Raw genomic sequence first — 53854 nt, 5'->3', positions numbered from 1 at the left:
ACATTACAAAGCCGAGAGTGATCGCTATGAGCCGATCGCCTGGGACGATGCATTCCGCCTGATCGCGCAGGAGCTCAACAAGCTTGGTGACCCAGACATGGCGGAGTTTTACACGTCAGGCCGGGCGTCCAACGAGGCTGCTTTTCTCTATCAGCTTTTCGTGCGCGCCTTCGGGACGAATAATTTTCCCGATTGTTCCAACATGTGCCATGAGGCAACCAGCGTCGGCCTTCCGAAATCCATCGGCGTCGGCAAAGGCACAGTGACGCTGGAGGACTTCGATCATGCGGATGCGATCTTCAGCTTCGGCCATAATCCGGGCACCAATCATCCCCGCATGATGACGACGCTGCACAATGCCGCAAAACGCGGTGTGCCGATCGTCGTTTTTAATCCGTTGAAGGAACGGGCTCTGGAGCGTTTCGCCGCGCCGCAGGACCCGATCGAAATGGCGACGCTCTCTTCCACTCCGATCGCCTCCGCCTATTATCAGCTGCGCACCGGCGGCGATCTCGCCGCCCTGAAGGGCATCATGAAGGCAGTGTTTCAAATGGATGCGGAAAGCCTCGATGCAGGCGGAGCCGGCGCACTGGACCGGGCCTTCATCGAGCAACATACCTCAGGCCTCGACGTGCTGCGCAGCGATATCGACGCCACCTCATGGGATACGATCTGCTCGGTCAGCGGGCTGACGAGGGAGGCGCTAGAGAGCGCTGCCCGGGTTTACGTGAACGCCTCCAATGTCATTATCTGTTACGGCATGGGTATAACACAGCACGCCAAGGGTACGAGCAATGTCCAGCAGATTGCCAATCTATTGCTTCTGCGCGGCAATATGGGCCGCCAGGGTGCGGGGATAGCGCCCATTCGCGGTCATTCCAATGTTCAGGGCGATCGCACTGTCGGCATCACCGAAATCCCGAACAAGGCGCTGCTGGATGGCATGGAACGCGCCTTCGGTTTTCGCCCCTCCGCCGAAAAAGGCCACAATGCCATAGAAGCCGTCGAGGCAATCATCGCCGGAATATCCCGGGCGCTCATCTGCCTTGGCGGAAACCTCGCCGTCGCTATGTCGGATACCGCCGCGACCTTCGAAGGTATGCGCAAACTCGATCTCGCTGTCCACATTGCAACGAAGCTCAATCGCTCGCATCTTCTGACGGCACGGACATCGCTGATTTTGCCCTGTTTCGGGCGAACCGATCTGGATACACAAGCCTCCGGCCCGCAGGCGGTGACCGTCGAGGATTCCATGTCGATGGTGCATGCCTCACGCGGTTTCCTCAAACCGCCAGGCGAACTTGTGCGGTCGGAGCCCGCAATCATCGCCGGCATCGCCAAGGCAACCATCGGAAACCGTCACGGCATTGACTGGGACTGGCTGATTGCCGATTACGATCGCATCCGCGACAAGATCGAAGAGGTCTTCCCTGACTTCAGGGATTTCAATAGCCGGGTCCGCGTGAAGGGCGGCTTCCGCCTTGATGTCGCAGCCTCCTTCCGCCGCTGGAACACGGAGAGCGGCAAGGCCAATTTCCTTGTCGCCACCGGGATCGAGGAAGATCCGCTGATCTCCAATCCGGACGCCCTCGTGCTGACGACCATCCGCAGCCACGACCAGTACAATACAACGATCTACGGCATGGATGACCGTTATCGCGGCGTCTTCGGTCGCAGGGACGTCATCTTCATGAATCGGCAGGACCTCGCCGAACGGGGCCTGAAGGATGGCGACCGCATCGATATTCACGGTATCGCCAAAGACAGCGAGGGGCGCCACCTCGTTCAGGGTTTCACGGCTGTTGAGTACGATATCCCGAAAGGCTCGGCAGCGGGTTATTATCCCGAGATGAATGCGGTGGTGGCGCTAGACCGTTATGATCGCCTTTCGGGAACGCCCTCCTATAAAGGCGTACCGATTACGGTGAGTGCAGCAGCTGTCTGACGAGCCAAGGGCCGGTGCGCATTGCAGAGGCCATGGGTGCCTGTGGACGACAGGTCCTGGATGCATATTTTTGCATATGGCCCCGCACCCATTTCCCGCTATCCTGATGTTAAGAGGGCGGTGGCAACCAAGACCTATGTATAGGTCAGGTTGTGCTGAAAAAACCGTATTGTCGGCAAAAATCGCATCGGGGGAACAATGTCGATTGCGTCAATGATGTTTCGCGCGAGAGAGCCGGAGGATGGAGCCCACCATCTGTTTTTTGGAGTTGGCGCGCTGGTGCTGGCAGCAGGTGTATTTTACGTCGACACCTATACCGACATAGAAGGCGCGATCGCCGTTCTTTATGTGATCACGGTTCTTCTGGCCGCGCAGGCCGTGAGCTGGTCAGGACTCATCGCGACCTCCTGCACCTGCGCCATTCTATCGCTGCTGTCCTATGCGGCGACCCATGCGCAGGACGCCGACTTCCAGTCTGCCCTTCGATTGGTGGTCGCCCTTGCAGCGCTGGCCGTTACCACCATGCTGCTGCTGAAAACCGAAACCGCGCGGCTGGCGATGCTGTCCGTCAACGCGGCGCTCAAAGAAAGCGAGGAGCGCTATCGCTCCATTTTCGACCGCACGCGCGTAGCGCTCTGGGAGCGGGACTATTCGAAGCTTCACGCCCTGTTGATGGGCCTCAAGCAACAGGGCGTCACCGATATGCGCGCCCACGCACGCGCCAATCCGGGTTTTACGCAGCAATGCATCGACCTCATCACGGTCGTTGCGTCGAATGAGGCCGGAAAGGAAATGCTCGGTTACGACTCCTCTCTGCGCGGAACCCTTCAGCGGTCGATCGTTTCGTCTTCCGGAAAATTCGTCGATGTCCTGCAGGCGATCATCGACAACCGGCGTGTTTTTGAAGACAAGGTGGTGGTGCGCACGGAAAGCGGTGAAGACAAGCTGGTGCTTCTTTCCATCAGCTTTCCGGCCGAGGCCGCCGCCTTCAATCGCGTGGTGGTGAGCATGGTGGATATCACTCAGCGCGAAATGGCGCTGAAGGCGCTGGCCGAAGCACAGGCGGAGCTGACGAAGGCTTCAAAGGCCGCGGCGGTGGGCGCCATGTCGGCATCACTCTCCCACGAATTGAACCAGCCGCTTGGGGCCATCATCGTCAATGCACAGACATTGCTGCGGTGGCTCGATCGCGATCCGCCGGATCTCGCCGCGGCCCGCCGTTCGGCCGAACGCATGATCCGTGACGGCCAGCGCGCCAGCGACATCATCCAGAACACACGCAGTCAGCTCGCCCATACCAGCGGCAAGACGGAAACCTTCGATCTTGATGAGTTCATTGACGAAACGCTCAGCCTTCTCGAACACGAGCTCGAGCGCAGCGGCACCGCCGTCCACGTGGATAAACAGGCCACTCCGCCAATAACGGCCGTCAGGATCGAATTGCAGCAGGTCCTCATCAACCTTCTGACAAATGCCATTCAGGCGATGGAAGAGGCAGGCAGCACCAATCGCACCATCACGGTGCGGAAAGAACGTGAAGACGGTCACAATATCCATATTGCCGTTCACGACAATGGACCGGGTTTCCCCGCGCAGATGAAGGAAAAGCTGTTTTCACCATTCTACACGACAAAGGAGACAGGGATGGGCATGGGGCTATCGATCTGCCGCACCACTCTGGAAGCGCGCGGCGGCAGGCTGACCGGTGATAATCACCCCCTCGGCGGGGCGGTCTTCACCATTTCCATGCCGATCAGCCAGGAGATGGACCATGCCTGACCCACGCAAGCAGGCGAAGGAGCCACCCCAACCCGTCGTTTTCATCGTCGACGACGACGTGTCGATGCGTGAGGCGCTGACCGATCTGTTTCGCTCCATGAAGTTTGATGCCGAAGCTTTCGACAGCGCCACCGCCTTCCTCGAAAAAGCCAATCTGAACCGGCCGGGTTGCCTGCTGCTCGATGTGCGGCTTCCGGGCATCAGCGGCCTCGACTTCCAGATGCAGCTGGAACGCGTCGGCAACAGGATGCCGATCATTTTCATGACCGGCTTCGGCGATATCCCGATGAGCGTGCGGGCGATGAAAGCCGGCGCCGTGGATTTCCTGACAAAGCCCTTCAAGGAACAGGACATCCTGGACGCCGTCGCGGCCGCGATGGAACGGGATGCATCACGACGCCGCGAAAGCGCCCAGAACGAGGCCGTCGCCTCCCTTGCCGAACAACTGACGCCGAGGGAACGCGAGGTCATGAACGCCGTCGTTCGCGGTCTGATGAACAAGCAGATCGCCTATGAGCTAGGCATCAGCGAAGTCACGGTAAAACTGCACCGCGGCAATGTGATGCGCAAGATGGAAGCGAGATCGGTCGCCGATCTCGTTCGCAAGGCGGAACTGATCGGCGAGAAGATGCGCCCACCTGTATCTTAGTATGGTATCTTTGAGGGCGGCATGGGCGCATAGAGGAAGAAAGAAAAACAGAAAAGGTCGCTTTCATTGCCCCCCGTTCCCGTCATTGCCGTCGTTGACGACGACCCTGCCATCCGTGAAGCCATGGACGATCTCATCATGTCCTTCGGTTACCAATGCCGCCTGTTTGCTTCTGCCGAACAGTTTCTGGACGCGCAGCAGCAGGCGGACATTGACTGCATCGTTGTGGATGTGAAGATGCCCGGCCTCTCAGGCATCGAATTGCAGAGTGAATTGAACCGGCGCGGCGAGCATGCGCCGATGATTTTCGTGACCTCCTACGAGGATGACCGCACCCGCAACGCCGCCCTGAGCGGCGGCGCCCTCGCCTTTCTGCGCAAGCCGGTCAATATCGGCAAACTGATGGGATGCCTGGAATCGGTTCTCGGACCGCAGCCCTGACCTTCGGTTGACGCCTGGCGAAGACAGCCTTTCATCACGCGAGGCCTCTTCCTTCGAACCCTGTTTTTTATGCCCCGGCCCCGTGCCGCCAGGGCACGCATTGCCGTTGACGGAATTCCTCCCGGCGTTTGCCATACCGCCACGACCTTCCGCCATACCAACTAGACCTCTGTATAGGTGCCCGCAGCGCTGACCCGCCGTAGCCTTGTCCCAGTCAAACGCCTCCCTCCCGGACGGTCCTGACGACACGATCATCCATTTTGAGGAGCAGGGCATGACCTCCATCAGTCAGAAGACAGACGAGCGCAAACCTCGACATCTCAAGCTCGCAACGGTGCTGGCATTGGGCGCGACCGCAGTGCTCGCCGGCAACGCTCTCCTGATCAGGAATACCGAGCCGGCGCTTGCCGCCTCTGAAAACGTTGCATCGGCCAGCGCCTTCCGCATCCTCACGCCGCAGGCGATCGACAGGCTGGCCGGACTTTCGGGTCCTGTTGCTCCAGGGGAGGATGCGGCAACAGGCGTGTCAGCTCCGGCAGATGACGAAACGTCCTGCATCGCCATCCGCGCCGCCCGAAAAACGGACCGGTACGAGGCGCTCGAGCCAAAAGCCTTCTGTCAACTGCAGCACCGTCTCTTCAATGCCGAGCTGATTGATCGCATTGCCGCGCTCCAGCTCGCATCACAACCCGACGATACCGGTACCTCGTCGCAACTCGCCATGAACAAGGAGTTCTGAAATGGAAGCTTTGACCAGACGCGCAGTCCTCGCAATCGGCGCCGTCGGCGGCACCGCGCTTGCCGCCAGCACCGCCGGTGCTGCATCTTTCGGCAATCCCGATCAGCCTGCGGAGGGAGCAATCAACGCCGATGCCGCGGGGCTCAGCGATCCCGGCCCGAAGAACCCTGTTATCAACGACCAGTTCCCCTCCTTCCAGAGCCCGCCCGCGACGGATGTCGGCGACATGCAGCTCTTCTGGGGTTCGTTCAACAATGCCGCCAAGCGTATCCAGAACGGAGGCTGGGCACGTCAGGTGACCAAATCCGATTTCGCGATTTCGGATGCCGTGTCCGGGGTCAACATGCGACTGGGACCGGGCGGCATTCGCGAGATGCACTGGCACCGCGCCGCAGAATGGGCGATCATGACCAATGGACGCTGCCGTATCACCGTGCTCGATACCGAAGGCCGTGCTTATGTCCAGGACGTCGAGGCCGGCGATCTCTGGTATTTTCCGGCCGGTTATCCCCATTCGCTGCAGGGACTTGGTCCCGACGGGTGCGAATTCGTCATTGTGTTCGACGAAGGCGACCAGTCCGAATACGGCACCCTGCTACTGACGGACTGGCTGGCACATACCTCACCTGAACTGCTGGCGAAGAATTTCGGCGTCGAGCAGGATGTGTTCCGCAATATTCCACTGCAGAACCTCTGGATTTTTCAGGGCAAGGAGCCTGGACCTCTCTCCAGGGATCAGGAAGCCGTTGCCGGTGCAGGACTTCCCCCTCACCCCTTTACTTACAAGCTCACGGCCTCCAAACCGCTGAAGGAAAACGCTGCTGGCGTCATTCGCCTTGCCGACAGCAGCGCCTTTACCGTGTCCAAAACCATCGCCGCCGCCATCGAAACGATCAAGCCCGGCGGGGTGCGCGAAATGCACTGGCACCCCAACGCGGACGAATGGCAATACTGGATCAAGGGTGAAGGCCGGATGACCGTGTTCGACGCCGGTCCGCGCAGCCAGACCGCCGATTTCCGCGCCGGCGACATTGGCTACGTGAAACGGAGCCAAGGCCACATCATCGAGAATACCGGCAAGACCGACCTGCAGTTCGTCGCGGTCTTCAAGACGGCAGAGTATCAGGAAGTCAGCCTCTCTTCCTGGCTCACGCATACCCCGCCGGCGCTCGTTGCCCAGCACCTGAATGTCAGCATCGAGGATGTCGCCAGGTTTCCCGCAAACCAGCCGGCAATCATGCCAGGCTGAACATCCTCTCCTTCAGTAGGGCCGGCGTATCCGATCCGCCGGCCTTCTCCCGTCGAGACAGAACGAACAATTGCCAGGTCGATATCGAAAGGCAGGTACGGCCATGAAACCACTGAAAATCCGCATCGCTGGCGGTTCGCTTGCCGGTCTTTTCACCGCGATACTGCTTCAGCAGGACGGACACGATGTAAAGGTCTACGAACGCTCGTCATCCGGGCTTGCCGGGCGCGGTGCGGGACTGGTGCCTCAACAGGACCTGTTCGACGTTCTGAGGGAAATCGGCTGCGAAGACGTTGCCCAGATCGGTGTGGTTGCGAAGGAGCGCATCTACCTCGATGCCGGCGGGCACATTGCCCAGCGCCAGCAAACGCCGCAGATGCAGGTCTCATGGGACTACCTCTTTGAGAGAGTATCCTCACGCCTCCTCTCCGATACCTATCGTCTCGGCCATCACGTCAACGCTGTTCGCGAAGACCCGCAGGGAGTGACGCTCTCCTTTGCCGATGGCATGGAGGAACGTGCTGACCTCGTTATCGGCGCGGATGGTGTGGGTTCGGCCATCCGCAGCGCCGTCAACCAGCATTCGGAAAACGCCTATGCGGGCTACGTCGCCTGGCGCGGGCTGATCCCCGAAACAAGACTGCCTGCCGACGCCGCCCTGCTGCTGGACCGTTTCGCCTTCTACATCACGTCCGGAATTCATGTTCTTGGTTATCTCGTGCCGGGATCGCGCGGCGAGACCCGGCAGGGACAGCGTCGCTATAACTGGGTCTGGTATCGTCCAACGCCTGCCGAAGATCTCGCCCGAACCTTCACGGGCCGGGACGGCAGGCATTTTGAGCATTCCCTCCCCCGCGGCGAGCTCTCCGGCAGCCGGAGGACGCAACTGCGCGAAGAGGCTTTTTCCCTTCTGCCGCCGCAAATGGCGCTTGCCGTGGACGTAGAGGAGACGCCATCGATCCAGGGGATTTTTGACTACGAGGCGGAACACATGGTCTCCCAGCGTATCGCCCTGGTCGGAGATGCCGCCTTTGTCGTTCGTCCTCACACGGCAATGGGTGTCTCAAAGGCGGCAGGCGATGCAATGGCGCTACGCGACGCCCTGCGGCAAACGGACGACCTTCCTGCCGCCCTTGCGCGGTATCAGAACACCCGCCTGCCAGTGGGCAAGGCAATCGCCGCCTATGGACGCCGACTTGGCGAAACCGCGATGTGAATACGGGTGAAAAATCGGCCACGCTCCCGCCTTGCGCCCCTGCGTGTTTGCGTTACGCTTGCAACCGGGGAATTTCTCATTGGAGGGAATAAGGCATGTGCAATAGCTGCGTGATCGAGAACGTCAAACAGAACATGCTGTCACGGCGTCTGCTGTTCAAGGGTGCAGTGGCGGGTGTAACGGCGATGGCGGCGGGAAGCCTCGCGGCCCCGGTTCTGGCGCAATCGCCCAGACAGGTCGTCGATCTCACCCATACCTACGATTCCACGTTTCCGACGTTCGATGGAAAACCCGGCATTGAGATGGAGTGGGCAGCAGATATCGCCAAAAGCGGCTATCAACTCCATAAGCTGACCATCTTCGAACACACCGGAACGCATATCGATGCGCCTTTCCACTTTAGCGCAGACGGCGCCAGCGTCGATCAACTCGAGCCGCAAAAGCTCGTCGCCCCTCTGGTCATCATCGACATTACGGATCGCGCGAGGGAGGACGCCAATTCCACGGTCGAGGCAGGCGACATCGAACGCTGGATATCGGAAAATGGCGACATTCCGGCAGGCGCAATCGTGGCTTTGCGCTCCGGCTGGGCAACGAAAGTGAAAAGCCCGGCCTTCCGTAATGACGATGCCGGAAAATTTGCCTTCCCCGGCTTCGGCAAGTCGGCCACCGACCTCCTGCTCACGCTGGATACAGTCGCCATCGGCGTCGACACACTCTCGCTGGATCCGGGCAATTCTGCAGACTTCGCTGTCCATAATTCCTGGCTACCTGCTGGGCGCTACGGGATCGAGGGACTGAACAATCTGGAAGCACTGCCGGCCAAGGGGGCGACCATCATCGTCGGCGCGCCTGCCCACCGAGGCGGAACAGGCGGACCAGCCCGTATTTTGGCTCTGGTCTGACGCCGGTAGAGTTTGCCGCAAACCCGAAATCCGAGACGGATACCATCCGCTTGCCATCGCAGGTACAAAAGGGATTCTAAAATGAAAGGCCTTCGGAAGACCCTCGTTTTGCTCCTTTCGCCATGCCTGTTGAGCGGGGTTCAAGCTCTTGCCGCCGACAGCGTGGTCGTTCCCGCCTACGCCCCGGAAACGGGGGTGGAATATCTCTACCGTTCCCATAGAACCACCTCCACCGACATGTCGTTGTGGTTCGACAGGCCAGCAGCGATCATGCGCGGAGATTTTCGGCAGCGCATGACGGTCCTGTCGCGGGATGCGGAGGGTATGCGCGTGCGCTGGTCCCTCAGCGCAGATTTGCCTCAGGACGCCGAAGGCGCTGCAGACACTTACGCAATGAACGCTCTCTATCGGAACACTCTGTCGGCCTATGGCGTCCGGCAGGTGGAATATGAAGCGGGACTTAACGGCTTTCCTGGCAAACTCGTCGGATTGGATGCGATCCTCGGCAACCTGCACAGCACCTCGGTTGTCGGACCGGATGGCAGCGTTGCGAACCAGCCAGCGGGTTTGCGCGATATTGTCGAGGGCATCAAAAGCAATCCAATCCTGGTTATTCATAATCTCGCACCGGAGGCAGAGCTTCTTTCCATAGTACAGGAGCAGGATAGTTCCACATACGAGATCGGCCAGTCAGGTACGGCGTCGGTGGTGGAATATGCACGGGGAACGCCCATTCCCGTCGCCATCGAATGGACGCTCGAGACCGCAGATATCTCCGGACAAACCGCCACCTTCAGCCTCCAAAAAACCTACGATCGCGTTGCGCTCCAGCAATCACAGGCTTCTGCGGTGGAAGGAGTGATCTCAAGCTTCGGTGAAAAGGCCAAACAACTTGGCGACGAGCAACTGGCGGCCGCCAGAAACGCAAGCAAAAACGTGCAGATGACTGTCGTCATGTCACTGCGCGATGGATCGACCCTCGAAGCGACGGAAACCGTTTTGGCGGAAAGCGGCGGCATTAAAATCATGACCCAAACCCATGTATGGCGTGAGGACCTGCCACGAAATCTGCCAGACCTGCCCGACTGGAACAGTCACACCGTATCTGCAGCCTCCATTGATCCGTTGCCGGAACGTGGCGCCAATGCTGCGGCCCTCACGTCAGGCCTTACCGCGCCAACGGCACTTGAAGAAGGCCAGGCGGCCTATGACAGCGGCAATTATGGCGCCGCCCTGCGCTCGTGGAAACCGCTCGCCGATGGGGGAAGCGCGGCCGCGCAATATAAGGTTGCCGTTCTTTACCAGGCGGGTCTGGGCGTCGACCGTGATACGGCACTCGCCGCCGCATACATCCGCAAAGCGGCGGATCAGGGCTGGGCGGAAGCGCAAAGCAGCCTTAGCGATCTCTATGCGGTCGGCCAGGATGTTCCGCAGGACCTGGAACTCGCCGTGTCCTGGGGCCGCAACGCAGCAGAACAAGGGCTGGCTGTCGCCCAGTACAATCTGGGGTACAGCTACGAAAGCGGCCAGGGTGTCGCTCAGGATTATGCAGAGGCGTTGATCTGGTATCGCCGTGCCGCCGATCAGGGTTTCGCAACCGCTCAGTACGCTGTTGGCCTGCTCTACGATCAGGGTCTCGGCGTTACCCGCGACTATGGTGAAGCAGTCAGCTGGTATAAAAAAGCCGCCGATCAGGGGCTTGCCGTCGCCCAGGGCAATCTAGGGAACATGTATGCAATGGGACATGGCATTGCGCAGGATCGGGCCGAGGCCATCACATGGTTCCGCAAGGCCGCCGATCAGGGACACGCGACTGCGCAGGAATCGCTAAAAAGGCTGGAGCAACCCTAGCTGCGGCCGGGTCGCCTTCTGACCGGGGGACGATGATGCCCCGGTCCTCAGCCAGCTACTTTCCGTAGCGATTTTTCAATCTGCCCACCGCAATAAGCGTCGCCATAGTCGTCAAAGGCGCGGCGGCTCAGGGGGGCCAGCGGGGCCGTCTCTTTCATTCGGCTGGAATAGGCCCAGATGACGGGTGAAGTATCCTCGATTATGCGCCTGATGACTGGAAAGCGGTCTGCAACTGTCGTCCAGAGAATGGCCGTGACGACATCTGCGACGCCGGGTGTCTCCGTTCCCAGCATGAACCCCGAATCGCCGGTAAGACCGTGTCTCGCTCCCGTATCCTCGAAAATGCGGATCCACTCCTGCAACCGGGGAACGAACGCCTCCCATTTTTCAGGGGTCCACATCTCGCGCCCACCGTCGAGCGTCAGTTCATCGATCACATCGTTGGCGTCGTTTACGATCTTGGCAGTGAGCGCGCGTCCCTCGGCGCCCGGCGGCAGAAGCTGCAACCGCTCGCCGAGATAGAGGGCGATTGCGGGCATCTGCGAGAGAGCGAAATTGCGCTCTCGATCGATCAGCACCGGCGGTCCCACGAAAGCTATGGGCTGCTTGCCGGCATCACGGCCCATGATCTCCTCGATTGCACCGGCATCGTGTTCGTCCCAGGTACACCCGCCATGCGCTAGAATTCCACGAATGAACTGGCCTCGGAACGGGACCGGCCAGTAATAGAGTTCGAAGTTGCTCATTGCGGGCTCCTCATTGCGGTGCGCGGCGCGGGCGGCAGGTACGGAATAGGGGCATCACCGGTGTGAAACGCGGATCGCACCGGCGTCACCAAGGCTGCGCTGGACAGCCGCAATCCGGCTGGATGCAATATCGGCGGACACCTCGATCTCTCCCTCATGCGGCGCGTCGCTGCGAGGCAGGTCACCACGTGAAGATTGGGTGCCGGTCGTGTTCTGCTCTGATGTGGACTGGATGAAGATATCTGGACGGGAGATCCCGTGCTGCTGGACCAGATGCTCGACGGCGATATCGGCTGCCTCGCGTGTCTCGAAAATGGCGCGAATGGTGACGGTGGCATCTTCGGCCATGGCTGTTCTCCCTTCAGGCTTAACTCACCCCCCCAAACGCCCGGAGAGGCTGGTGGTTTCCAGCCTCCATCAGTTTTTGCTCGGAGATACGGGTCCGTAGCGGAAAAGTCGTGCACGGATCGACGATGCGGCACGGCAACGCCGGAGCATCACTTGCTCCGGCATTGCTTTGTCACGCGACCAAACCCTTGGTAAGTTCCAGGGCCTGCCGCTCGAACAACCGGCGATAAATGCCGTTATTGAGCCGGATCAGCGCCTGATGGTCGCCCTCTTCAACGATCCTGCCCTTGTCGAATACGAGCAGACGGTCCAGCGCCCTGACGGTCGAAAGCCGGTGGGCGATGACCAGCGTGGTGCGCCCTTCCATCAGGCGTTCCATGGCCCGCTGGATCTGCACCTCGCTTTCGCTGTCGAGGCTTGAGGTTGCCTCGTCAAGGATCAGCACCGGCGCATCCGCCAGGAAGGCGCGGGCGATCGCGACCCGCTGGCGCTCCCCGCCCGACAGCTTGACGCCACGTTCGCCCACCATGGTCTCATAGCCCTTGGGCAGGGACATGATGAAGTCATGGGCGCTGGCCTGTTTCGCCGCCTGCTCGATTTCGCGCCGCGACGCGTCCGGCCGGCCATAGGCGATGTTTTCCGCCAGTGTGCGATGAAACAGGATCGGCTCCTGCTGCACGATGGCAATCTGCCCTCGCAGGCTCGCCTGGGTGACATCGGCAATGTTCTGCCCATCGATGCGGATTGCACCGGACCTGATATCGTAGAGGCGCTGGATGAGCTTGACGAAGGTCGTCTTGCCAGAGCCGGAGTGGCCGACCAGTCCCACACGCTCACCGGGTTTTATGGTGACTGAGAAGTCATCATAAAGCGGCGTGGCGTGCGCGCCATACTGGAAGGTGACGTGATCGAAAACGATCTCGCCTTTTCCAATATAAATCGGTTTCGCATCCGGCCGGTCCTCGACGCCAAGCGGCATCTTGGAAAGCAGCACCAGCTCTTCCATATCGTTGACGGCGCGCTGCAGGTTGCGGATATCCTGCCCCACGTCCCGCAGATATCCCTGCAGCACGAAGAACATGGCCAGCACGAAGGTGATGTCGCCCGGCGTCGCGAGCCCCTGTCGCCACATGATGAGGCCGGTGCCGAGAATGCCGGCCTGCATGGAAACCATCATGAAGCTCTGGATCGTGCCGTTTATCGTGCCGCGTTTCCATGTCCTGCGCGTGCGGTTATCCCACTTCACCAGCACCTGGCCGAGCCGTGTTTCTTCACGCGTTTCCGCGCCAAAGGCCTTCACGACCGAATTGCAGCTGATGGCATCCGCCAGCGCGCCGCCAAGCCTCGTATCCCAGGCATTGGCAAGCCGTGCGGCCGGCGAAACATATCCCATGGAAAGCCCCACCGTCACACCGACATAGATCAGCGAGCCGAGACCGACGATCAGGCCCATGACGGGCCAGTAACTGCCGAGAACGATGGTGGCGCCCACCAGCATGACGAGCGATGGCAGAAGCGCAATGAGCAGGAGGTCATTGAGCGAATCGAGCGCCCACATGCCACGCGTGATCTTGCGCACCGTGGAGCCGGCAAAGCTGTTCGCGTGCCAGTCCGTGGAGAAACGCTGCACCTTGTGAAAACCGTTATTGGTAACATCCGCCATGGTTTTCAACGTCAGCCGGATGATGCCGTTGAAGATGAACCAGCGCAGCGCGACGCTGGTCAGCCCCAGCGACACCACGATGACGAAGGCGCGCAGCGCCTGATCCGCCCCATCACCCCCGGCGATGGCATCGACGATCCGCCCGGAGAAGACCGGCACCATGACTTCGGCCAATGTGCTGGCGATGACCAGAACGATGATGAACCCCACCAGCGCCGGCCGGTGGCTCCAGTGGTGAAAGACAAAGCCGAGCACATGGCGATAGGCATCGGCGCGGAAATCGAGCTTCTTGCGAGACATTTTTACCAGCACGGCGCCATTCTGCTCGGCGACCGGTCCTTGAAATGGAAGTTGGAAGGCACAGCCCGGGCGGGAGACAAAATGATCCCGTCAGATCAATCGGACTGTGAAGGAAAACAAAACCGCATGTCGGGCGCGCAAAAGGCGGGCCGCGAATGGATATGACCTAGTGTCTGGTCATTCCCTGCGGGAGGATTTCGATGAATGCTGGTGTCATGCAACGCCTCCCTTGGTTCGATCTGACGCGGTAAAGAAATTTCTAGCTGAACCTGGCAGACTTGCCAAGCCGGTTTTTGCAACCTTGTGGCAAGTGATGCGAAAACGCCACATTGGCGCTTGGCGACTATATAAGTGGCCGATGCGGCCCGGTCACGGCCTTATGATGCCAGAAGCCCCGCCGCGCCCCTCTAGGGACGCAGCGGAAATCGGAAGATCGGTCTATCAAGCCCGATCAATCCATCTGGACATTTGCCGCCTTGACGACGGGTTCCCACTTGGCGATTTCAGCCGAGACATGGGTTTTCAGCTCCTCTGGCGTGGAGGCGACGATTTTGGCGCTGAAATCCGCCATGCGGGCGGCGACGGCCGGATCGGCAAGCGCTTTCTTGGCGGCGGCATTCAGCTTGTCGACCACCTCGGCCGGCGTTCCGGCCGGTGCGAAAAGCGCGTTCCAGGTATAGGTCTCATAACCCGGTACGGTTTCGGCGATCGTCGGCAAATCCGGGAAGGATGAAGCGCGCTCGCTGGTGGTCACGCCAAGTGCCCGCAGGGTGCCGGATTTCATATGGCCCGACGAAGACGGCAGATTATCGAACATGATGGAAATCTGGTTGCCGAGAAGATCGTTGAGCGCCGGGCCGGAACCCTTGTAGGGCACGTGCTGCATGCTGACGCCAGCCATGCTCTTGAACAGCTCGCCGGAAAGATGAAGCGGTGTTCCGTTACCGGAAGACGCATAGGCGTGTTTGTCCGGCTCGGCTTTCAACAGTGCGATCAGTTCCTCGACGCTGTTGACGTTGAGCTTCGGGTTAACGACCAGCACGTTCGGCACCACCACCAGCAATGAAACCGGAGCAAAGTCCTTTTCGGGATCATAGGGCTTGGTCTTGAGGATGAGCGGGTTGAGAGCATGGGTCGCCACCGTGCCCATCAGGATCGTATAGCCGTCCGGTTCCGCGCGGGCAACGCGGTCGGCGCCGAGATTACCGCCTGCGCCGGCGACATTTTCAACAACGATCTGCTGGCCGAGTTCGTCGCCCATCTTCTGAGCGATGACGCGGGCGACCACATCGGTGGAGCCTCCGGCCGCAAAGGGAACCACCAGCGTTATCGTTCGATCCGGAAAGCCCTGCGCGCTCGCCGTCATTCCCAACATGCCGAAAGAAACTGCCGCCGCGGCAAGTTTCAACACCATGCGCCGTTTCGAAAACCGGTAATTCATGAACCCTCCTGTAACATGGCCTCCCCGCCATGGCGGCATAGTAGCTCAAATGCACCTGAGGGCAAGCCGCCGGGAAACATGGCCCGGCGGCGAAACGCGGCTAGGCTTTCATGCGCTCCTCCACGACCCGCCAGTTGACCAGCTTGTCGAGCACGGCGCGGATGTGTTCGGCCTTGCGGTTTTCATAATCGACGTAATAGGCATGTTCCCAGATATCGATGCCGAGATAAGCCGGCCGTCCGACGGCGACAGGGTTGTTGCCATCCTCATAGCCGATCAGCGCAAGCCCGCTGTCGTCACGCGTCAGCCACACCCAGCCGGTGCCGAACACGGTGTCCGAGACATCGACGGCGCGTTTGACGAAGCCGTCATAACCGCCAAAGGCCTTGTCGATTGAAGCGGCGAGATCGCCCTGCGGCCGGTTCGGGCCGCCCGGAACGAACTGATCCCAGTAGGCAACGTGGTTCCAGGCCTGGGCCGCATTGTTGAAGATCTTGACGTCCGCAGCCTCCTTCGACCGGGCGGATTCGACGACGATGCGATCGAGCTCCATATCGGCATAACGGGTGCCGGCGGCCAGCGTATTGAGCTTGTCGTAATAGGCCTTGTGATGCTTGCCATAATGCAGCCCCACCGTCTTTGCCGAAATCACCGGCGCCAGATCCGCCTCGGCGAACGGAAGTGCCGGCTGGCTGAGGGGAAGCGCCGCCCGCGCCACGTGCGGACGGGGAAAGATGGCTGCGGAAGCGGTTGCCGCGCCGGCGGCGAGAATCGTGCGTCTGGTAATCTCCATGATGGTCCTCCTTGTCAGTGACGATTAAGGCAAACCCTGAAGGACGCCGGAAGTTGCCTGGATTTTCCCGAATTGTCCGGGCGGATATCCCCCGTCAGAAACCCCGGGGCCATTTCGCAAAGAAGGAAAGCAAAAAGGCCCTCCGGATGGAGGGCCTCGTCTGGTCAATAGCGGTAATAATCGCGACGGTCTCGCCAGTCACGATACTCCCGCCGGTCACGCCACTCGCGCCATTCGCGCCGTGCCTGACGTTCGCGCCATTCGCGGCGACCCTCCCAGCGATCGCGCCGGTCCCAGCCACGCTCGTAGCGCGGTCCGTTCGGGCGGCAATAGCCGCGGGGTGTCAGATGAAAGCCGCGGCCGCAGGCATAGTCCACATTCTGAATGTGGGATGCCGAAGGTGCGGATGGTTGACCGACGGGCATGGCGTTCGCGCCAGTGCCCAACAGGGCGCCGAGAATTACTCCAGCGGTTAAAATCATCTTACGCATCGCATCTCCCTCCTTATGGGATAGAGCGATTTAGCGCCTCGCCGGGTGAACTGTGGCTGAATGAATCTGGGTGTTTTCGTGGCAATTCGGCGGCAGCGCCGACTAATGAATTTCCGGAAAAACCGCCCTATCCCGACTTGCCGAATTCCTTTCTCAGCTTGTCCTTTGCCTCCTCCAGAACCTCTTTACGCTCCTTCGGAAGTTTGCCACCTGCCCGATTGATATAGAAAACAAGCATCGACATTGCCGAGCGGAACGGGTTGGCCTTGCGCCGTGTCGAGTGGTCCGCCGAGGCTTTCAGCGACCGGGCAATGCCGGTGGGATCCTTTTTCGTGAAAACATCCTTCTCGAGATCAAGCGCATCGCTTTCGCTGGTTACCTTCTGCGACCACTTCTTTTTCTTCTTGCCCTTTTTCATCGGTCTTCTCCCGACCCGGCGTCATTTTCGCTTCGGATCATGCGTGTGGTGGCTGTCGCGCTCGCCGCCACCGCCGGAGACCTTGCTTTGGGAGCGCCTGTCGCTGTCTGCCGGCGGCTTCTTGATGTCCAGCGGCGCCTTGGCGTTCTCATGGGACGCGCCGGGGCCGCCCTGGCGGATACTTGCCGGTGTCTTTGTCGAGGTCGACATCGTTTCCTCCTGTCCTATTGGTCGTCCTTGGTCTTCATCGCGTCGGAGACGCGTTTTTTCCTTGGATCGCGCAGATTTTCGCCCACGGCGTCCCTGTCACGTTCTGGATCGTCCTTGGGCTTCAGGTAGCCGCGCGGCCTGTTTTCTTCCGGCCCCTCCCAGCGCGGCGATTGGTCGGTGGTGCCAGGCGCACCGTCGCTTGGCGAATTATTACCCATTTTTGCCTCCTCAGTCGTTTCGCTGATCCCGAACCACTCAGCCCGGGCAATGTTCCCGGCCCGGCGACCGGGGCGAATTTTTCGAAACCATTCCGCCGGGTCGAAGTTAGGCGGTTTTGACACAAACTGGTGGAGCACGATGATGACGGACAAACCCCATGAGCCCGATCGCATCTCCCGGATCGTGTATGAGCAGCAGCAGGACTTCCTGAGGCGGTCGTCGCTGCAGTTCCTTGAATGCGCAATCCATCTCTGTGCGACGAACATGAGCATTTCCGAGCTTGCCGGGCGGCTGGAAAAGCAGGCGCAGATTTTGCGGGAATTCGGTTAGCGGCGGGCGGAAACCCGCCGGAAGCCGTCAGGTTCTGGGGACACTTCAATGCCAAGGTTTTTCTTCAGCATCGTCAGTGGCCAGCATATGCTCGATGATGACGAGGGAAGTGATCTCGCCTCGCTCGATCAGGCCATAGAGGAAGCCCACAAGGACGCCCGCGAACTGATGAGCGAGGCGATCCTTCAGGGACGCGACATCTCGGAAGGATGCGTCGTGATCCGCAATTCGGCCCGCGAGCTCTTAAAAGTGGTTCCCTTCGCCGACGCTCTCGACAGGAAGCCCTGAGGGCATGGGAATCTCTGCCCGCCATTGCGCCATCAGGCTTTCATATTCCCTTTCGGGGACACCATAGGTCACCCCCGCTGTCTCCTCGAGCACCTTGCGATCGATGATTCGCACATTGCCGCGTGTTGCCCGAATGGCCCGCATGCCCTCGAGGATATGCAGCTCATTGGTGATTCCCGGCCGTCGCACCCCCAATACACTCGACATGAACTCATGCGTAATGGGCAAATCATCGGTGTCGAGCCGGTCGTGGCACATGAGCAGCCAGCGGGACAGCCTTTCACGCAGGGCATATTGTCCGTTTGCGAGGACAAGCTGACCCACCTGAAGCAGACAGATATTGATATATCCCAGCAACAGGTCGCGAAGGCGTGCGTCCCGTTCAATCTCGCGCCTGAGATCGGCTGCAGCGATGACGAACCCCTCGCCCGCGACGCCCATCGTCGTCTCGTCGGGCGTTGTCCGCGCGCCCAGCAGAACAGGCCATCCGGTCATGCCCTCGCGGCCGACAAGCATGTTCTCCATGCTTTTGCCGCCTTCCGTCCGGGCCACGGACGAAGCAATACCGCTCTCAATGAAACAGACGCGCGAGATGGGCGTGTTGGCGCCGACCAGTTGATAGCCCACGGGCAGATTGATCATCTCCATCCGGGCGACCAGCCGCGAAAACCCCTCTTCACCCAACGCCCTCAGCAATCGGTTGCGCGCAAAAATACTCGATCCAGGCATAACCGTTACCCGCTTCCCCCTCGCTCGACGACACCAAACGCGCGGCAACTTAGCAGCTTGAAATTGCAAGGAAATGCCATGTACGTTTCCGTACCCTTGGGCACCATCGCGGCCTTGCGATCGAACCGGGCAAAACCAGAATCCCATCAATGCAGGCGACCTTACGGTTCGCTTATGGGTAAGTTATCAGCGCTTTGAGAAAACTCTCGGGACGATCTTAAGCGGTCTGCTGGCAGCATTCATTTCCAGCCGCGGGAACAAGCTTCTTCAAGCGTGGTTAGGCACTGCCGAAAGGGAGGATTGATGGCAATGAAGAAGAAGATCGAATGTGAGATCATGGCACATGAAAATGGCTGGGCCGTTCTGGTCGGCAGTGTCATGGAGGCTGTTTATCCAAGCTGTCATCTCGCGGTAACATCGGCGAAGGCGCGGCACATGGACTTCATCCTTGTGGACGAAGCCATGCCACTGCGTCACTCGACGACGGACGTCATGGCGACCGACCGGGCGTTATCGCGCCGAAACGGTGAAGCGTTCCGGCTGACAGTCGCCGCGCCTTACCAGGTAGACATTCCCCTGGAACGCAGGCGCGGGGAGATAAACACGCCGGTCTCGATTGAAGGCCGGGACCTGGTCAGTGGAAAATTTTAAGGGACACGGTATGGATGCCGTCCGAAAAAGATGACGGACGGCATCGCTCCATCTATCCGCCAGGCGCCGGTTCAGCCGGCCAACAGCCAGACGAGAAAGCCGCCGATAAGGGTGAAGATCAGGATGGCGCCTAGCAATCGCGCCAGCCCCTCATTGGTATTGGTGTCGGCGCCGACAATCGTCCAATAGATCGATTTTTCATCCGTCCGTTCGCTCATCTGCCTCTCCTCGCGGGATACTTGTCAGGATACGCGGCCAGGATGCGTTCCGACAAGGAAAGATAGTGCAATCACGATAGCCAATGCGAAGACAACCAAAGCATATATCATCATCCTCTTCCATGTTCGCTTCCGCCCGCGAAAGTCACCGTCATCGACGCCGACGGGCGAATATTTGGAATCCAACTCGTCGCTGACAGGGCGATTGAGGTCCTCTTCCGGTTTTATGCGGTCACGTGGCTCGGCCATCTTGTCCTCGTGCTTTCTGTTCCGGGTCTCAGCGTTGGGGCGCGGCCGCCAAACTCCCTTTGCTGCCGGCTTTCGTCCCCGGAAAGAGCGGCAGCTGAGTATTTTCGATACGTGACGATGGGCCAAGCGGAATACCGGCCTCCAGGCATGCTGCAATCAAATGCTCTCTCGCAACCGCCGAAGAGCCGTTTCTCAACATGGCCAGGCGGCAACTCCTCAAAGCCCGAGCGTAATGGACGCCTGCCTTTTCAGGCCATTCCTCCTCCAGCAAACGAACCGCCTCATCCACGCCAGAAACATTGAAGCAGCGGCCGCCCAGAAAAATTTCAAGCGGATATGCGCCGAGCAGCGGAATTGTCGTCATCTATTTCTCCATCGCCGTGGCATTTGCCACGCGGTCGTGGACCATGCAGGGTTCGGACGCGGAAATAGCCCGCGCCGTCACTTACGGGTCGACTTCCGCATCCTAAAATGCGGAAGACGGACCCAGCGCTATTTCCGTCAGGCCGCTTTCTGGCTTTTCGGGTTGGCTACCGTCGCGGCGAGTTTCGTCAGTTTTTTGTCGGTTGCGCCTTCTTCGTCGAGGTTTGCCTGAAGCAGCGGAACGCCTTCGTCGATGCCCAGCTGACCCGCCCACGCCACCAGAGTGCCATAACGGGCAATCTCGTAATGTTCGACGGCCTGCGCGGAGGCAATCAGGCCCGCATCGAGCGCCGGCGAATCCTTGAAGGATTCGATGATTTCCTCGGCTTCCGCAATAATGCCCTGAATGGCCTCGCACGTCTTGCCGCGCGCATTCTTGCCGATGATTTCGAACACGCGCTCCAGACGCTCGATCTGGCCTTGCGTCTCATCCCGGTGCTGCAGGAAACCCTGTTTCGCCTCTTCGAGCTGCGCGGCGCGCGCCATTTTCGGCAAGGCCTTGAGTATCTGTTTTTCCGCATAATAGATGTCCTTCAGGCCATCCAGAAACAGATCATCGAGCGTTTTTTGACTAGCCATTTACGTCTCCTTGAGTGAACGACGCCCCGAACCCCGCGTGCCCACAATTGTTCCGCTCTGGCTGAAAAGACCTGAAAAAAGCGCATCCGGACGTGCCGCGTTCATCGTCGGTGCATGTTCAGAACTACACAGTAGTGCCGTCTCGCATATATTTGATGAAATCGAATGAACCGACTACGGTTAGTTAGACATTATAGTATTGAATAGAGATACGCATTGCCGGTGGCGTGCGAGGAGCAAGGCATGCAGACTATCAAGCGTCTCCCTATAATGGTCATCGGCGCGGCCGACACAGTCACACCGGAAATAGCAAAAGCCTGGTCCCGAGCGCAGGTCGGTCTGATAGGTCCCTACCCGGCCGACGTTATGGAAAATGACGATACGCTGCTGTTTTCCGCCGCTATCATCGATGTCCGCTACGAGGCGGAGATCATGCTTCGTCTGACCGATCAGCTTGAAGAGAAGGCCGTTCCGTACCTGTTTTTCGTGCCCCGACCGGTCTTCGAGAGCGAACCGGGACCTTTTGTGCTCTCCGCACGTTCAGAGGACATAGACAACATTGTCTCCGCCTTGATGGCGCAGGGAGGGGGCATAAGACACTAGCGAGGCAAAGTGTTATGCTGGAGCGGAGCAACGGGCGAGAAGAAACGGGTTTCCTCCTTTCCCTTCTTGATGCGGAAATCCGGAGCGAGGTGCTGAAGGCGTCGACATCGTTGACACTTTCGCTTGGCGACAAACTTTTCTCAGCCGGTCAGCGCATCGATCGCGTGCTTTTTCTCGCCTCGGGCATAGCATCCATCGTTGTAGTTTCCAGATCAGGACGGAAAACCGAGAGCGGCATCGTCGGACATGAAGGTTTCATACCCACCGGCGCACTCGCCGGCGCGGAGGAGAACTTAACCGAGATCGTCGTTCAGGCGCCGGGCAAGGCGGTGGCTATGGACGTGGAGGTTTTCCGCAGCCTGATGGCGAAACATCAAATATTCTCGGACATCGTGATCTGCGCCTCGCACGTCGCGAGGACGCAGGTGGAATGCACGGCCGCTGCCAACGCCACAGGCACGGTCAGCCAGCGCCTGGCGCGTTGGCTCCTGATGTGTCACGACCGCGTGCGTGGCGACCAGCTACAGTTGACCCACGATTTCCTGTCGATGATGCTGGCGGTGAGGCGCCCGAGCGTGACGGACGCGCTGCACGTCCTCGAAAGCGAACGCCTGATCCGCGCCGAGAGAGCGAAAATCACCATAAGGGACCGGCAAGCGCTGGAAACGTATGCGCAGGAATATTACGGGCTGGCAGAGGAGGAAAGTGCGCGGGTATTCGCGCGCTTTCATGCGCAGATACCCGAAGTGGCCGGAAGACATAATCTCGCATTATAGGCAGATCGGCGCCTTCGGTACGGTCACGACCATTTACCTCCACTCTTTTCCGTATAAGATAGACACGTGATCCCTTTTTCGGCCTCGCAAACGCAGCCGCCAAGGAGGTGAAATTGTCCGCCTATCGCGCCTATCAGAGTTCGGGTATCTTCCTGAATGACGATATCAATACGGTCAAGTCGGCTTATGACAGCGTCCTGGCCGGAGAGCACGATCCCAGCCTTTGCTTGGAGGACCTCGCCCGTTACGTCCTCAAAATGTATAATCGCGGCATTGTCGATCCCGGCAAGCTCCATGAAATGTCGGCGCTTTATTTCAGAATGAGGCGCACCGGCCAACGCCGGGCGTAGGCCCTTGGGTCGTCGATGCGGCCGGGCTAAGGCGGCCGTGCGGGCGGAACTTTCGGCGGACCGGATTGTTAGCTGACGGTAGCTGACCCACAAATCATTCGGACATTCCCATGAATTCTGAAGAGGGCCTCTTTCCCCGGTGGTGTCATCTTTGCATCGACATGCAGCGCATGTTTGCGGAAGAGACGCCATGGCACGTGGACTGGATGCCGCGCATCATCGACAATGTCGGGCGGGTGGTTGAGAACTCGCCGCACACGACCATTTTCACCCGCTTCATCCCACCGCCGGATGCCGACGCCGCCTCTGGGCGGTGGGGGCGTTATTATGAGAAATGGTGGATGATGACCGGCGAGTATCTTTGCCCCGAAATGACCGATATCGTCCGCGATTTCGCGGGCTACGTTCCACCTGCGGAAGAATTCCTGAAAACCACCTATTCCCCCTGGACGGACGGTCGCCTGCACCGAAAACTCGTAGGCCAAGGGGTCGGCACGCTTGTCATATCCGGTGGGGAAACGGATGTCTGCGTACTCGCAACCGTGCTGGGGGCGGTGGATCTGGGGTATCGCATCTTCCTGCTTGAGGACGCCGTCTGCAGCGCACGCGATGCAACGCATGATGCCTCGCTGACGGTTTTGAGGGGCCGTTTCGCGGCACAATTGACCCTCGTCAGCACGCAGGACTGGCTTCAGGCCAAAGAGGAATTCCTGCGCAGCGACTAGCCCCGAAAACGCCGCGCGGAAAATTAGCGACCGCGACGAAACGGACGGGAACAATCGCTCGGAAGCAGGGTTCGAGTCGTTCGATCGAAACGATCAGCACCAGATGCGAACGAGGTTCAAAATGACCAGAAAAACGCTCCCCATTCCGAAAGACAACCAAACGGACAAGGGCCCGGGCGACAATGAGCGCCTCAATGCGGAGGAAGCCTCTTCTGCGACGGAGAAGAACGCCTCCACCCGCACGGGACGACAGGCCAACATAAAAATCAACACCACCCATCAGGGACATCAGCAGGATCGATAGCGTTCCGCGGCGCCAAGGCAGAACTGCGGACCGGCCGTCCTTCTGAGCGCCGCCGCCTGCCCCCGTGACACGGCACACCCACTAAAGCGGCGAGAGGCTTTGCAAACAATAGAAGCCCCGCGTCTCCTCACGATGACAGATCGACGAAATGCGGAGGCATTCATGCAGATTCTTGCCGTCACGGCCGAGATGTTCCCTTTCATCAAGACCGGCGGGCTGGCCGATACGACGGGAGCATTGCCGGACGCGCTTGCCAAACTGGGTGCGGAGGTGCGCACGCTGCTGCCGCTCTATCGCAAACTGCGTCCCCTCATCCGCGGGCACCAGCCCTGCTTCTCCGGGAGCGTGCTGGGACAGGATGTTACGGTATATTCGCTCGTTGCCGACCAGAAGAATTTGCTGCTGCTCGATGCGCCCGACCTCTTTGACCGGGATGGGCATCCTTACGGCGAAAAGGACCATCCGTTTCCGGACAACGACCTCCGGTTCGCCGTCCTGTCCAAGACCGCGGCGGACATTGCCCTTGGATCAATGCCCGGTTGGAGGCCGGATATCGTCCACGTTCACGACTGGCACGCCGCCTTGACCTGTGTCTATCTCGCCGACGCGGCGCCGGGCAAGGTGCCGACCGTCCTGACCATTCACAACCTCTCATTTCAGGGTCAATATCCTTTTTCGCGCGCAAGGGTTCTGGGGCTTCCGGACGAGCTCTGCACGGTGGAATGCCTCGAATATTACGGCGACATCTCTTTTCTGAAGGGCGGCCTGACGACAGCATCGGCCGTTACCACGGTCAGTCCAACCTATGCGCGCGAAATCCTGACGCCGGAAGCCGGCATGGGCATGCATGGCGTGTTCGGCACGCGAAGCGAAAGTGTGCGCGGCATCGTCAACGGCGTCGATCAGGATGTTTGGAATCCCGCGACCGATCCCTTCATTCTCGCGAATTTCATGTCGGCCACCGTGGCAAGGCGGAGCCTGAACAAATATGCGCTGCTTCAGGCTCTGGGCCTTGCCCACACACAGGGTCCGGTATTTGGTGTGGTGAGCCGCCTCACCTGGCAAAAGGGCGTTGATCTCTTGCTCGATGTTGTTCCCCTCATCATCGCGCGGAAAGGCAGGCTGATCGTTCACGGAGAAGGAGACGGGCAACTGGAAGATGGCCTGCGTGAGCTGTCGAAAAGATATCCGGAAATGGTCTGTGCCCATATTGGTTATGACGAACGTCTGGCCCACATGATCCATGCGGGGTCGGATTTCATCATCCAGCCTTCGCGCTTCGAACCATGCGGCCTGACCCAGCTTTACGCATTGCGATATGGCGCCTTGCCCATCGTCAGCCGCACCGGAGGTTTGGCCGAGACGATCATCGACGCCAACGACGCCGCCATAGATGCGGGGGTTGCTACCGGCTTTCAGTTCGAACCGGCAAATATCGACGACCTGCGGGCGGCGCTGGAGCGCGCCATCGCTGCGTTCAACAACAGGGAACTCTTTAAGCGCCTCCAGGCCCAGGCCATGCGTGCCAACTTTTCCTGGGAAAAGAGTGCGGCGCAATATCTGGCGCTTTTTGAAGGACTTGTCAGCAAAGAGCCGCAGGAGCCACTTTCGTTTCCCGACATATTGCCGGACGCATTCGCGAGAATGCGTATCGAGCGGCGGCAGGCCAGACAATAAGGCAAACGCCGCCTTTACCGCGCATCAGAGGAGCCGGTCCTGTTTCCAGCGGACATAGGGAGCGAGCGACTGGCCAGGAAACCGGTTTTCGATCGCCGTGGCTGTCAATTCCACCAGTGCTTCCACTTCCTCCAGCCCCTCCTTCTCGCTCTTCGCTTCGAGTTCGCGCATCTTGTGGAATAATTCGTCGTCCGTTGCCACGCGGAGAAAGTCGGCAAGGTCGGTTTCCTGTGTCATGTCACCGTCTCTTTCTGTCTTCAGGTCAGCGATCGGGCGGCAAGCTATGCCCGCCGAGCCATCGTTTTGGCTGTTCAACGGCGAACGACGGCCAAACCCATTTGTTCCTTTCATCAGCATATTCCCGGTGCGGAGGCAGGAACCGACCGACGGCGATCCGGTTAGGATCAAACGAGGCTGACTGGAGGTTCCGTGAATGTTCAACGCAATGAAATATCGCAAATGGGGCGTGCAATTCGATGCTGCAGGAGATGCGCGCTTTCGCATCTGGGCGCCCGGTTCTGATGCGCCGAGGCTCGTTATAAACGGCGCGGAATACGAAATGCGGTCTGAGGGGAACGGCTGGTACGAAGCCATTGCAGCGGATGTGAGTGACGGCGCCACCTATCGCTTTGTTCTGCCCGACGGGCGCGAAATCCCCGATCCGGCCTCACATTGGCAGGGAGGCGGCCTGGACGGCCCGTCAACCATCATCGATCACGACTTTGCGTGGCGGCATGAGAACTGGACCGGCAGGCCGTGGCACGAGGCTGTGATCTACGAGGTTCACATCGGCACGTTCACGGAAGAAGGGACGTTCCGGGCGGCCGAAAAGAAGCTGGAACGACTGGCTGGACTCGGTATCACCGTCATTGAGGTGATGCCGCTCGCGAGTTTTCAGGGAGATCGCGGCTGGGGCTACGACGGCGTTCTGCAATTTGCGCCGCAGCGGGATTATGGATCGCCGGACGACCTCAAAGCCTTTATAGACGCGGCCCATGGCCTGGGGATGATGGTTTTGCTGGATGTGGTCTACAATCATTTCGGGCCGGAGGGGAACTTCCTTCAAACTTATGCGCCCGACTTTTTTCAGAAAAACGAAACGCCCTGGGGCCCTGCTCCCGATTTCGACAGCGTGGATGTGCGATCATATTTCCTGCAAAACGCTCTTTACTGGCTTCAGACCTACCGTTTTGACGGGTTGCGGATCGATGCCGCCGACCATCTGGCCGGCGGCGGCGGTGAGGTGGATTTCCTGACAGAGCTTGCCCAGACGATCAGGCACAAGGTGACGGGCAGGCATGTGTATCTTGTCATAGAGGATGCAAGAAACACGGCAAAGCCGATGACGCCCGAAGAAGATGCTCCACCGCTGGTAGACGCCCAGTGGAACGACGACTTTCATCACGTCGTCCACGTCATGACGACTGGCGAAGATGGCGGTCTTTATCAGGATTTCGTTTCGAACCCGGAGAGCCTGCTTCGTCGGTCGCTTGCGACCGGCTTCGTTTATCAGGGCGATCCGCGCCCTTCCCGGGACTTTGCGGGGAGCGGCGAACGCAGCGATCATCTATCCCCGCAAACCTTCGTGAATTTCCTTCACAATCACGATCAGGCCGGAAACCGGCTTTGCGGCGAAAGACTGCGTGCCCTGCTCGAACCAGCTCTTTTCGATATACTGGAGTGCATTCTCCTGCTCTCCCCCCAAACGCCGCTGATGTTCATGGGCGACGACCACGCATCGACGCAGCCCTTCTACTTCTTTTCCGACCACCCGCAACACGATCGGGAAGCCGCGATAAAAGGGCGGTTGCGGCAGGCTGAAATGTTTCAGGGAGCTCTTCCCGAAAACGCGCGCGATCTTGTCCAGGACCCCAATGATGTGCGCACGCGGCTCCTCTCTACCTTGAACTGGCGTCAGGCCGATGAGGAAGATGGGAGACGGGCAAGCGAGATCCTTGCGGGATTGCTTGCAAAGCGGCGGCAGTATGTCTGGCCCCTGCTCGCTTCGGAATTCGGAGGCGGGACGGCACTCGGTTCGCCTGCGCGAACGCTTGCCATAGACTGGGCGTTTGCGGCCGGCCGGTTGCAGCTCAGGGCAAATTTATCCGATGCTCAGGCGGATCTGCCACCGGTGGAAGGGGAAATCGTCCACCGGCTTGGCGACATCGACGGGCAAACGGGGAAATCCTGCAGCTACAGTGTGCTGTTCGCGGTAGCCCGCTGATGTCAGGCGAGATTGCGCCGCAGGGATTCGCGGGCGCGGTTGACGCGGCTCTTGATGGTGCCCACCCTGCAGCCGCAGATGGAGGCTGCATCGGCGTAGCTCGTTCCTCCGGCAACGAGCAGCAGCGCCTTCTTCTGATCCGCATCCAGATCGCGGATTGCGCGCATGACTTCATCGTGCTCCATCCGCCATTCCTGACTGGCGGGGACCGACATCGTTTGCTCTATTCCCGCCGGCAGCCCGACGCATTCCCGCCTTGCAACCTTGTATCGGGTACAGAAGGTGTTCCGCAAAATGGTGAACAGCCACGATTTCAGGGCTGTTCCGGGGGTGAAGCGGTGCAGGGAACGAAGCCCCCGCATCATGGTTTCCTGAACGAGATCGTTGACATCCTCGTCATTTCTGACGAAACGACGCGCAAACGCCGTCAGCGCTGGCGCGAGATCGGCAATTCCGATACGCAAGGTCTCAAGTTGCGCTTCGCTTAGTGCGGGGCCGGACTCTTCATTTATAGCGTGTTTGGCCATGGTCCTTCCTTTCACATAGAAGGGAAATGGCCCATCTACCGCTTGGTTGCCGTACGCCAACGTACAATGCGTATTTTTTCGGCGGTGCCAGAGGTCCTAGTGACCCGAAGGGGGCGCGGCCTTCTCAGACGTCTCCGGCGACGAGCGGGAAAGACGCAGCAGACGAAAATACCCGGTTGGGGGAATCGTCCTGTTTTCCGCCAGATGGAAAGACGGGTTGCGGCGCAACCAGTCCTCAATCCCGTCCAGACGAAATGCCGAACTGAGCCCGATATTATGGGCCACCGGCGAGACGATCTGTTCTATGCGGCGAACTGCGCCGCTGCTGTCGGTGATCTTGCTGACGATGACGATCTCGCCACGCGGCTTCAGCACTCGGGCGCATTCGGAAAGCAGCCGGCCGGTATCTGGAATGAGGGTGATAACGAAGGGCAGCGAAATCACGTCGAAGGACGCATCCGGAAACGTGGTTTCGCAGGCATCCATCACATGCAGTGCCTTCACATGCGGCAGTGAACCGCCTGCCACCTTTGTTTTGGCCTTCCGGAGCATGTCCGCTGAAATGTCGATCCCGGTCACGTTGCTTGCCGGAGGATAAAGCGGAAGGACCAGCCCCGTGCCGACGCCGATTTCCAGAATGTCGCGACCGGCACCACCCACACATCTGGCCAACTCCATCTGCGCCCGCTTGAGAAAGAAGCCGTACACACGGTCATAAACCGGGGCCCAGAACCGATATGCCTTTTGCTGCTGTGCCCGGTTCGGGATGCTCGATACCGTTTCGTCGCTCACTCGCCTCTCCCTCAGCGTGAAATGAACTTGTTGAATCGGTTCTCGCCGCCCGACGTTCTGTCCTGATAAAGGAATGCCAGCTTCCTGTCCTCGAAGATTTCAAAAAACTCGTCCCATGATATGGCCTTCAGCGCATCCTCCGGCTCACCGAAATCGATCCTGAGAATCCCTCCATCGCCCGTGACGTCCACTTTGGCAGGGTGGCCATCGCGCTGCTCCGCCCATTTCCGTATCGTGTCATGATCGGTGGTTGTTGCGGATTCCGTCATCGTTGTTCTCCTTGTCTTCGTCGCGTCCATACCGGGATCGCCTTTCGCGTTCGGCGTTTTCTGTCGCCTTTTCACGGTCTTTGCGGCTTTCATCGCTTTCAGTCGAGCGTGCGTCATCTGTGCGGGGTTCGGGCCTGACATCGTCCTGTGATCGGGTCATCGCGGAAGCCCCTTTTTTTTTAAAACATCCAGCAGCGCAAACCCTGCGGTCCGCTCTCTCCTCCTAACCCCGGGAGCAAAAAGCGGTTCCTGATGGTTCGAGGGAACAGCATTGGCGTAAAAAGGTTAGGGACAGACAGGAGGATGCCATGACGAAGAAAGACAAGCTCGAGCAGATTCACAAAGACAGCGCGCCCCAGTTTGCCCCCGGCAAAAAGACCTCGACCAATAACGGCGTTGCGAGCGCGAAGCCGAGGGTCATCACCGGCTCGGACGACGCAACCGCCAACAAGCTGCCACCAGGCACAAAAAAGCCGGAAAAAGACTGGGACATCAATTACGACGAGCGGGAAAGCAACGAGGGCGACTTTCGCGGCTAGAGACGCGGCGCCCTTGCCGCGCCGAGTGTTCGCGAAGCGGCTAGCGAGCCAGATCCTCGACAACCAGTTCGATGGATTGCGGCTCGGCGCCCTCTTTCGTCTGCACGCTCAGAACACTTCCGGTGTTCAGCACGCCTTCGAGGAGCGTCCGACCGTCGATGGTGATTTTGACCACCTTGGGGGTTGCGGCCTCTATGTTCAGGCTGTTGCAGGTCTCGTGATCAGTTTCCGGGTCCACGTGCCGACCTCCATTGGGATTGAACGTGCCGGCCTAACCACGGTCGGGTCCGGTTGTTCCCGAACGGCGGCCATGACTGGCGATATGATCGCGCGGGAACCACAAACGGCATGCGAAGTTCGATAGCGGCGGATCAGCCGTGCGGCCGGAACCCGGCGCAATCATAAAAGTATGCTCTGACGATGGACCTTTCCGATGATGGTTCGCGAGACTCCCGGTTTTCATCTGTCGGTTCAGGCAGGCCGGCTGTTGATATGGTGTCTCGCAGCGATGGCCTGCCTGGGGGGCTGGCTTTTGACCACGCCGAAGCCGGTCTTCGGACCGAACGACATCGGATCATCGCCGGGCGATCCGCAGCTGGGAAGACTGGTATTTCTGGCTGCAAGCTGCGGGTCCTGCCATGCCACGCCGGGACAGCCGGACTCGCTCGTGCTCGGAGGCGGATTGGCGCTTTCCTCCTCCTTCGGCGTTTTCCGTCCGCCGAATATCTCCCCCGACATTGCCGACGGAATCGGCTCCTGGACCGTTGAAGATTTCGCAAATGCGCTCGTCGCCGGCATATCGCCTGACGGCCGCCATTATTATCCGGCCTTTCCCTATACGAGCTATACGGGAATGAAGATCGAGGACATAAAAAACCTCTACGCCTATCTGCGGACCCTGCCGCCTGTTTCCGGCAAAGCGCCGCCGCATGATCTGTGGCCACCCTTCAGGTTGCGCCGTGCCGTTGGCGTCTGGAAGCTTTTGTTCTTTGACGAGGTCGGCAAGCCGCAGGCGATCACCGGCGATCCCGTTCTTGATCGCGGCTCCTATCTGACGGAGACGCTTGCCCACTGTGCCGAATGCCATTCCAGCCGTAATATCTTCGCCGCCATCCGCCCGGAAACCCGTTTCGCTGGTGGTCCCGACGCGGAAGGCACGGGCTTTGTGCCAAACATCACGCCGGCACGTCTCAGCAGGTGGACGCAGACCGACATCTCCACCATGCTCGCAACAGGCCAGACGCCACAGGACGGACATGTCGGGTCCGCAATGGTGGACGTGGTCGCCAATCTTTCGCAGTTGCCACAGGAAGATCGCGACGCGATTGCCCGCTACATCAAGGCCCTGCCGGCAAGGCAAACCCCGCATCCGTGACCCGTCAGTGAGCATAAAGATAGGCCGCGACATGGCGCGCTTCGGCCTCGGTGATACCGGTTTCGGGCATGGCGCTCTGCCGCGACAAACGCGTCGGCGAGACGATCCAGCGAATGAGGTTGTCCGGTGTGTTGTTGAGGCCGTCACCGATATAGACCCGCTGGCGAAGTGAACGTAGTTCGCCCCCCACCTTCCCGTCCGCACCGGCAACGCCGGGGATCGCGTGGCAGCCCGTGCATCCGTAGCGCCGGAAAATCCCGGGCGCCAGTCGCGCATCACCGCCAGTCATTGCCGTGGCAACGGCGCCGCGCTGTGACACGTTCTTGACGATTGCGACCGTAATGCCCGTGGCAAGCGCCGCCGAAAGCACCGCAACGAGTATAAGCCCGGTTCTAGAGAAGGGACGCGCCATATCGGTCCTCCCTGCCCGACCGGGAAATCCACATCGCCAGCATCGCGAGTGCCGCCCCGGCATAGATGACACCGCTGGGCACCCACATCAGGAGACCGGCAAGCTGCTGGTCCTCGAAGGGCGTCAGGCCCCATGCCGGCGCGTCTCGGGTCTGGGCCACGTAAATCACCTGTGGCGCCAGCGCGATCAGGGCGCCGAGAATGCTGGTATGCATCATCGTGACAAACAGGTGCCAGGCCGCAAGCCCCCGGTCCGCGCGCCAGAAAACTGCCCACCAGAACAAGATCGCGGTCAGAAAGAAAAAGAGATGCTGTATCCGGTGCAGTGGCACGTCGCTCACCGTCGCATCGAACAGCGCAGGCGCATGCCAGCCCCAGATGGCAAGCCCGTGCAGAGATGTTGCCACAGCCCCGCCGGCAAGAACATTCCAGCTGGCCCGCACGCGCCTGTCGGTCATCACCGCAGCCATACGACGACGAACCATGCGCGGCATACTCCAGAGAAGGATACCGACGGGGCGCGCCAGAACGATCAGCGGCGCGGCAACCGCCATTACCATCTCGTGCTCTATCATGTGGAACGTAAACAGGTGCTCGCCCATGGAATGGATCGGAGAGACAAGTGCAGCAACCAGAACAAGCCAGCCGCCGGAAAAGGCGAAGGCGGACCTCGCCATCCACCGGCTGGTGCCCGACCGTCTCCGCAGCCGAAAAAAACCGGTACTGAAAAGGCCGGCTGCGACAAGCAGCGGTCCGATGATCCAGCCATCGAAAGTCCATATCATCGCCGTCGGATGCGCCTCCCCCTCATGGGCCGAGAGCGGCTCGGCGCTGACCAGCAACAGAAAGATCAGTGTCAGCGCGCGCATGGGTTCAGCAGCAATGTCGCTGCCCCCTGAAGAAGGAGTGCGAAGGAAAAAACCAGCGCGACGAGGACGCCCAACGACATCAGGAACATCGCCATCCGCGATGCCGTGGAACTCCGGCCCCTTTCCGAAAGAACGCCGCAGGTAGCCGCTATCCCGGCAGAGAGGAAGGCAGCGATAGCTGTAAAGCCCGTCCGGCTGCCGCAATCGACCGCCGGCAAGATCTGGCCGAGCTGCGTGTTGAACGCCCAGATCAGAGGAGCGCCGAACAGTCCGGCAATATCGAGGGTTTTCAGGGTCATAGCCGTGGTATCCAGTAAAGGCAGGCGTAAAGCGGAAGCCAGGTCACGACGACGAAATTCCAGTAGAGCGCGTTGTCCTCCACATCGCCGTAACGGCGGGCGCTGTCGCCATTCCGGGTAAACATCAGGCAGGTCAGGACGATGGTATCGATGAGGTCGGTCAGAATATGGGTCGTGTGCAGTCCGAGGATCGTCCACACGATCGATCCATAGGCATTGTCATCCCACTTCACCTGGAGGGCTGGGAACTCAAAGGCGCGCACCGCCAGCAGGACAAACCCGATTGCGGACATGACGACTAAACCGAAACGGACGTGAACAAGCCGCCTCTGCCTGGCCCAGCGACTGACGAGGACATTCGGAACGACGCTGACGACAAGCAGCGCTGTCAGCACCGTGCCGGCTGAAAGATCCGGCGGCGGGGCGTCGATCGGCCATCGTGGCGCCAGGCTCATCAGGTAGAAATAAACGGCGACCGCCAGCGCGAAGCCCGTTCCTTCGATCAGCATGAAGGCGCAGGTTCACCACCATGTGGGGCTGGCGGTGCCGTTGCCGGACATCGGCAGCTTGGAGACATCGAGCGCGACACGTTCCTTCATGCTTCCTCCTCCACCATTCCTTTCGGCCAGAACCAGCCGATCAGCGCTACAGCAATCGGGATCGATCCCCAGACGACTGCCCAAGGGGAGAACATGGACCAGATGAGCATGATGGACGTTGCGATGGCCGCCCAGAACGGCCACACGGAGTCCGTCGGGGACGCTTCGCGGGCTTCGGGCAGCGCCTCGACGACGCTGGTGACCAGAATTTCACGGCGATCCACCCGCATCCCCGCGACAACAGGCAGTCCTCCGGTGTTCTCCCACAGTGGATCGCGGCTTCCCACCACGGGTATGGAGCGGAAATTGAAGGGCGGCGGCGGAGAGGCGGTTGCCCATTCCAGCGTGGCGGCGCCCCAGGGATTGTCCCCGGCGGGACGGCCTTTGGCAAAGCTTCGGACGATATCGATGAAAAAGACGAGAAAACCTGTCGCGAGCACGACGGCGCTGAGGCTCACGAAGAGGTTGAGGCCCGCCCATGGCATCTCCAGCTGGTAGGTATAGATGCGTCGCGGCATTCCCTGCAGACCGAGAATATGCATTGGAAAAAACGTCAGGTGGAAGCCGACGAAGATCAGCCAGAAGCTGATGCGGCCGAGCGTTTCGCTCATCATCCGCCCTGTCATTTTTGGAAACCAGTAATAGACGGCTCCGATCAGGGGAAAAACGGCGCCCCCGATCAGGACGTAGTGAAAATGCGCAACCACGAAATAGGTGTCGTGAACCTGTGTGTCGAAGGGCACGGACGCCACCATGACGCCCGTCAGACCGCCGATGACAAAGGTGACGATGAAGCCGATGATGAAAAGAAGCGGGGTCTTGAAAACCGGCCGCCCGGCCCACAATGTTGCCAGCCAGCAGAATATCTGCACGCCGGCCGGCACGGAAATCGCCATGCTGGAGGCAGTGAAGAAACTTTCTCCGAGTTTCGGCAGGCCAGCCACAAACATGTGATGCACCCAGAGACCGAAAGACAGGACACCGGTTGCGACAAGCGCCATGACCATGGGCATGTAACCGAATATCGGCCGGCCGACAAAGGCGGGCAGGATGGTGGAGACCATGCCCACAGCCGGCAGGAAGATGATGTAGACCTCCGGATGTCCGAAAAACCAGAAGACATGCTGCCACAGGAGCACGTCCCCTCCTTCGGCCGGATTGTAAAAATGGGTGCCGACGAGACGATCCATGATCATCGTGGAACTGGCGAACATGATCGCGGGCATGGCGATGATGACGAGAAAGGCCATGACCACCATTGCCCAGACGAGAAGCGGAATTCGATCGAGCGACATGCCGGGAGCGCGCTGCTTGAAAACCGTCACCACGATTTCCACCGCAATGGAGAGCGCGGAAAGCTCCGTAAAGGTTATCATCTGAGCCCATATGTCGGCGCGTTTGCCGGCGCCATATTCCGGACCCGCGAGCGGCACATAGGCGAACCAGCCGACATCAGGCGCGCTGTCCAGCACGAACGAGACCCAGAGAAGCAGCCCGCCCACAAGGAATAGCCAGTAGGAATAGGCGTTCAGCCGGGGAAAGGCGATGTTGCGCGTCCCGACCATCAATGGCACGAAATAAACTGCCATCGCCTCCATGACCGGCACGGCGAAGAGGAACATCATGTTCGCGCCATGCATGGTGAATATCTGATTGTACCGGTCCGGGTCGATAAAACGCGCTTCGGGCGTTGCCAGCTGCAGGCGCATGACGAGAGCAAGCAGGCCGCCAAGTATCAGGAACACGAAGGCCGTGACAATATATCGCCGGGCCACCACCTTGTGGTCGACAGTACCAATCGCGCCCCAGAAACCGCGGCTCGACCCCCATGTTTTTTCGAGCGCGCTCTCCATGCCGGGAACCGGCAGATCGGTATCCATGAGGACGGAGGTCTGTTTTCCCGCCATCAGTCGAGCCCCTCCATATAGGCGGAAACCTGCCGCAACTCTTCCCCGGTAAGCGGCACCAGCGGCATGTTGTTGCCCGGTTTCAACGTCTGTGGATTGGCGATCCATGCCGCAAGCGAGCCGCGTGTGGTCTCCAGCAGGCCTGCGCCGATCGTCCGGCGGCTACCGACATGGGTAAGATCAGGCCCCGTGGTGCCGGTGGCCGGCGTTCCCCTGACGGTGTGGCAGGCGGCGCATTGCTTGCGCAGGAACACGGCCTTCCCGGCCAGAGCATCTGCGTCTTGCGGCATGGCGGCCACCGCCTTCTGCTTATTGGCCCACCGGCGATAGGACGCCTCGTCATCGGCCATGACCATGAAAGCCATGTGGCTGTGTTGAAGGCCGCAGAACTCCGCGCATTGGCCCCGGTAAACACCCGGCCTGTCAGCGCGAAACACAAGCGTATTCTCCCGTCCCGGAACGAGGTCCATCTTGCCGGCAAGGCTGGGCACCCAGAAGGAATGAATTACATCCGGGCTTTCGAGCAAGACCCGGACATTCCGCCCGACCGGGATGTGCATTTCGTTGGCGGTCTGAAAACCGCCATCCGGTGTCGCATCTTCTTATATGAACTGCCACCACCATTGCTGGGCGCGAACACGTATCGTCAAGTCTGCCTCGCCGGTGAAGCTGATGGCCCGCGTTGCAAGAAAGCTCGCAAGCGTCAGGCCGGCGACAATGAAAACCGTCATCATCACCGCGCCCGTGACGAAAAGCTGCAATCGCTTGCCACTTGCCGTCTCGTCCTGCGCCACCCGCCGGCTTCTGACGAGAGACAGGATCAGGATCGCGATCACTGCCAGCCACACGACGAGGCTCACCGCCACGATGAAGAGGATCAGATTCTTCAACATCGACGCTGACGGCCCTGCAGCGTTCAGCACCGACTGAACGTCGCCGCACCCCGAAAGCAGGGTAAGGACAGCAAGGATAGCGGCGACGATCTTCAAGGCACCGGCTCCTCCGGTCTTTTCCACGCCGACCCTTCGTTGAAGAGGATGGCAGCAGGCGCCCGGTTCTCAGCCGGACGGGTCTGACGGTCGTCATTACGGGCCGGGGCCGCCACCGATGGCGAATAGGCCCCGATGGTTCTCACATATCCCGCAAGCTGCCAGATCTCTTCAGTCGTCATTCTGGCGCGGAAAGGCGGCATGCCGTGCGGCCGGCCATCCCTGATCGACGCCGCGACAGAGACCATGGATGGTCCATAAATCCATTGACCGTCGAGAAACGGTGGACCTTTGCCGCCTTCGCCTTCACCGTGGCAAGCCGGGCATCCGAACCATGAATAGAGGCGTTTTCCCTGGGAAAGATCATAAGCACCGTTTTCGAACGGCCTGCTGAGAGCGAAATAAACTTCCGGCGGCGCGCCGGCCACGGGAACGGGCATGAAGCGCAATCGCTCAAGCGCTGCCGTTACGGGAGGGTCGCTGCGGAATGTTCGCGGTTCACGCCAGTAACCCATGATCGCCGCTGCCCCGATCAAAGAACCGCATAGAGCGGACCATAGAAGTGTCGCTGAACGATTGGCCTTTTCCGTCCTCCGCATCCCGCACCTCGAGTATCCTCAGTTGGAAGGAACCGTGGTTGACGGCGTCAATCGGACGGGCAGCAGCTTGTATGATGGCGTCTTTGCTTTCGGACTATGATGGCTCAGCGGAAACAACGGGTTGGTTTCCGGAAAATAGCCGGCACAACAGCCATGGGGAATATCATAGGCAACGATCCTGAACCCGCGGACCGCCCTTGGCGTCTGCGGCTCGATTGCCGTGACGATATCGACGATATCGCCGTCGGCAAACCCAAGCAGGGCGATGTCATCGACATTCATGAACAGAACCTGCCGCGTTCCTTCCACCCCGCGAAAACGGTCGCTATAGCCGTAGACGGTCGTGTTGAACTGGTCGTTGGATCGCAACGTAGACAGGTGCAGGACGTCCGGACCCGACGCCTCAGGCGGGAATTCGGGGAACAGGCGGTCGGGCGTCAGGAAATTCGCCTTGCCGCTTGAGGTTACCCATTTTCGTTCCCTTGCGGGCAATGGGCGCGGGATGCCGCCGGGTTTGAAAAGCCGTTCGTTGAAGTTCCTGAAGGTTTCCGGATAGGTTTGCTCTATGGCGTCGCGAATGCGCGAATAATCGTGAACCCATTGCTGCCAAGGTACGTTGCCGCGCGTCAACGTCGCCACGGCCATGCCGGCAATGATCGCCGGTTCCGAGAGCAACTCCCGGCTGGCCGGCTTTGCCCTGCCACGCGAACCATGGAAATGCGCGACGGAACTCTCCATGGAGACGGCCTGGGGCCCTGTCGCCTGTTCATCGATTTCGATGCGTCCGAGACAGGGAAGCAGAAAGGCGATCTCGCCGTGAATGACGTGGCTGCGATTGAGTTTCGTTGCGATCTGGACCGTCAGCCGCAGCTTGCGCCACGCGGCTTCCATCGCCTCGGTTTCCGGCGCTGCCCGCAAAAAATTGCCGCCGAGGCTGATGAAAGCCTTTGTTTCCCCACCGAGAATGGATTTGCAGCTGTCAACGGTCGAGTGGCCTTCCCACGCGGGCGGCTGGAACTGGTATAGGTCGGCGAGCTTGTCCAGCGGCACGAGGCCGGGTTTTTCCGTAATGCCGACTGTACGCTGGCCCTGCACATTCGAATGGCCCCTGACGGCACAGATATTTGCACCCGGCTTGCCGATATTGCCGCGCAGCAGCGCGAGGTTGGCAACCATGTGAACGTTCTCCACGCCCATCACATGCTGGGTGAGGCCCATGCCATAGACCATCATCACCGCGTCGGAATCCGCATATATGGCAGCGGCTTCCATCATCTCCTCGCGGGTCAGGCCTGAAACGCGCTCCAGCTCCTCCCATTCATGGCGGCGGGCTGCAGCGGCGAAATCGTCAAAACCCGCCGTGTGCTCGGCAAGAAAATCATGATCGAGCACATGCTTCTTGTCAGCCGCGGCAATGGCGGCGGCAAATGCGACCGCCGCCGCATTGGCCGGATCGCGCGGCTGCCCATCCGAGCCGGAAACCTTGCTTGCGGCACTCGCACGCAGCACGTCGTCTGCCTCGACAAGCGCCTTGCAGATACCGAAAAGGGCAGCGATATCGCCGCCATTCTTCACCTGGTAATACTTCGTCGAGATCGGCGTCGCGGGGGTCGCCAGCATCTGGCCGGGCGACTGCGGGTTGACGAAGCGCTCCAGCCCCGGCTCCCGCAGCATGTTGAATGTCAGTATCTTCACGCCGCGGTCGACCGCATCCTGCAGATCGTGCAGCAGTCGCGGCGAGGATGTTCCGACATTCTGCGCCATATAGAAAATGCAGTCGCAATTCTGGAAATCCGAAAGGATCGCCGTTCCCACGGAAGCGCCGATGCTTTCGGGCAGGCCGACGGACGAGCTTTCATGGCACATGTTGGACGAGTCCGGCAGATTGTTACTGCCATAGATGCGGGCAAAGAGCTGGTACATGTAAGATGCTTCCAGCGAGGCGCGGCCTGAGGTGTAAAACTCCGCCTGCTGCGGCGCGATAGCGCGCAGCTCCCGGCCGATCTCCTCGAATGCGGCCTGCCAGCTGACCGGCAGATATCTATCCGTGGCCGCGTCCCAACGCATCGGCTGGGTCAGCCTGCCCTGCTCTTCCAGATCGTGGTCACGCCAGCCCTCCAGTTCGGCAAGGGTGTGTCTGGCGAAAAACGCACTGTCGGCGCGTCGGTTCGTTATTTCCCACGCGGTGGCTTTCGCGCCATTTTCGCAAAATTCCAGGGGATGGGTCTTGGCCGGTTTCGCCCAGGCGCAGCTGACGCACATGTATCCCTGCGGCTTGTTCTGGTGTTTCAGCAATGTCGGACCGGACAGGGGAACATGTTCCCTTAACAGCACCTCTCCCACCGACTTGGCCGATCCCCAGCCGCCGGCCGGACCGGGCTTAAACCCAATATCGGGAGCTGCCTTGCGTCGTGATGCCATGATCGATGAACTCCCGAATTGCTGAGTAACCGAACCTCTGAAAGCGCGGCGGGTTTCCATTCTCTAAAAAAAATTCCGCCCTGCCTTGCCGCCGGGAGCGAGAAGCTCCCGGTGCCGCGTGGAACTTTCGCGCGGACGCCCGGTTAGGCACCCGCTCGACAAAGGGCGGCTTCTGACAACCCAGCAGACAATGAAGGTGAGCGACATGAAGGCACTGACCTGGCACGGCAAACACGACATTCGCTGCGAAAGCGTTCCCGATCCGAAAATCGAGCATGGCCGCGATGCGATCATCAAGGTCACGGCCTGCGCGATCTGCGGCTCAGACCTCCACCTCTATAATGGCATCATGCCGGACATGCACAGCGGCGACATCATGGGCCACGAAACCATGGGCGAGGTGGTTGAGGTCGGTAAGGACAATACCGCGCTCAAGGTCGGAGACCGCGTGGTCGTCCCCTTCACCATCGCCTGCGGCGAGTGCTTCTTCTGCAAGCGTGGCTATTATTCCGGCTGTGAACGCAGTAATCCCGATCCGCACAAGGTGCGGAAGATGTGGGGCAATTCGCCTGCCGGCCTGTTCGGTTACACCCATCTTCTCGGTGGCTTCAGCGGCGGCCAGGCGGAATATATGCGGGTGCCTTACGCCGATGTCGGGCCCATAAAGGTTCCGGACGGTCTGACCGACGAGCAGGTCCTCTTCCTGTCCGATATCTTTCCGACCGGCTATATGGCCGCGGACTTCTGCAACATCCAGCCGGACGATACGATTGCCATCTGGGGCTGCGGTCCGGTGGGTCAGATGGCGATCCGTTCCGCCTTTCTCCTCGGTGCGGAACGGGTCGTCGCCATCGACGCCGTGCAGGAGAGGCTCGATCTCGCGGCGAAAGCCGGCGCGATGACGCTCAATTACCTCGACGAGGACATTTACGACCGCATCATGGAACTGACCCATGGTCGCGGCGCGGATGCCTGTATCGATGCGGTAGGAACGGAGCCCGATCCCGCGGCAGGATGGGATTCGAGGATCGACCGCATCAAGGTCGCCACCTTCATGGGGACCGACCGGCCGCATGTCCTTCGTCAGGCAATCTATTGCTGCCGCAATTTCGGTACGGTCTCGCTGGTCGGCGTCTATGGCGGTCTTCTCGACAAAATTCCCATGGGTTCCGCCATCAATCGCGGCCTGACGTTCAAGATGGCGCAGACGCCCGTTCAGGCCTACCTACCCAACCTCATGGGCCGCATCGAAAGAGGCGAAATCGACCCATCCTTCGTCATTACCCATCGCGCCACCCTCGATGAAGGACCCGATCTCTACAACACCTTCAGCCACCGCGACGATGGCTGCATCAAAGTCGTCCTGAAGCCGTAGGAGGTGATCATGAGCAGGGAAGAATCCACCAAGGGCCTTGCAGTCGTCACCGGCGCTTCGTCCGGCATCGGTTATGAGCTCGCCCGGTGCGCCGCGCAGGATGGTTACGACCTCATCATCGTGGCCGATGAAAATGACATCGATGCCGCGGCCACCCGGCTGCGCGCGGCGGGCACGCAAGTAGAGGCGGTGCGGGCTGATCTTTCGACACAGGCGGGCGTGGAGGAGCTTCTCACGCGCATCACCGCCTCGTCGCGGCCAGTCGATCTTCTGTTCGCCAACGCAGGACAGGGCCTGGGCGATGGCTTTCTCGATCAGAGAATGGAGGACATCCAGCGGGTCATCGCCACCAATATCAGCGGCACGATTGCGCTGGTTCATGCGCTGGCAGGCGGAATGCGCCAGCGTGGCAATGGACGTATCCTGTTTACGGGTTCCATCGCCGGTTTCATGCCGGGCACGTTTCAGGCGGTCTATAACGCCACCAAAGCGTTCATCAATTCCTTTTCCTTCGCGCTGCGCGAAGAGCTTGATGGCACGGGTGTCACGGTAACCTGCCTGATGCCGGGCGCGACGGACACGGAGTTCTTCGAGCGTGCGGACATGCTCGACACCCCCGTTGGCAAACAGAAGAAGGACGATCCCGGTTTCGTGGCCAAGACCGGCTATGAGGCGATGATGAATGGTGAGGGCGATGTCGTGTCCGGCTGGAAAAACAAGCTGATGTCGGCGATGGCCAATGTAACGCCGGCGGAAACGCTCGCCAGACAACACCGCAAGATGGCAGAGCCGGATGGGAAATAGCCTCGCAGCACTTCCGGCGCCACGAAGCCACATCCGGCCCGACCGGACTTCACCTCAATCATCCGCGCCGCGCTTGTGGTGCGGGCTTTCCTGATTTTCACCGCGCAGCATCTGGCGATCATCCTTATCCGTTAATTCCGCATTGCCACCGCGAAGTTTCTCCGCCCCTCGGCGGGCATCCCGTTCTTCCTTCGACCGCTTCAGCTCCGCCTCGGCGTCAAAATCATCATCGGCATTAGCGGTGTTCTCGCGTTTTTCGATGATGCGGAGCTGTTGTTCATAGGTTTTTGGACCGGCCATCGTTGCGCCTCCTGTCATCTGTTCGTGCGTACGCACCGTCGTTCAAGACAAAGCCCCTTCCCGTGCGATCACGAACCACGGAGGGCGACAGAAGTTCCGGAACGAAAAGGCATGGGGGAAGTTCGGGAGCGACGGGTGGCGGCTTCGACTGCCGCAGCAGCCCGTCCAACGCCAAGAGGAGGCGATAATGGCACATGCAGACAGGAAACACTTCGGAAAAGGCACGCAGGGGGAAGGTACCGGCGCAGGCGCAATGACCGAGCTGGACAAGGGAAGCATTGAGGAAAACCAGATCCTTTCCAACCGCGACAAGAAGCAGCATTCGAAAGAGCGGGGCCAGGACGGTGCCGCCATCAAGACCGATCAGGAACAGGACCACGTCGCCAACAGGCGTCCCTGGGATAAACGCTGATGGGGGCGGTCAGGCTTTGGGATCCATCCCCACTGCCTTTCACCCGCCGGTCTCGCTATGGGGTGCTGCCACAGGCTTGGATTCGGGCGACCGCCTGAACCGCAGGAAGATGGACAGGACGATCAGGACAGCGGTGGAAAGGAATTCCGACTGCCAGTTCTGGAAGGACTCGAACCAGAATTCAACGCTTCCCAGATGTGCCATTTCAATGTCGTCGCCGGTTCGCCATGCAGGCGTGCCTCCACTGCCGCGGCATCGGCGCTGTATCTCAGATGCAGCAGGAAGCTAGCTACAAAAAGAACAAACAGCGCCACGCCGAGCGAATAGGAATAGACGACGCGAATGATGCCGCCGGCCCTGACCGCCCATGGTGCATCAGGGTCGTTTTTCTTGCGTGAAGGGTCCTCGTCTTGCGCTGTCGGCTCATCGGGATCCTTGGATTCTGCGGACCCGCGCTGGAACAGGAATGCCGTCAACACCACATAGGCCGACATCTGCAAAAATTCGCTTTCCCAGTTTTCGAACAGCGCCGAAAGGAAATGCCCGCTCGTGGCGTAGGACAAAAGCGTGAGCGGTTTATCATGATGTTGCACGAGTTCATCATTGTGAACGACCCAGCCTGTGGCGAACATGCCGCCGATCGTCAGCAGTGATGCAAGGACAAGGACGATGGTCAATCCGTTGTCGCGGACAAGCTTCATAATCAGACCTCGCTCTGGACAAGACCTCCGGGTGAGAAGTGCCGCCAAATGTGGCGGCACTTTCGTCTGCCGGTGCTGCGGCGCACTGGCCGCGGGCGCGGCGCTCCCTTAAACGATGAGGGCACGCCGCCGGTTGCGTTATCCGTTAGCGACAGGGACTGATGCCTTGCCAAGCTTGACCGATGGTTCGCGCGCCCAAACGCGCAACTTGCCGAGTTCGGAAACAAAGGCTGCCAGCCCGTCTTCTCCCGGCAGAGGCAAGACGCCTTCATCCATGGCATCGGCAATTCCGGCCTTTTCCAGCAATGGCAGGGCCGACTGGTCATAACCGATGAACTTGCAGTGCTGGAACGCATCCGCGACAAAATCCCGGGCCGTCGCTTCCTTGACGAGATCGTCGATGGCCTCTGCCGATGTCAACAAGGCCACCGCATCAAAGAGAACCGAAGGACCGCCATCGATCATGTAATGCGCTTTAATGAGAGTGCCGTCCGAAGCCACGGCGCCCCCGACTTTAGGCGCGATCAACTCGAAGACGGCCTTCTCGGCCGTAACAGCCTCGGTCAGCCCCTGCAGCAATTTTGCGTCGACGCCATCCGTAATGAGAATGCCGAGCTTGCGCCCTTCGAAACGTTGCGGCCCTCGATTGACGATGCTGAGGGCGGGTGAAGGCTCCAGGTCCTGCCGGGTCGGCACTGCCGCCTCCGCCGGTTTAGGCATCGTCTGGAAACCAAGCTTCTGGGCAACTGTCGACGCAAGCGTTTCATCGATGTTGAGGAGATGCGACACCATCCGTTCACGTATGGCGACCGTCTCCACCCTGCTCAGCTCGAAAGTGAGGGCGGAGGCGATATGGCGCTGTTCGGGAGGAGTCTGGCTGAGATAGAATTGCCTGGCCTGACTATAATGATCTGCGAAGCTCTCCGGCCGCAATCTCGCCTTGGCGCCCTGCTCTTCGCCTGCAAAATGTGTAAAGCCGCGCGCTGGCGATTCTCGCGGGCCTTCGCCAAAGGAGTTTGGCTGATAATTGGCGCGCCCGGTTGGATTGCGCATCGCCATGTGGCCATCCTGCTGGAAATGCGCGAAGGGACACTTGGGCGCATTGATGGGCAGGTGCGTGAAGTTCGGCCCGCCGAGACGCTTCAATTGTGTATCGAGATAGGAGAAATTTCTTCCCTGCAGCAGCGGGTCGTTACTGAAATCGATCCCCGGCGGCACGTTCTGCGTCATGAACGCCACCTGTTCGGTTTCGGCAAAGAAGTTGTCTGGCATGCGGTCGAGAACCAGCCTGCCGACCGGCTGCGGCGGCAATATCTCCTCGGGAATGATTTTGGTGGGATCGAGGACATCGAAATCGAAGCTGTCGGCGAAATCCTGGTCGAAAAGCTGGACCTGCAACTCCCATTCCGGAAAATTGCCGGACTGGATGGCCGCCCAGAGATCGCGACGGTGGAAATCAGGATCGGCACCATTGATCTTCACCGCCTCGTTCCACGCCACGGACTGGAGACCCAGCTTCGGCTTCCAGTGAAACTTCACGAAAGTCGACTGGTTTTTCGCGTTGATGAAACGGAAGGTGTGCACGCCGAACCCTTCCATGAACCGGAACGACCGCGGAATGGTGCGGTCGGACATGATCCACATGACCATGTTCATGCTTTCGGGCGTGAGGCTGATGAAATCCCAGAACGTATCATGAGCCGTTTGCGCCTGCGGAAAGTCGCGGTCTGGCTCCTGTTTTGCGGCATGGATGAGGTCGGGAAATTTGATGGCGTCCTGGATGAAGAATACCGGGATATTGTTGCCGACGAGATCCCAGTTGCCTTCCTGCGTATAAAGCTTGACGGCGAAGCCGCGCACGTCGCGCGCAAGATCGAAAGAGCCCTTATTGCCGGCCACGGTCGAAAAACGCACGAAAGCGGGGGTTTTTTCGCCCGCACGCTGGAAAAGATCCGCTTTCGTGTAGGCGGCTAGGGAATCGTAGGTCTCGAAATAGCCATGGGCCCCATAACCGCGGGCATGAACGACACGTTCTGGAATTCGCTCATGATCGAAATGAAAGAGCTTTTCCCTGAAATGGAAATCGTCCATGACAAGCGGGCCACGAGGACCGACGCGAAGCGTATTCTGGTCGTCGGCGACTGGCCCGCCCTGCGCTGTCGTAAAGACGGGTGCGTCGCCTTCGGCGGTCTGGTGCAACTCGCCGCCCTCGCCGCGGGAAAGTTTCTGGTCGTGGATCGTAACAACGTCGCTTTTTCCCGCCGATGCGGTGGTGTCCGGTTTTTTGGCCATGGTAACTCCTGAAAGCTTTTCGCAAGGGCGTGGCAGGACGCCACGCCCGGTGGGCGGTGAGGAATGCTCCTGTCAAAGCGCCGAGCGGCGATATCGGTTCCGCTCCTGCTCAACATCTTCAGCGGCGTAGGGCCTCGACGTTTCGTCAAAACGCGTCCAGCCCTCCTGACCATAGGCCGAACGCCGTTCGAAGGGATCGACCCAGTTCGAGCGTCGGAGGATAGCCTCCGCCTCAGGCACAAAATCGTCTTCAACCCGCGCAGTGACGAGAGTTCCGCCTCTGCGCACGCCCTCCGCATAGACATTGGCGTCCTCTTCCGAAACGCCTGAGCGGGTCATGGCTCCGATCAATCCGCCAGTGGCTCCTCCGGCAACAGCACCGCCTGCCGCACCCACGGCGGTGGCGGCCAGCCAGCCAGCGGCGACGACGGGTCCGACACCGGGTATAGCCATCATGCCGAGGCCCGTCAGCAGGCCGCCGGCGCCGCCGACAATGGCCCCGATGCCGGCACCGGTGCCGGCACCTTCAGCGGCTTTGCTGTCCTCGCCGTGGCGTCTGTCGGCGTTACTGGCCACAATGCTGATGTCGCTTGAGGGGATGCCCGCGCGCTCGAGTTCGCTGACGGCGTTACTTGCATCATCATAATCATCAAAAAGTGCAGTTACGGTTCTCATCATGTTTCTCCCAAAAGTCCGTGCGCTTAAGTCCTGCCCTCACCTGGCGACGACGTTGCCCTGGTAATCGAGTGCTATGGCCACGGTTTTTCCGTCTTTCATTCCCGATGCCATCCACACGCCCTTGTCATTCTTGGTGAGGCCTGTGATCCCGGTGTAACCGGACTCCTCCATCCGCTTCTTCGCCTGCGCCTCCGTGAAGCTGTTGGCGCCTTCCACCGGAGCCGTCGGATTTTTCGTATCCGGCGTCACAACCACCGGCGTATCACCACCGGGATTTGCTGTCGGAGCCTGCTGGGCAAAGGCCGAAACAGCCCCGGCTCCAACAAACAACGCCATGAAAAAAGTCTTCTTCATTTGGGTCTTCCTCCCTTTTCACCATCAGCCATACTTCCCGTCGGAGACGGTGCCTTTCCGGCCCGGGAAAGGCACCTTCCGAACAAAGCGGGAGGCGGAGAGTTCCAAAAAATAATGAGGGGGTGCCGCTTGAACCGTCGCCTCCGCGCGGCGACCGAGGCGGTGCCTGTTCACCAGCCGGAACAAAATCCGCGCTACTGATCGCTGCCGGGATACGGGGAATTCCTGAGAAGAGCCGCCAGGTGCGCGGTATTGCGCACCAGCATGCTGACCATGGTTTTGACGGCATCGGGCGTCTTGTCCAGATCGACGAAATTCGTCGACCCCATCGCTTCCCCGACCCAATAGGCAACAGCATTGGCAGGGATGGTGAAGCCGACGTCATTCAGCGCCTGAAAGAGCTCCGCCGAGACATGGTGGGCGCCGTCTTCATTTCCGACAACCGCGACAGCCGCAACCCGGCCATAAGAAACCATCCGACCCTCATCATCGGTTTCCTCCAGGAATGCATCCATGCGCTCCAGCGCTCTCTTGCAAACGCTCGAAGGTTGGCCAAGCCAGATCGGTGTTCCCATGAGCAGGATATCGGCCTTCAGTATTTTTTCCCGAATGGCCGGCCAGGCATCGCCTTCGCCCTCGTCTGAACTGACGCCCGGCTTGATATCGTGATCGGCGAGCCTGATCGTCTCGGCCTTGATATCCTGGCGGGCGAATTCCCGTAATATGAGGTCCAGCAGCTTCTCGGTGGAGGATGGTTCAGACGTGGCCGACGGTTTGAGCGTCGCGTTCAGAGCAAGAACGGTGAGTGACATGGTAACTCCTTCTGCCATACGGTCTTTCCAGGGTTTGGAAAGTGTTGTGAACAATGATCGGCCATCGGTCAGGAGGCCGGTGACTAACGCCGGGAAAGCAGACGATCCATGGCGTGATGGGGCGGCGGCTTGTTGCTTTCCCGCCCGTTTTCTTTTTCGAGACGGGTCCGGATCTCCTCGATCTCGTCCTCCGTCAGATGCTCGATGCCGATGAAGTCGGCGCGCGCCTGCTCTACGGCCCGCAGCAACTCGTCCAGTTTCGCCTCCATCGCGGCGGAATCCCTGTTCTGGGAATTCTGTACGAGAAAAATCATCAGGAAGGTGACGATCGTTGTGCCGGTGTTGATGACGAGTTGCCAGACCTCCGAAAAATCAAACAGGGGTCCGCTGATGCCCCAGATGAGGACGGTGGCGAGCGCTACGACAAAGGCGCTGGGCGAACCTGAGAAAGATGCGATACGGCTCGCAAAGCGAGTGAAGAACTTGTTCATGACACGCTGAACCCTGCGGCTCTACACGAAAGCAAAGCCCGCTAAGGACCGTGGCTTTCCAGTGAAGCTAACAATCGAGGGCAGCGATTGTTCCGTCATGCAGAAACGCACACGGAAAGGAATTCTGTGCCGCGCTTTATCTTCGCGCAATGTTTCAAGCCCGGGTGCGATGTTCACATTTTGCCGGAACCCGATCTGCCTTCGCACATTTACAGGTGCAGACCAAAAACAGTGGGAGGATCCAATGGATTGGAATCGTGTTGAAGGCAACTGGAAGCAGATGAAGGGCAAGGTCAAGGAGCAGTGGGGCAAACTCACCGACGACGACCTTGACGTCATCAACGGCAAGCGCGAACAGCTGGAAGGCAAGATTCAGGAGCGCTACGGTTACGAGAAGGACCGCACCCGAAAAGACATTGACGACTGGTATGGTCGCCAGACCTGGTAACGGAAACCCCGCTTCGGCGGGGTTTTTCTTTATGCTCCGTCGCGAATAGGCGCGATATGAGCGCGCGGCTCCGAGGCGTCGCGGGCGGACTGTCACGAAAGCGTTATGGAAAGACATTAGAACCGCCGCCGGCTGGTCCAAAAATGCACGGCTGTGCAACGACTGGCCTTCGCCTACCAGCCCCTCGGGCAGCGCTCGACAGTTCCACTCGCGCCGACAATATCGGAGACATAGATGAAACGCCGCACCTTTATGATGTCCGCCGCAGGCGCCGCCGGTCTCGCCCTTGCACCGCGCATGAGCTTCGCCGCTGCAGGCACGATCGACTGGTACACCAGTTCGGATACAAACATCCTCGATTTCTGGTCCAACACGATCAAGCCCGCCTTTGAAGCCGCCAATCCTGGCCTGAAGCTCAATCTGGTCGACGCCGGCGACGGCGCCGGCATTATCGCCATCGGCGAGCGCGCCGTTGCCGCGAAGCAGACCGGTACCGATCCGCAGGCCGATTATTTCGAAACGGCCGATCCCCTGCTGCCTGCCGGCGCCATCGAAGCCGGTATCTATGTGAACATGGCGAAGGCCGGCCTTTCCAACTATTCGCGTGTCAATCCGCTCGCTATCCAGAGCGAGTACAGCCTGCCCTATCGCGGCAGCCAGGTCCTGCTCGCCTATGACACGAGCAAGCTGAAGCCGGCGGATGCGCCGAAGACATGGGATCAGCTCGTCAGCTGGATCAAGGCCAATCCGGGTCAATTCGTTTACAACCGCCCCGACAAAGGCGGTTCGGGCGGCAATTTCGTTCGTCGCGCCATCCATCAGGCGAACGGCCTTGACCCCAAGGCATTCACTGTCGACAATTACACGCCGGAAGCAGGCGACAAGGCCCTCGGCAAGGCATGGGAACTGCTCAAGGACATCGCACCGTCGCTTTACGACAAGGGCGCCTACTCGTCCGGCAACACCCAGTCGTTGCAGCTTCTTTCCCAGGGCGTCGTCACCATGACCCCGGTCTGGTCCGACCAGGTGCTTCAGGCCATCGACCAGGGCGTTCTGCCGAAGGAAACCGGTCTGGTGCAGCTTCAGGATCTCGCGCTGTGCGGCAATTTTTCGCGTGCCGTCGTACTGGCGAACGGCGCCAATCGCGATGCGGCCCTGAAGCTCGCGAATTTCGTGCTGTCGGAAGAAATCCAGGGGGCAATCCTCACCGAACTTGGCGGCTTCCCCGGCGTTTCCTGGGACTTTGTGCCGGCAGAACTGCGCAAGCGTTTCGCCGACATCATCCCCCAGACCATTCCAACCTTCCCGGCCGGTAAATGGGAAACCGCCATCAATGATGGCTGGTATCGCAACGTCGCTCCCAACGTTGACCGCAAGTCGTGACCGAAGTCACAGAAGGAGCGGCTCGCACGCTCATGGACAATACGTCAGGCAGGAGGCCAAGCGGCCTCCTGCTCGTTGCCATGCCCGTATTCCTGATGATCTGGCTCGTTATATGGCCAGCGATCAACGCCATCGGCCGCACTGTCTGGCGCATCGACGCCAATGGTGAAACGCGTTTCGACCTTTCCAGCTACGCCTTTTTCTTCTCGGACCGCTACAGTCTCGACAATCTTGCCGTGACATTGTGGACGACGATGGTCTGCGCGATCCTCCTGCTGGTCATCTGCCTGCCGATCGCGCTTTATCTGCGCTTTTCGCAGGGCCGCCTCTCGGCATACGTGCAGGCGCTGGCCATATTCCCGATGTTCGTGCCCTCCATCATCCTCGCCTTCGCCTTCATCCGCGTTCTCGGTCCGAACGGCATGGTTGACATATTGCTCAACGCCGTCGACCTGCCGAAAATCCGCACGCCCTATCTCACGCCCTGGGGACCCGTCATCGGTCTTGTCTGGGACAATATTCCGCTGACCGTGCTTATCCTGCTCGCGGGGCTGGGAAGCGTTGCCAACCAGTCGGTAGAGGCGGCGCGGGATGTCGGCGCAAACGCGCTGCAGGTTTTCTGTCACATCATCCTGCCACGCATTACCAATTCCATTCTCGTGGCGCTTTCCTTTTCGGTGCTCGGCATTTTTTCCTCCTTCACCCTTCCATATCTTCTCGGACCGGCCTCTCCCGAAATGCTTGGCCCTTTCATGCAGCGCACGCTGCGCGAAGTGCAGGATCCCATCGGCGCCATGACACAGGCCGTCATCGCTTTCGGTTTCTGCATTGCTTTCGGCCTGTTTTATGTGCGTTCGGTCGCGCGCAACCAGGGGAAATGACATGACGACGATGACGCGGGCTCGAGCCCGCATGGACTGGCCAGGCATTTTTTTTGCTACGCTTCTCACCATCGCCATCGTCGGGCCGCTGCTTGTTGTGGGCACATGGGCATTCACCGAGGTCTGGCGTTTCCCCAATGTCATCCCACAACAGTTCGGTTTCCGGTTCTGGGGCCAGACACTTGGCCGCGCTGACGTGTGGAACGCTTTGATGCTGAGCCTGCGGCTGACGACGGTTGTGACGCTGCTTTCGGCGGTGATCTGCCTTCCTGCCGCATACGCCTTCGCGCGTATGAGCTTTCCCGGCCGCAACCTCCTGTTCTTCTCCTTCCTCGCCGGCCACGCCTTTCCGAAATTCGGGCTTCTGGTGGCAATTGCCGCCATTTTCCTGCAGCTCAACCTCATCGGTACCTTCTGGGGCGTCGTTCTCATCCAGCTGGTCGGCACGCTGATGTTCATGATCTGGATTCCCGTGGCGGCCTTCCAGGCCGTCGATCGGCGCATGGAAGAAGCCGCCCGGGATGTCGGCGCCAGCCCGCTCAGGGTCTTCTGGTCAATTACCCTGCCACAGGCGGGACCGACTATTGCCGCCGCCGTTATGCTGAGCCTCGTTGGTACTTTTTATGAGACCGAAGGTGCATGGCTGATCGGGGCGCCCGGCATTCGCACGATGCCGGTCTTGATGATCAGCTACATCAACAACCAGATGGTCATCCAGTATGGTGCAGTTCTGTCCGTCCTGCTCTGGGTGCCATCCTTCATCGCCCTCATGTTCGCCCGCCGCGTCATCGGAGGCGGCGCAGTTGCCCGCGGTTTCGGCGGTTAGGAAATCTACATGTCCGTACTCCACATTCGCCAGGTCACGAAAAGCTTTTCCGGTGGCACCAAGGCAGTCGACAGTTTCTCGCTCGATGTCGCTGATGGCGAACTCGTCTGCCTTCTCGGCCCCTCCGGTTCGGGAAAATCGACGCTGCTGCGCATGGTTGGCGGGTTCGAGCAACCGACAGGCGGGCAAATCACCATAGATGGCGAAGACGTCACCCGCCTGCCTCCGGAGCGGCGGCCGACCGGCATGGTATTCCAGAGCCACGCGCTCTGGAGCCACATGAATGTGTTCAAAAACCTTGCTTTCGGCCTCAAACTGCGCCGCATGCCGGCTGCCGTGATCAGGGAGAAAGTGGAGGCCGTGCTCGAACTCGTCGGTCTCTGCGGTTATGGCGAGCGAGCCACGAGCCAGCTTTCGGGCGGCCAGCAGCAGCGTGTGGCGCTTGCCCGCTCGCTGGTTCTGGAGCCGAAAATCCTGCTTCTCGACGAGCCCTTCGCCAGTCTCGACCAGCATCTGCGCGAAAGGCTGCGGGAAGAGGTTCGGGATATCCAGCAGCGTCTCGGCATCACCACGCTGTTTGTTACCCACGGCCAGGATGAAGCGCTTTCCATGGCAGACCGCATCGTCGTGATGGCGAATGGCAAGACCGAACAGATCGACCGGCCGAATGTGATCTACCGGGAGCCGAAGACCCCGTTCGTCGCCGGCTTCATCGGCACCATGAACCTGATTGAGGGCATGGTTTCAGGTGGGAACTTCATGCGCGCTGGCTTCACCTTTCCGCTTCCCGTCTCTGATGGCCCGACCATTCTCGCCGTTCGCCCGGAAGCCATCGATCTGGCGACCTCCGAAACACCGGAGGGGAGTGTGCACCGGGTGACGGATTATGGCACCCATGGCCTTGTCGACCTTGATCTGACCGATGGTACCAGGATCAAATCCATGGTCTCCCATCCGGATATGTTCCGGGCGGGACAGGGGGTACGGATTTCGCCCCGTTCCATCACGGCCTATCGCGACAACCGCCCGATCTACCGGAGCTGACATGACCCATCCGATACTCATCGACCGCAACGGCCACAAAACCTGGCTCAAATGGCACCGCGGCCGCCGCCGTGCTTCCGATCCGGTCTTTACGGGGGAGCGCATCATCGAAGCGATGCGGCTCGGTGCAAGCATCGAAGTCGATCTCGTCATTCATGCCGATCACGGTTGCGCCGTTTTGCATGACCGGACGCTGGAGCGGGAAACCACTGGCACCGGCCGGGTACGAGATACATCCGCCGCAACCCTGCGACAGCTTCACCTGCGCGATAATGACGGCCAGCCAATCGCTTCGAAAGTGATGTTGCTCGAAGACCTTTGCGCCCTGCTTGCGGACGACACCGTTCATCCCGACGCCCTGCTACAGCTCGATTTCAAGGAAAACCGGCAGGCGCTTGCCCCACAGGTAGTCGCCGGCTTCGGGATAAGCGTTTCACCCATCGCAAAGTCGGTGATCCTGTCAGGCGGCGATTTCGACGCTATTACCGCGCTGGCTCGCTCGGCCCCCGGCCTTCGCACTGGCTATGACCCCTGCCATCGCGGCACCCTTGCAGAGTTGAAGGCAAGCGGAAACTATCTGGGCTTCATCGAAGACGCCCTTGCCACAGCACCCGATGCGGACATGATCTACCTCGCGTACGAGATCGTGCTTGCAGCTGCGGATGCTGGTGTCGATATCATCGCCCCGATCCATGCCGCGGGCCGCCGTGTGGATGCTTGGACGATCAACAGCGTCACGCCGCAATCCACTGATGCAGTCGAGCGGCTCTTGAGGCTGAAGGTGGACCAGATCACCACCGATGACCCGGAAGGGCTCGCAGAGGTTTTCAGAAAATGACAGTCAATTACAGCGCCATCCTCGAGCACATGGTCGCCACCGCCCGCGAAGCCGGCGCACTGACGCTCGACCATTTCCGGCGCTTTCGCGACATCGAGATTGGCGTCAAGGGGCCGGGAGACTTCGTTTCCGACGCCGACAGGGATTCCGAGACGCTGATCCGAAAGCGTCTGCTCGGCCAATATCCCTGGGGACTAACCGGCGAGGAATTTGCGCCTGTGGAAGGAGCCGATCAGGATCATCGCTGGCTGGTCGATCCAATCGACGGCACCACCAATTTCCTCTTCGGCCAACATTACACGATCACCATCGCGCTCAGGCGCGGCAACGAGACCATATGCGGACTGGTCTACAATCCCGTCTCCGACGAAATGTTTACGACGATCAAGGGCGACGGCGCCTATCTCAACGGCGAGCGCCTGCAGGTCAATGCCAGCACGGATGTTGCCTTGATGTGCGTCGGCACCGGCCTGCCGACGCCCAATCTCCAGCTTTATACCGGCGCCTATCAGCGCCTCGACGCGATCCGAGCGCCCATCGGCGCGGTCCGTGTTGTCGGCAGCGCCGCCAATTCATGCGCTTACGTGGCCTGCGGCCGGCTGACCGGTTATTATGAGGAAACCGGTTTCGTCGACACCGCAGCCGGCATCCTGCTGGTGCAGGAGGCGGGCGGAATCGTGACCGACTGGTGGGGTCGCGGTCCGGAATTCTACGAAAAGACGGGCACGCTGATCGTCGCCAATCCCGCGACCCATGCTTACTTGATGGAGCACCTGCGAGGCGTTCCGCTCAAGAACCCGGCATAAAAGCTTCTTCTTCGAATCATTGATACCGCAGCACCCGCCTCAGGCCACCTGCACCAGATGGCCGGGCGATACCGTCCTGTAGTTTCGCGCAGGTGTTTCATATCCCATAGCCCGTATCGGGCTCTTCAGCTCGTCATTGGATATGCCACGCCTTATCCCCCGCCTCGACGGATCGGGCACTGGCACAGCCGCCATTAGCTTTTTTGTGTAGGGATGCTGCGGATTGTCAAAAACAGCGGCCCGCGGGCCTATCTCGACGATCTCCCCCAAATACATCACCGCGA

General features: G+C 59.8%; 62 protein-coding genes and 3 pseudogenes (2 of these 65 running past the window's edge). 31 read left to right on the top strand and 34 right to left on the bottom strand.

Going from position 1 to position 53854, the window contains the following annotated elements; all coding sequences use genetic code 11:
• From ACZ47E_RS18755 to ACZ47E_RS18715, 9 genes are all read left to right on the top strand, one after another.
• A protein-coding gene (locus tag ACZ47E_RS18755; protein ID WP_034497780.1) for an FdhF/YdeP family oxidoreductase crosses the window boundary here: on the top strand, nucleotides 1–1945 show its 3' portion. It extends 350 nt beyond the left edge of the window; 1945 of the gene's 2295 nt are visible here — the last part of the coding sequence; its start codon lies off the left edge, out of view; its stop codon occupies nucleotides 1943–1945.
• Between the two features lie 198 nt (nucleotides 1946–2143).
• Nucleotides 2144–3724, top strand: coding sequence for a PAS domain-containing sensor histidine kinase (locus ACZ47E_RS18750; protein WP_107340434.1), 1581 nt, complete (start codon nucleotides 2144–2146; stop codon nucleotides 3722–3724).
• A complete protein-coding gene (locus tag ACZ47E_RS18745; RefSeq protein ID WP_107340433.1) occupies nucleotides 3717–4373 on the top strand; it encodes a response regulator transcription factor in 657 nt (218 codons plus the stop codon). Before ACZ47E_RS18750 ends, ACZ47E_RS18745 begins: the two co-directional genes overlap by 8 nt.
• A gap of 66 nt (nucleotides 4374–4439) precedes the next feature.
• The gene (locus ACZ47E_RS18740) at nucleotides 4440–4814 is read left to right on the top strand and encodes a response regulator transcription factor (RefSeq protein WP_004444449.1); all 375 of its coding nucleotides are present in this window, start codon (nucleotides 4440–4442) and stop codon (nucleotides 4812–4814) included.
• A 274-nt stretch (nucleotides 4815–5088) separates the two neighbouring features.
• Nucleotides 5089–5553 (top strand): hypothetical protein, encoded by a 465-nt coding sequence (locus ACZ47E_RS18735; RefSeq protein WP_022563945.1) that lies wholly within the window; start codon nucleotides 5089–5091, stop codon nucleotides 5551–5553.
• A 1-nt stretch (nucleotide 5554) separates the two neighbouring features.
• Nucleotides 5555–6802 carry an oxalate decarboxylase family bicupin gene (locus ACZ47E_RS18730; RefSeq protein WP_022563944.1) on the top strand — a complete coding sequence of 416 codons (1248 nt, stop codon included), beginning with the start codon at nucleotides 5555–5557 and terminating at the stop codon, nucleotides 6800–6802.
• A 103-nt stretch (nucleotides 6803–6905) separates the two neighbouring features.
• A complete protein-coding gene (locus ACZ47E_RS18725) occupies nucleotides 6906–8018 on the top strand; it encodes an FAD binding domain-containing protein (protein ID WP_108081347.1) in 1113 nt (370 codons plus the stop codon).
• Nucleotides 8019–8113: 95 nt separating this feature from the next.
• Nucleotides 8114–8923, top strand: coding sequence for a cyclase family protein (locus ACZ47E_RS18720; RefSeq protein ID WP_022563942.1), 810 nt, complete (start codon nucleotides 8114–8116; stop codon nucleotides 8921–8923).
• A gap of 81 nt (nucleotides 8924–9004) precedes the next feature.
• Entirely contained in the window at nucleotides 9005–10774 is a 1770-nt protein-coding gene (locus ACZ47E_RS18715; RefSeq protein WP_464017118.1) for a tetratricopeptide repeat protein, read from the top strand.
• 47 nt (nucleotides 10775–10821) lie between these two features.
• On the opposite strand, the gene ACZ47E_RS18710 is transcribed toward ACZ47E_RS18715, so the two are convergent.
• From ACZ47E_RS18710 to ACZ47E_RS18670, 9 genes are all read right to left on the bottom strand, one after another.
• Nucleotides 10822–11520, bottom strand: a complete 699-nt coding sequence (locus tag ACZ47E_RS18710; protein ID WP_108081346.1) for a glutathione S-transferase — start codon at nucleotides 11518–11520, stop codon at nucleotides 10822–10824.
• A 54-nt stretch (nucleotides 11521–11574) separates the two neighbouring features.
• Nucleotides 11575–11868 carry a hypothetical protein gene (locus ACZ47E_RS18705; protein WP_034497797.1) on the bottom strand — a complete coding sequence of 98 codons (294 nt, stop codon included), beginning with the start codon at nucleotides 11866–11868 and terminating at the stop codon, nucleotides 11575–11577.
• 172 nt (nucleotides 11869–12040) lie between these two features.
• Nucleotides 12041–13831, bottom strand: a complete 1791-nt coding sequence (locus ACZ47E_RS18700) for an ABC transporter ATP-binding protein (RefSeq protein WP_108081345.1) — start codon at nucleotides 13829–13831, stop codon at nucleotides 12041–12043.
• Nucleotides 13832–14282: 451 nt separating this feature from the next.
• Nucleotides 14283–15272: a Bug family tripartite tricarboxylate transporter substrate binding protein gene (locus tag ACZ47E_RS18695; RefSeq protein ID WP_004444466.1), complete on the bottom strand. Its 990-nt coding sequence runs from the start codon at nucleotides 15270–15272 to the stop codon at nucleotides 14283–14285.
• 100 nt (nucleotides 15273–15372) lie between these two features.
• A complete protein-coding gene (locus ACZ47E_RS18690) occupies nucleotides 15373–16065 on the bottom strand; it encodes a superoxide dismutase (protein WP_034497801.1) in 693 nt (230 codons plus the stop codon).
• Nucleotides 16066–16229: 164 nt separating this feature from the next.
• Nucleotides 16230–16556 carry a GCG_CRPN prefix-to-repeats domain-containing protein gene (locus tag ACZ47E_RS18685; protein WP_022563936.1) on the bottom strand — a complete coding sequence of 109 codons (327 nt, stop codon included), beginning with the start codon at nucleotides 16554–16556 and terminating at the stop codon, nucleotides 16230–16232.
• Between the two features lie 127 nt (nucleotides 16557–16683).
• Nucleotides 16684–16974: a DUF3175 domain-containing protein gene (locus tag ACZ47E_RS18680; RefSeq protein WP_112766423.1), complete on the bottom strand. Its 291-nt coding sequence runs from the start codon at nucleotides 16972–16974 to the stop codon at nucleotides 16684–16686.
• Nucleotides 16975–16995: 21 nt separating this feature from the next.
• Nucleotides 16996–17184, bottom strand: coding sequence for a hypothetical protein (locus ACZ47E_RS18675; RefSeq protein ID WP_034497806.1), 189 nt, complete (start codon nucleotides 17182–17184; stop codon nucleotides 16996–16998).
• 14 nt (nucleotides 17185–17198) lie between these two features.
• Nucleotides 17199–17402: a hypothetical protein gene (locus ACZ47E_RS18670; protein ID WP_022563935.1), complete on the bottom strand. Its 204-nt coding sequence runs from the start codon at nucleotides 17400–17402 to the stop codon at nucleotides 17199–17201.
• A 142-nt stretch (nucleotides 17403–17544) separates the two neighbouring features.
• On the opposite strand from ACZ47E_RS18670, the gene ACZ47E_RS18665 reads away from it, so the two are divergent.
• Nucleotides 17545–17733: a hypothetical protein gene (locus ACZ47E_RS18665; protein WP_004444474.1), complete on the top strand. Its 189-nt coding sequence runs from the start codon at nucleotides 17545–17547 to the stop codon at nucleotides 17731–17733.
• 48 nt (nucleotides 17734–17781) lie between these two features.
• The gene (locus tag ACZ47E_RS18660; RefSeq protein ID WP_034497809.1) at nucleotides 17782–18021 is read left to right on the top strand and encodes a DUF6894 family protein; all 240 of its coding nucleotides are present in this window, start codon (nucleotides 17782–17784) and stop codon (nucleotides 18019–18021) included.
• Here the strand turns inward: ACZ47E_RS18660 and ACZ47E_RS18655 are convergent.
• Nucleotides 17977–18750 (bottom strand): Crp/Fnr family transcriptional regulator, encoded by a 774-nt coding sequence (locus ACZ47E_RS18655; RefSeq protein ID WP_464017192.1) that lies wholly within the window; start codon nucleotides 18748–18750, stop codon nucleotides 17977–17979. The genes ACZ47E_RS18660 and ACZ47E_RS18655 overlap by 45 nt on opposite strands.
• A gap of 309 nt (nucleotides 18751–19059) precedes the next feature.
• Between ACZ47E_RS18655 and ACZ47E_RS18650 the strand changes: the two genes are divergently transcribed.
• On the top strand, nucleotides 19060–19401 hold the full coding sequence (locus ACZ47E_RS18650) for a hypothetical protein (RefSeq protein WP_034498464.1): 342 nt from the start codon (nucleotides 19060–19062) through the stop codon (nucleotides 19399–19401).
• A gap of 71 nt (nucleotides 19402–19472) precedes the next feature.
• Here ACZ47E_RS18650 and ACZ47E_RS18645 read toward each other — a convergent pair whose 3' ends face one another.
• From ACZ47E_RS18645 to ACZ47E_RS18635, 3 genes are all read right to left on the bottom strand, one after another.
• Nucleotides 19473–19619: a hypothetical protein gene (locus ACZ47E_RS18645; protein WP_157951573.1), complete on the bottom strand. Its 147-nt coding sequence runs from the start codon at nucleotides 19617–19619 to the stop codon at nucleotides 19473–19475.
• Between the two features lie 277 nt (nucleotides 19620–19896).
• Nucleotides 19897–20232, bottom strand: coding sequence for a DUF982 domain-containing protein (locus ACZ47E_RS18640; protein ID WP_051674194.1), 336 nt, complete (start codon nucleotides 20230–20232; stop codon nucleotides 19897–19899).
• A 137-nt stretch (nucleotides 20233–20369) separates the two neighbouring features.
• Nucleotides 20370–20870 (bottom strand): YciE/YciF ferroxidase family protein, encoded by a 501-nt coding sequence (locus ACZ47E_RS18635; RefSeq protein WP_004444481.1) that lies wholly within the window; start codon nucleotides 20868–20870, stop codon nucleotides 20370–20372.
• Nucleotides 20871–21113: 243 nt separating this feature from the next.
• On the opposite strand from ACZ47E_RS18635, the gene ACZ47E_RS18630 reads away from it, so the two are divergent.
• The 6 genes from ACZ47E_RS18630 (at nucleotide 21114) to glgA (ending at nucleotide 25305) form a co-directional block, all read left to right on the top strand.
• Nucleotides 21114–21473 carry a hypothetical protein gene (locus ACZ47E_RS18630; RefSeq protein WP_022563920.1) on the top strand — a complete coding sequence of 120 codons (360 nt, stop codon included), beginning with the start codon at nucleotides 21114–21116 and terminating at the stop codon, nucleotides 21471–21473.
• A 14-nt stretch (nucleotides 21474–21487) separates the two neighbouring features.
• A complete protein-coding gene (locus ACZ47E_RS18625; RefSeq protein ID WP_034497816.1) occupies nucleotides 21488–22249 on the top strand; it encodes a Crp/Fnr family transcriptional regulator in 762 nt (253 codons plus the stop codon).
• 113 nt (nucleotides 22250–22362) lie between these two features.
• Nucleotides 22363–22599 carry a hypothetical protein gene (locus ACZ47E_RS18620; protein ID WP_034497819.1) on the top strand — a complete coding sequence of 79 codons (237 nt, stop codon included), beginning with the start codon at nucleotides 22363–22365 and terminating at the stop codon, nucleotides 22597–22599.
• A 110-nt stretch (nucleotides 22600–22709) separates the two neighbouring features.
• Entirely contained in the window at nucleotides 22710–23324 is a 615-nt protein-coding gene (locus ACZ47E_RS18615; protein WP_034497821.1) for a cysteine hydrolase family protein, read from the top strand.
• Nucleotides 23325–23445: 121 nt separating this feature from the next.
• The gene (locus ACZ47E_RS18610; protein WP_044458870.1) at nucleotides 23446–23628 is read left to right on the top strand and encodes a hypothetical protein; all 183 of its coding nucleotides are present in this window, start codon (nucleotides 23446–23448) and stop codon (nucleotides 23626–23628) included.
• A gap of 162 nt (nucleotides 23629–23790) precedes the next feature.
• Complete coding sequence (glgA, locus tag ACZ47E_RS18605; protein ID WP_464017117.1) at nucleotides 23791–25305, top strand: glycogen synthase GlgA; 1515 nt, start codon at nucleotides 23791–23793, stop codon at nucleotides 25303–25305.
• Nucleotides 25306–25329: 24 nt separating this feature from the next.
• Here glgA and ACZ47E_RS18600 read toward each other — a convergent pair whose 3' ends face one another.
• Nucleotides 25330–25542: a hypothetical protein gene (locus ACZ47E_RS18600; protein WP_034498468.1), complete on the bottom strand. Its 213-nt coding sequence runs from the start codon at nucleotides 25540–25542 to the stop codon at nucleotides 25330–25332.
• Between the two features lie 196 nt (nucleotides 25543–25738).
• Between ACZ47E_RS18600 and treZ the strand changes: the two genes are divergently transcribed.
• Entirely contained in the window at nucleotides 25739–27529 is a 1791-nt protein-coding gene (treZ, locus tag ACZ47E_RS18595) for a malto-oligosyltrehalose trehalohydrolase (RefSeq protein WP_464017116.1), read from the top strand.
• Between the two features lie 2 nt (nucleotides 27530–27531).
• On the opposite strand, the gene ACZ47E_RS18590 is transcribed toward treZ, so the two are convergent.
• From ACZ47E_RS18590 to ACZ47E_RS18580, 3 genes are all read right to left on the bottom strand, one after another.
• Entirely contained in the window at nucleotides 27532–28056 is a 525-nt protein-coding gene (locus ACZ47E_RS18590) for a sigma-70 family RNA polymerase sigma factor (RefSeq protein ID WP_004444493.1), read from the bottom strand.
• A 96-nt stretch (nucleotides 28057–28152) separates the two neighbouring features.
• The gene (locus ACZ47E_RS18585; protein WP_045533982.1) at nucleotides 28153–28848 is read right to left on the bottom strand and encodes a class I SAM-dependent methyltransferase; all 696 of its coding nucleotides are present in this window, start codon (nucleotides 28846–28848) and stop codon (nucleotides 28153–28155) included.
• Between the two features lie 11 nt (nucleotides 28849–28859).
• Nucleotides 28860–29117 carry a hypothetical protein gene (locus tag ACZ47E_RS18580; protein WP_464017115.1) on the bottom strand — a complete coding sequence of 86 codons (258 nt, stop codon included), beginning with the start codon at nucleotides 29115–29117 and terminating at the stop codon, nucleotides 28860–28862.
• A 308-nt stretch (nucleotides 29118–29425) separates the two neighbouring features.
• Between ACZ47E_RS18580 and ACZ47E_RS18575 the strand changes: the two genes are divergently transcribed.
• A complete protein-coding gene (locus ACZ47E_RS18575) occupies nucleotides 29426–29656 on the top strand; it encodes a hypothetical protein (RefSeq protein WP_004444504.1) in 231 nt (76 codons plus the stop codon).
• A 40-nt stretch (nucleotides 29657–29696) separates the two neighbouring features.
• On the opposite strand, the gene ACZ47E_RS18570 is transcribed toward ACZ47E_RS18575, so the two are convergent.
• Entirely contained in the window at nucleotides 29697–29894 is a 198-nt protein-coding gene (locus ACZ47E_RS18570) for a hypothetical protein (RefSeq protein WP_022563908.1), read from the bottom strand.
• A gap of 270 nt (nucleotides 29895–30164) precedes the next feature.
• On the opposite strand from ACZ47E_RS18570, the gene ACZ47E_RS18565 reads away from it, so the two are divergent.
• Nucleotides 30165–31031, top strand: coding sequence for a c-type cytochrome (locus ACZ47E_RS18565; protein ID WP_112766431.1), 867 nt, complete (start codon nucleotides 30165–30167; stop codon nucleotides 31029–31031).
• Between the two features lie 4 nt (nucleotides 31032–31035).
• Here the strand turns inward: ACZ47E_RS18565 and ACZ47E_RS18560 are convergent, their stop codons facing one another.
• The 8 genes and pseudogenes from ACZ47E_RS18560 to ACZ47E_RS18525 all read right to left on the bottom strand — a co-directional run bounded on the left by ACZ47E_RS18560 (nucleotide 31036) and on the right by ACZ47E_RS18525 (nucleotide 39125).
• Nucleotides 31036–31443: a c-type cytochrome gene (locus ACZ47E_RS18560; protein WP_034497827.1), complete on the bottom strand. Its 408-nt coding sequence runs from the start codon at nucleotides 31441–31443 to the stop codon at nucleotides 31036–31038.
• Nucleotides 31424–32311 (bottom strand): cytochrome c oxidase assembly protein, encoded by an 888-nt coding sequence (locus ACZ47E_RS18555; protein WP_108081343.1) that lies wholly within the window; start codon nucleotides 32309–32311, stop codon nucleotides 31424–31426. The genes ACZ47E_RS18560 and ACZ47E_RS18555 overlap by 20 nt, the downstream gene beginning before the upstream one ends.
• Nucleotides 32299–32610: a hypothetical protein gene (locus ACZ47E_RS18550; protein ID WP_108081342.1), complete on the bottom strand. Its 312-nt coding sequence runs from the start codon at nucleotides 32608–32610 to the stop codon at nucleotides 32299–32301. The genes ACZ47E_RS18555 and ACZ47E_RS18550 overlap by 13 nt, the downstream gene beginning before the upstream one ends.
• Nucleotides 32607–33209, bottom strand: a pseudogene (locus ACZ47E_RS18545) (cytochrome c oxidase subunit 3). Before ACZ47E_RS18545 ends, ACZ47E_RS18550 begins: the two are co-directional and overlap by 4 nt.
• Complete coding sequence (gene ctaD, locus ACZ47E_RS18540) at nucleotides 33206–35116, bottom strand: cytochrome c oxidase subunit I (RefSeq protein ID WP_034497832.1); 1911 nt, start codon at nucleotides 35114–35116, stop codon at nucleotides 33206–33208. The pseudogene ACZ47E_RS18545 and the gene ctaD overlap by 4 nt, the downstream one beginning before the upstream one ends.
• Nucleotides 35116–36105: pseudogene (gene coxB / locus ACZ47E_RS18535) on the bottom strand (cytochrome c oxidase subunit II). The gene ctaD and the pseudogene coxB overlap by 1 nt, the downstream one beginning before the upstream one ends.
• The gene (locus ACZ47E_RS18530; RefSeq protein ID WP_199233013.1) at nucleotides 36102–36704 is read right to left on the bottom strand and encodes a c-type cytochrome; all 603 of its coding nucleotides are present in this window, start codon (nucleotides 36702–36704) and stop codon (nucleotides 36102–36104) included. The pseudogene coxB and the gene ACZ47E_RS18530 overlap by 4 nt, the downstream one beginning before the upstream one ends.
• An 18-nt stretch (nucleotides 36705–36722) precedes the next feature.
• A complete protein-coding gene (locus ACZ47E_RS18525) occupies nucleotides 36723–39125 on the bottom strand; it encodes an FdhF/YdeP family oxidoreductase (RefSeq protein ID WP_112766421.1) in 2403 nt (800 codons plus the stop codon).
• Between the two features lie 205 nt (nucleotides 39126–39330).
• Between ACZ47E_RS18525 and ACZ47E_RS18520 the strand changes: the two genes are divergently transcribed.
• Nucleotides 39331–40500: a zinc-dependent alcohol dehydrogenase gene (locus ACZ47E_RS18520; RefSeq protein WP_108081417.1), complete on the top strand. Its 1170-nt coding sequence runs from the start codon at nucleotides 39331–39333 to the stop codon at nucleotides 40498–40500.
• Nucleotides 40501–40509: 9 nt separating this feature from the next.
• Nucleotides 40510–41304 (top strand): SDR family NAD(P)-dependent oxidoreductase, encoded by a 795-nt coding sequence (locus ACZ47E_RS18515; protein ID WP_034497836.1) that lies wholly within the window; start codon nucleotides 40510–40512, stop codon nucleotides 41302–41304.
• 54 nt (nucleotides 41305–41358) lie between these two features.
• Here ACZ47E_RS18515 and ACZ47E_RS18510 read toward each other — a convergent pair whose 3' ends face one another.
• On the bottom strand, nucleotides 41359–41604 hold the full coding sequence (locus tag ACZ47E_RS18510; RefSeq protein WP_034497839.1) for a hypothetical protein: 246 nt from the start codon (nucleotides 41602–41604) through the stop codon (nucleotides 41359–41361).
• Between the two features lie 187 nt (nucleotides 41605–41791).
• Between ACZ47E_RS18510 and ACZ47E_RS18505 the strand changes: the two genes are divergently transcribed.
• Entirely contained in the window at nucleotides 41792–42016 is a 225-nt protein-coding gene (locus ACZ47E_RS18505) for a hypothetical protein (RefSeq protein WP_034497841.1), read from the top strand.
• 39 nt (nucleotides 42017–42055) lie between these two features.
• Here ACZ47E_RS18505 and ACZ47E_RS18500 read toward each other — a convergent pair.
• From ACZ47E_RS18500 to ACZ47E_RS18475, 6 genes and pseudogenes are all read right to left on the bottom strand, one after another.
• Nucleotides 42056–42717, bottom strand: a pseudogene (locus ACZ47E_RS18500) (DUF6766 family protein).
• A 138-nt stretch (nucleotides 42718–42855) separates the two neighbouring features.
• On the bottom strand, nucleotides 42856–45009 hold the full coding sequence (katE, locus tag ACZ47E_RS18495; protein WP_108081340.1) for a catalase: 2154 nt from the start codon (nucleotides 45007–45009) through the stop codon (nucleotides 42856–42858).
• Between the two features lie 72 nt (nucleotides 45010–45081).
• Nucleotides 45082–45684, bottom strand: coding sequence for a general stress protein (locus tag ACZ47E_RS18490; RefSeq protein ID WP_006700454.1), 603 nt, complete (start codon nucleotides 45682–45684; stop codon nucleotides 45082–45084).
• Between the two features lie 39 nt (nucleotides 45685–45723).
• Complete coding sequence (locus tag ACZ47E_RS18485) at nucleotides 45724–46041, bottom strand: DUF2147 domain-containing protein (protein WP_034497845.1); 318 nt, start codon at nucleotides 46039–46041, stop codon at nucleotides 45724–45726.
• A gap of 194 nt (nucleotides 46042–46235) precedes the next feature.
• Nucleotides 46236–46853, bottom strand: a complete 618-nt coding sequence (locus ACZ47E_RS18480) for a flavodoxin family protein (protein ID WP_034498483.1) — start codon at nucleotides 46851–46853, stop codon at nucleotides 46236–46238.
• An 83-nt stretch (nucleotides 46854–46936) separates the two neighbouring features.
• The gene (locus ACZ47E_RS18475; RefSeq protein ID WP_034497847.1) at nucleotides 46937–47344 is read right to left on the bottom strand and encodes a low affinity iron permease family protein; all 408 of its coding nucleotides are present in this window, start codon (nucleotides 47342–47344) and stop codon (nucleotides 46937–46939) included.
• Between the two features lie 244 nt (nucleotides 47345–47588).
• Between ACZ47E_RS18475 and ACZ47E_RS18470 the strand changes: the two genes are divergently transcribed.
• From ACZ47E_RS18470 to ACZ47E_RS18440, 7 genes are all read left to right on the top strand, one after another.
• Nucleotides 47589–47792 (top strand): CsbD family protein, encoded by a 204-nt coding sequence (locus ACZ47E_RS18470; protein WP_004444538.1) that lies wholly within the window; start codon nucleotides 47589–47591, stop codon nucleotides 47790–47792.
• Between the two features lie 234 nt (nucleotides 47793–48026).
• Nucleotides 48027–49175, top strand: a complete 1149-nt coding sequence (locus tag ACZ47E_RS18465; protein ID WP_108081339.1) for an extracellular solute-binding protein — start codon at nucleotides 48027–48029, stop codon at nucleotides 49173–49175.
• A 32-nt stretch (nucleotides 49176–49207) separates the two neighbouring features.
• Nucleotides 49208–50056, top strand: a complete 849-nt coding sequence (locus ACZ47E_RS18460; RefSeq protein WP_234826085.1) for an ABC transporter permease — start codon at nucleotides 49208–49210, stop codon at nucleotides 50054–50056.
• A 1-nt stretch (nucleotide 50057) separates the two neighbouring features.
• Complete coding sequence (locus ACZ47E_RS18455) at nucleotides 50058–50882, top strand: ABC transporter permease (protein WP_464017114.1); 825 nt, start codon at nucleotides 50058–50060, stop codon at nucleotides 50880–50882.
• Between the two features lie 9 nt (nucleotides 50883–50891).
• Nucleotides 50892–51926 (top strand): ABC transporter ATP-binding protein, encoded by a 1035-nt coding sequence (locus ACZ47E_RS18450; RefSeq protein ID WP_108081337.1) that lies wholly within the window; start codon nucleotides 50892–50894, stop codon nucleotides 51924–51926.
• Nucleotide 51927: 1 nt separating this feature from the next.
• Nucleotides 51928–52764, top strand: a complete 837-nt coding sequence (locus ACZ47E_RS18445; RefSeq protein WP_034497855.1) for a glycerophosphodiester phosphodiesterase — start codon at nucleotides 51928–51930, stop codon at nucleotides 52762–52764.
• Entirely contained in the window at nucleotides 52761–53570 is an 810-nt protein-coding gene (locus tag ACZ47E_RS18440) for an inositol monophosphatase family protein (protein ID WP_034497857.1), read from the top strand. The genes ACZ47E_RS18445 and ACZ47E_RS18440 overlap by 4 nt, the downstream gene beginning before the upstream one ends.
• A gap of 39 nt (nucleotides 53571–53609) precedes the next feature.
• Here the strand turns inward: ACZ47E_RS18440 and ACZ47E_RS18435 are convergent, their stop codons facing one another.
• Nucleotides 53610–53854 carry the 3' portion of an ABC transporter ATP-binding protein gene (locus ACZ47E_RS18435; RefSeq protein WP_108081335.1) on the bottom strand. 1567 nt of this gene lie beyond the right edge of the window, so only the last 245 of its 1812 coding nucleotides appear in the window; its start codon lies beyond the right edge, outside the window; the stop codon is at nucleotides 53610–53612.

It is taken from the genome of Agrobacterium sp. 5Ca39 (assembly GCF_055382365.1).
This window is presented reverse-complemented; position numbering and strand designations above follow the sequence as displayed.

Bases quoted from the DNA above. Each gene is read 5' to 3' on its own strand.
- ACZ47E_RS18750 (WP_107340434.1), top strand. From the start codon at position 2,144: ATGTCGATTGCGTCAATGATGTTTCGCGCGAGAGAGCCGGAGGATGGA.
- ACZ47E_RS18745 (WP_107340433.1), top strand. From the start codon at position 3,717: ATGCCTGACCCACGCAAGCAGGCGAAGGAGCCACCCCAACCCGTCGTT.
- ACZ47E_RS18735 (WP_022563945.1), top strand. From the start codon at position 5,089: ATGACCTCCATCAGTCAGAAGACAGACGAGCGCAAACCTCGACATCTC.
- ACZ47E_RS18730 (WP_022563944.1), top strand. From the start codon at position 5,555: ATGGAAGCTTTGACCAGACGCGCAGTCCTCGCAATCGGCGCCGTCGGC.
- ACZ47E_RS18725 (WP_108081347.1), top strand. From the start codon at position 6,906: ATGAAACCACTGAAAATCCGCATCGCTGGCGGTTCGCTTGCCGGTCTT.
- ACZ47E_RS18720 (WP_022563942.1), top strand. From the start codon at position 8,114: ATGTGCAATAGCTGCGTGATCGAGAACGTCAAACAGAACATGCTGTCA.
- ACZ47E_RS18715 (WP_464017118.1), top strand. From the start codon at position 9,005: ATGAAAGGCCTTCGGAAGACCCTCGTTTTGCTCCTTTCGCCATGCCTG.
- ACZ47E_RS18710 (WP_108081346.1), bottom strand. From the start codon at position 11,520: ATGAGCAACTTCGAACTCTATTACTGGCCGGTCCCGTTCCGAGGCCAG.
- ACZ47E_RS18705 (WP_034497797.1), bottom strand. From the start codon at position 11,868: ATGGCCGAAGATGCCACCGTCACCATTCGCGCCATTTTCGAGACACGC.
- ACZ47E_RS18700 (WP_108081345.1), bottom strand. From the start codon at position 13,831: ATGTCTCGCAAGAAGCTCGATTTCCGCGCCGATGCCTATCGCCATGTG.
- ACZ47E_RS18695 (WP_004444466.1), bottom strand. From the start codon at position 15,272: ATGAATTACCGGTTTTCGAAACGGCGCATGGTGTTGAAACTTGCCGCG.
- ACZ47E_RS18690 (WP_034497801.1), bottom strand. From the start codon at position 16,065: ATGGAGATTACCAGACGCACGATTCTCGCCGCCGGCGCGGCAACCGCT.
- ACZ47E_RS18685 (WP_022563936.1), bottom strand. From the start codon at position 16,556: ATGCGTAAGATGATTTTAACCGCTGGAGTAATTCTCGGCGCCCTGTTG.
- ACZ47E_RS18680 (WP_112766423.1), bottom strand. From the start codon at position 16,974: ATGAAAAAGGGCAAGAAGAAAAAGAAGTGGTCGCAGAAGGTAACCAGC.
- ACZ47E_RS18675 (WP_034497806.1), bottom strand. From the start codon at position 17,184: ATGTCGACCTCGACAAAGACACCGGCAAGTATCCGCCAGGGCGGCCCC.
- ACZ47E_RS18670 (WP_022563935.1), bottom strand. From the start codon at position 17,402: ATGGGTAATAATTCGCCAAGCGACGGTGCGCCTGGCACCACCGACCAA.
- ACZ47E_RS18665 (WP_004444474.1), top strand. From the start codon at position 17,545: ATGACGGACAAACCCCATGAGCCCGATCGCATCTCCCGGATCGTGTAT.
- ACZ47E_RS18660 (WP_034497809.1), top strand. From the start codon at position 17,782: ATGCCAAGGTTTTTCTTCAGCATCGTCAGTGGCCAGCATATGCTCGAT.
- ACZ47E_RS18655 (WP_464017192.1), bottom strand. From the start codon at position 18,750: ATGCCTGGATCGAGTATTTTTGCGCGCAACCGATTGCTGAGGGCGTTG.
- ACZ47E_RS18650 (WP_034498464.1), top strand. From the start codon at position 19,060: ATGAAGAAGAAGATCGAATGTGAGATCATGGCACATGAAAATGGCTGG.
- ACZ47E_RS18645 (WP_157951573.1), bottom strand. From the start codon at position 19,619: ATGAGCGAACGGACGGATGAAAAATCGATCTATTGGACGATTGTCGGC.
- ACZ47E_RS18640 (WP_051674194.1), bottom strand. From the start codon at position 20,232: ATGACGACAATTCCGCTGCTCGGCGCATATCCGCTTGAAATTTTTCTG.
- ACZ47E_RS18635 (WP_004444481.1), bottom strand. From the start codon at position 20,870: ATGGCTAGTCAAAAAACGCTCGATGATCTGTTTCTGGATGGCCTGAAG.
- ACZ47E_RS18630 (WP_022563920.1), top strand. From the start codon at position 21,114: ATGCAGACTATCAAGCGTCTCCCTATAATGGTCATCGGCGCGGCCGAC.
- ACZ47E_RS18625 (WP_034497816.1), top strand. From the start codon at position 21,488: ATGCTGGAGCGGAGCAACGGGCGAGAAGAAACGGGTTTCCTCCTTTCC.
- ACZ47E_RS18615 (WP_034497821.1), top strand. From the start codon at position 22,710: ATGAATTCTGAAGAGGGCCTCTTTCCCCGGTGGTGTCATCTTTGCATC.
- ACZ47E_RS18610 (WP_044458870.1), top strand. From the start codon at position 23,446: ATGACCAGAAAAACGCTCCCCATTCCGAAAGACAACCAAACGGACAAG.
- glgA (WP_464017117.1), top strand. From the start codon at position 23,791: ATGCAGATTCTTGCCGTCACGGCCGAGATGTTCCCTTTCATCAAGACC.
- ACZ47E_RS18600 (WP_034498468.1), bottom strand. From the start codon at position 25,542: ATGACACAGGAAACCGACCTTGCCGACTTTCTCCGCGTGGCAACGGAC.
- treZ (WP_464017116.1), top strand. From the start codon at position 25,739: ATGTTCAACGCAATGAAATATCGCAAATGGGGCGTGCAATTCGATGCT.
- ACZ47E_RS18590 (WP_004444493.1), bottom strand. From the start codon at position 28,056: ATGGCCAAACACGCTATAAATGAAGAGTCCGGCCCCGCACTAAGCGAA.
- ACZ47E_RS18580 (WP_464017115.1), bottom strand. From the start codon at position 29,117: ATGACGGAATCCGCAACAACCACCGATCATGACACGATACGGAAATGG.
- ACZ47E_RS18575 (WP_004444504.1), top strand. From the start codon at position 29,426: ATGACGAAGAAAGACAAGCTCGAGCAGATTCACAAAGACAGCGCGCCC.
- ACZ47E_RS18565 (WP_112766431.1), top strand. From the start codon at position 30,165: ATGGCCTGCCTGGGGGGCTGGCTTTTGACCACGCCGAAGCCGGTCTTC.
- ACZ47E_RS18560 (WP_034497827.1), bottom strand. From the start codon at position 31,443: ATGGCGCGTCCCTTCTCTAGAACCGGGCTTATACTCGTTGCGGTGCTT.
- ACZ47E_RS18555 (WP_108081343.1), bottom strand. From the start codon at position 32,311: ATGCGCGCGCTGACACTGATCTTTCTGTTGCTGGTCAGCGCCGAGCCG.
- ACZ47E_RS18550 (WP_108081342.1), bottom strand. From the start codon at position 32,610: ATGACCCTGAAAACCCTCGATATTGCCGGACTGTTCGGCGCTCCTCTG.
- ctaD (WP_034497832.1), bottom strand. From the start codon at position 35,116: ATGGCGGGAAAACAGACCTCCGTCCTCATGGATACCGATCTGCCGGTT.
- ACZ47E_RS18530 (WP_199233013.1), bottom strand. From the start codon at position 36,704: ATGCGGAGGACGGAAAAGGCCAATCGTTCAGCGACACTTCTATGGTCC.
- ACZ47E_RS18525 (WP_112766421.1), bottom strand. From the start codon at position 39,125: ATGGCATCACGACGCAAGGCAGCTCCCGATATTGGGTTTAAGCCCGGT.
- ACZ47E_RS18520 (WP_108081417.1), top strand. From the start codon at position 39,331: ATGAAGGCACTGACCTGGCACGGCAAACACGACATTCGCTGCGAAAGC.
- ACZ47E_RS18515 (WP_034497836.1), top strand. From the start codon at position 40,510: ATGAGCAGGGAAGAATCCACCAAGGGCCTTGCAGTCGTCACCGGCGCT.
- ACZ47E_RS18510 (WP_034497839.1), bottom strand. From the start codon at position 41,604: ATGGCCGGTCCAAAAACCTATGAACAACAGCTCCGCATCATCGAAAAA.
- ACZ47E_RS18505 (WP_034497841.1), top strand. From the start codon at position 41,792: ATGGCACATGCAGACAGGAAACACTTCGGAAAAGGCACGCAGGGGGAA.
- katE (WP_108081340.1), bottom strand. From the start codon at position 45,009: ATGGCCAAAAAACCGGACACCACCGCATCGGCGGGAAAAAGCGACGTT.
- ACZ47E_RS18490 (WP_006700454.1), bottom strand. From the start codon at position 45,684: ATGAGAACCGTAACTGCACTTTTTGATGATTATGATGATGCAAGTAAC.
- ACZ47E_RS18485 (WP_034497845.1), bottom strand. From the start codon at position 46,041: ATGAAGAAGACTTTTTTCATGGCGTTGTTTGTTGGAGCCGGGGCTGTT.
- ACZ47E_RS18480 (WP_034498483.1), bottom strand. From the start codon at position 46,853: ATGTCACTCACCGTTCTTGCTCTGAACGCGACGCTCAAACCGTCGGCC.
- ACZ47E_RS18475 (WP_034497847.1), bottom strand. From the start codon at position 47,344: ATGAACAAGTTCTTCACTCGCTTTGCGAGCCGTATCGCATCTTTCTCA.
- ACZ47E_RS18470 (WP_004444538.1), top strand. From the start codon at position 47,589: ATGGATTGGAATCGTGTTGAAGGCAACTGGAAGCAGATGAAGGGCAAG.
- ACZ47E_RS18465 (WP_108081339.1), top strand. From the start codon at position 48,027: ATGAAACGCCGCACCTTTATGATGTCCGCCGCAGGCGCCGCCGGTCTC.
- ACZ47E_RS18460 (WP_234826085.1), top strand. From the start codon at position 49,208: ATGGACAATACGTCAGGCAGGAGGCCAAGCGGCCTCCTGCTCGTTGCC.
- ACZ47E_RS18455 (WP_464017114.1), top strand. From the start codon at position 50,058: ATGACGACGATGACGCGGGCTCGAGCCCGCATGGACTGGCCAGGCATT.
- ACZ47E_RS18450 (WP_108081337.1), top strand. From the start codon at position 50,892: ATGTCCGTACTCCACATTCGCCAGGTCACGAAAAGCTTTTCCGGTGGC.
- ACZ47E_RS18445 (WP_034497855.1), top strand. From the start codon at position 51,928: ATGACCCATCCGATACTCATCGACCGCAACGGCCACAAAACCTGGCTC.
- ACZ47E_RS18440 (WP_034497857.1), top strand. From the start codon at position 52,761: ATGACAGTCAATTACAGCGCCATCCTCGAGCACATGGTCGCCACCGCC.